The organism is Pseudorhizobium halotolerans, assembly GCF_902153235.2.
Classification (GTDB): Bacteria; Pseudomonadota; Alphaproteobacteria; order Rhizobiales; family Rhizobiaceae; genus Neorhizobium; species Neorhizobium flavum.
This window is the reverse complement of sequence record NZ_CABFWE030000005.1, coordinates 950,314-1,006,680: the sequence shown is the minus strand read 5'-3', so window position 1 is coordinate 1,006,680 and position 56,367 is coordinate 950,314. Positions and strand designations below refer to the sequence as shown.

Genomic DNA, 56,367 nt, shown 5'->3' with positions numbered 1-56,367 from the left:
TCCATGGCGCGGCGAGGGCTATGGTTCTCTCGATGGCGAGGAGGCGGCATTCACACTGGCAACGGGGGAGGGCGATGCGGCCAACCGGACCATGCCGCTGCGCCTTCGCATCCTTCCCGATGCGGTACCAGCAGCCATTGAGCTCGACGGCGATCTCGTTCTTGCCGAGGATCGCCCGGCCTATAACGGGCGCTTTGCGATTAACGCCCTGGAGGAGGAGGATGAGAGCGAGCCGGTGCAGGCGCCGCCGCCCGGCCCACGGCTGAAGGGTAGCTTCGAGCTCACAAACGAGCGCATCAGGATACCCGACTACCGACTTGAAGTGGGACCACTCAACGATCCCTACGTGGTGACCGGCGAGGCGACGCTCGACACGGGCGAGGCACCGGAATTCCTGCTGACGGCCGACGGCCAGCAGATCGACGTCAATCGGCTGGGTGAGGGCGAGCGTGCGAAGACGGGACGGGATGCGGCGGCTTCCGCGCAGCGGCGGATCCAAGCCGTGATCGATGTCGCCGCGCAGATCCCGATCCCGCAGGTGCCTGGGCGAGCAAGCTTCAGCCTGCCCGCCGTCGTTGCCAATGATACCACCGTACGCGACATCCGCATCGACGTGCGCCCCGCAGGGACGGGCTGGACGGTCGACAGTTTCGCCGCAACCTTCCCAGGTCGGACTCAGGTGGAGGCCAAGGGTGCGCTCAGGTTGGTGGACAGTGTTTCCTTCGTCGGAGACATGCTCGTCGCGTCCAACCAGCCGTCCGGCTTGGCGGCTTGGCTATCCGGCTCGGTGGATCCTGCGATCCGGCAACTGAAGACAGCCGGCTTTTCGGCGACAGTCAACCTGACACAGGAGTTGCAGCGGTTCACCGATCTGGAACTGGCCGTCGGGCCGGCAAGCCTTCGCGGAAGCATAGAGCGGCATGCGCCAGCGGATACGGTCCCCTCGCTGACCGTCGACCTCGCCGGCAACGAGATCGACCTCGATGCCATGCGCGCACTCGGCTCGCTGATCACCGGTAATGATGCCGGGGAGGATGTTCTGGATCACTCCATCGGAGCCAACCTGAAGGCCGAGCGGTTCACCGCCTTCGGCGTCGGCGCCCGGGATGTCGAGACGATCTTCACGCTCTCGGAAGGCGAACTGGCGCTGGAACGACTGACGGTGGGTGATCTGGCAGGTGCGTCGATGGAGGCGCAGGGGCAGCTTCAAGGCTCGTTGCTGGATTACAGCGGAAGCGGATCGATGACGATGCGGGTCGGTGAGGCTGCCGGGTTCATCGCGATGCTGCACAATCGCCTTCCAAGGCACCCGATGCTCGACCAGCTTGCGGAAAACAGCAGATGGTTCGACGACGCGGAGCTTGCTGCCGACATTCGCGTCGGCGGGGAAACGGCAGGGCTTTCCGCGAAGATCACTGGAACCAGCAATGGAAGCGCCGTGAACGCCGAACTGGCGCTGCCGACAGTGTTCAACCTGACCGGCAGCCGTGAGGGTTCGCTTTCCGTTCAGCTGGAGAACGACCAGACAGCGGTACTCCTCGGGCAACTGGGACTTGACCCTCTGCCGCTCGGCGACGACGGGCCGGCGCGAGTGTCGCTGGATCTTCGCCAGGAAGGCGACCAGCCCTCAGTGGCAAAGCTGTCCTTCTCGACGGACCGGACGCAGTTCGATGGGGAAGGCGAGGTGGAACTGAGTTCTTCGGCATTCGGCACAGGCCAAGGTCGCCTTACCCTGCGCTCGGAAGATGTGGAGCCGTATCTGCTGATGACCGGCATCGGGATTCCGCAGTTCGGCACGGGCTTACCTACCACGATGTCGACCGAGATCAGCATCTCTCCCGAGAGCATTCGTCTGGACAAGCTCGCCGGTGAGATCGGCGGAAACCGGGTAGCGAGCGACAATCTCACCCTTGATCGCTCCTCCGCCGTCACGACGCTGAGCGGGGACCTGACCGTCGACAGCCTCGACCTCGCCTGGCTCGCCGAGGCAGTCTATGGGCCGGTTCAGGAGCCTCAGACGGGGGAGCTTTCGGAAAAGCCTTTCTCCATGCCGATCTTCGGCATGAGCGAAGCCCACCTGAAGGTCCGCGCCGCGACGTTCCGTCCAGGGATGATGGGCGATATCCGCGACTTCTCGGCCACGATTGAACATCGCAATGGCGGGATCGCGATCGAGGATGCTGCGGGCAGGTGGCAGGGGGGAAAGATCGGCGGGCGTCTTGCGATCAACAATGGTGAAGGCACGGGGATCTTCCAGACAAGGTTCACGGTGGAGGATGCAGACCTTGCAGCACTCGTCTGGGACGGCCAGGACGGCCCGATTGCAACCGGCCGGTTCAGTGCGCTGGTGGCAGCCGAGTCCACCGGAAAAACGCCCGCTGACTTGTTGGATGCGCTCAACGGTTCCGGCGAGATCACCATCGCACCCCTCACCATCAACCGCCTTGATCCTGAAGCGCTGCCGCCACTCCTTGAAGAGGTCGACAAGCTGGAGGGAGAGGTGACGGAGGACAGGATACGTCCGCTGGCGGACCCGTTTGTTCGCCGAGGCCAAGCGACGTTCCGCGAAGTAGTGATCCCCTTCACCATCACGGATGGGGAGGCGAGGGCGCAGAACGTCACGGCCGACGCCGGCAACGGCAGGGTCAGCGGCGAGGTGCGGGTTGATCTCCTCGAGCAGGCCCTGCGTGGCGAGCTTGCGATCGCCTATGAGCCGGGCGACGAGGGATTGGCCGGAGGGGAGCCAATGGTCCGCTGGCTCTATTCGGGCGACCTTGAGGATCCGTCGGTCGAATTCGACGTGGCGCCGCTGACGAACTTCCTGTCGCTACGGGCATTCGAGCGCGAGCGTCGTCGCGTGGAGATGCTGCAGGCGAGCGTGCTTGAGAAACAGCGGCTCCGGCGCGAGGTGGCACTTTATCGCTTCCTGGAGGCGGAGCGCCAGGCAGCGCGGGAAAGGGCCGAGGCGGAAGAGCGGGCGCGACGCGAGGAAGAGGAACTGCAACGCGCGGAGGCGGCCGCAAGGGCGGAGCGGGAGCGAGCCGAAGCGGCGGCCAGGGAGGCGGAGGCGGCGGCGCGAAGGGCGGAGGAGGCGCCACCGGCTCTGACCGTACCTCCCGTCCAGGAACTGATCGCTCCCGGCGGCGCACCCCTAGAGCCGCCCGTGTTCCAGAGCCTGCCCGGCGTCGAGCAGTAGCCCTCAGCGAAGGTCGGACGCGTTTTTTTCCTGGTGCCATCGAAGGACATGCAGCCGCAGCGCAGACGAAAGATTGCTGTCCGGCGCTCTGGCATCGTCGATCGAGGCGATGAGGCCGGCGATGCTGAGACCACGTTCCGCGGCGATGCGTTTCAGCTCCTCCCAGAATTCGTCCTCGAGGGAGAAACTGGTACGGTGGCCATGCAGTGTTGCGGAATGTTTGCGGATCACCGGCGCCTCCTGTCGAAAGCAAAGGTCATACCCTGCTTGGCGTCTGTGCGACCTCGACTCTTCGGAGTGCGCCGTTCAGTCGCGATTGTCCTGCTTTTCCAGTCGTCCCTGGTCAAGGGAGCGCTCGGCCTTGCGGTTCAGCGCCTTCGTCAGTGTCTTTTCCGTCTTGCTGCGACCAAAGGTGAGGCGGTTCTGATCGGCCTGCCTCTCCTTCTCCAGGCGCTGCTTCGCCTTCCGGGCCTGGCGCAGATTGACAACGTCACCGCTCATGGCCCGGCAACCCTATTGCTTCTTTCGGAAGGAATCGAGCGACACGACTGATGCCGGCTTCTTTTCCTCCCCTTCCGCCTGTTCGACGGCGTCATGCCTTGCGGCACTCTCAACGGGAATGGCAGTGATCTCGGCCGAGGCGTTCTCGTCCTCTTCCGCCAGCGGAACCTCGAACTCGAGCTCGAAATTCACCGACGGATCATAGAATCCGCGAATCGCGTTGAACGGGACTACCAGCCGCTCCGGCGTGTCGGAGAAGGACAGGCCGATCTCGAACTGGGTGTCGGATACCTTCAGGTCCCAGAACTGGTGCTGGATGACGATGGTCATCTGCTCGGGATACTTCGTCTTGAGATGCTGAGAGATGCGAACGCCCGGCGCGCCAGTCAGGAAGGTGATGAAGAAGTGGTGGTCGCCTGGCAGCCGACCCGTGGCAGCGACTTCGCTCAACACCTTGCGGATAACACCGCGCAATGCGTCCTGCGCCAAGATATCGTAGCGGATATGATCCTGCCCCATGCGGTTCTGTCTCTCAGTTCTGAATGCTTTCTCGAAGCATCCTTATGCCATGCCAGCCATACGCGGAAAAGCGCCCGCTTGGTGGCCAGTGTATATAATTTCGCAAAAAAGGGAGAAGGTGAAGGCTTCTGTTGCCAGGTGCCTTCGGACCCCGCCTAAGAGTGCGACCCCTTAGGACTTGATTTGAAGTGTCACACCGCCATTAGGCAGCGAGACGAGCTTCCGCATAGTTGTCGTTTGCAACTACTATTGTGACCCGATAACGGCGGTATCATGCCGAGCAAAAGTTCGATCTTTACACCCTTGTCGATCCTATTTCGCCCCCATCAGAAGCCGGTCGTCTCGGTAGACCGGTTTTTGGTGGAGGCGCCGGGTACCGCCCCCGGGTCCAATAGGCTTATTTCATCGACCGTTTATCGCCATAGCCGGACCGAGGCCCGGCAAGGCAGATATAGGGATTTCCTTACGCCGTGAAAAGGGGTGCGACCTCGAATAGATCGCATCCTCGATCCATCCGGATGCCGGCACTAACTTCCGGGGATAGACGCCACGGATGTCCTGTCTGCGCTTGGTTCCGGATGCTGCGGCCTGTAGGATGCCGGCCGAACAGAGTGGCAATGAAATCATGCGGCAATATCTCGACCTTCTCCGACATGTGATGGACCACGGCACCGACCGTGGAGACCGAACCGGGACGGGCACTCGCTCCGTCTTCGGTTACCAGATGCGCTTCGACCTCGAGGACGGCTTTCCCGTCCTGACGACGAAGAAGCTGCACCTGCGGTCGATCATCCACGAATTGCTCTGGTTCCTGCGCGGCGATACCAACATCGCCTATCTGAGGGAAAACGGCGTTACCATCTGGGACGAATGGGCCGACGAGAATGGGGATCTCGGGCCGGTCTACGGGGCCCAGTGGCGGTCTTGGCCGGCGCCCGACGGTAGCCATATCGACCAGATCGCCAATGTGATCGAATCACTGAAGACCAACCCGAACTCCCGCCGCCACATCGTTTCGGCGTGGAACCCGGCGCTGGTTGACGAGATGGCGCTTCCGCCCTGCCACTGCCTGTTCCAGTTCTACGTGGCGGACGGCCGGCTCTCCTGCCAACTCTACCAGCGGTCCGCCGACATATTCCTCGGCGTTCCCTTCAATATCCCGTCCTATGCGCTCCTGACCATGATGATGGCGCAGGTGACAGGGCTCAAGCCCGGCGATTTTGTCCATACTCTCGGCGATGCGCATCTCTACAGGAACCATTTCGAGCAGGCAGAGCTGCAACTGATGCGAACTCCGAAGCCCTTGCCGACCATGCGCATCAATCCGGCAGTGAAGGATCTCTTTGCCTTCCGCTACGAGGATTTTACGCTGGAGAACTACGTGGCCGATCCCAGCATCAAGGCACCGATCGCGGTATGACTGTTCCCGTCTCCATCGTCGTCGCGGTCGCTCAGAATGGCGTCATCGGCCGCGATGGCGGCATGCCCTGGAATCTCTCGACAGACCTGAGGCGCTTCAAGGAGCTGACCATCGGCAAGCCCATCGTGCTCGGTCGAAAGACGCTGGAATCCTTCGGCGGCAAGCCGTTGCCTGGACGCCGCCATGTCATCATTACCCGGAGCCGCGATTTCAGCGTGCAGGGTGCTGTAACAGTTGACGGCGTGGAGAAAGCCTTGACCGAGGCCCAGGCAATTGCTGCCGAAACCGGTGCTGCAGAAGTCTGCGTGATCGGTGGGGGCGAGATCTACCGGCAGGTGATGGACCTCGTCGACATGCTCTATGTCACGCATGTCGAGATTGCCGTTCCGGACGGAGACACGTTCTTTCCGCCTATCGATCCCGCTGTATTCGAGAAGGTCGAGGAGACGCTCGTTCCAGCGGGTGAGCGGGACGACTATCCGACCCGTTTTGCGATCTATCGCCGTCGCCCCGCGACAAACTGAAACATTTCGTTATCAAACACCCCGAAGTTATTGACGCATCGTTGAAAGCACCGGCCGGCCTCCCTATAACGGGGGCAGGACGAGGGAGCTGCGCTTCCACGTATTTGGGAGTGGCAAACAAAGAGGTTTTGATGCCCTGGAGCAATCAGAATGGCGGCGGCGGCCCGTGGGGCGGCGGCGGCGGCAATAATCAGGGCCCATGGGGTGGCGGTGGTTCGAACCGTCCTCGGGGCGGTGGCGGAAGCGGAAGTGGTGGTCCTCCGGATCTGGAAGACCTGATCCGCCGCAGCCAGGACCGTCTTCGCGGGATCGTCCCTGGTGGCTTCAACGGCGGGGCTGCGGTCTTCGTCGTCCTCGCGATCGTTGCGTTCCTAGCGATCCAGTCCGTCTATACCGTTCAGCCGGATGAGCGCGGCGTGGAACTTCGCTTCGGCAAGCCGAAGGAAGAAATCTCCATGCCCGGCCTGCATTTCCATTTCTGGCCCTTCGAGACCGTCGAGATCGTCAAGGTCACCGAGCAGCAGCAGAATATCGGTGCTGCAGGCAGCGCCCAATCCTCCGCTGGCCTCATGCTGTCTGGGGACCAGAACATCGTCAACGTGCAGTTCTCGGTGCTCTATACCGTCAGCGACCCGAAGGCCTATCTCTTCAACCTGGAAAGCCCCTCAGCCACGTTGCAGCAGGTCGCCGAGAGCGCCATGCGCGAGGTGGTCGGTCGCCGCCCGGCGCAGGATATCTTCCGCGACAATCGTGAGGACATCTCGACCGAGGTCCGCGCGATCATTCAGGGGACGATGGACACCTACGGTTCCGGCATCTCCATCAATGCCGTACCGATCGAGGATGCGGCTCCGCCGCGCGAAGTCGCCGATGCCTTCGAAGAAGTGCAGCGCGCCGAGCAGGATGAGGACCGTTTCGTCGAAGAGGCCAACCAGTACGCCAACCAGCAACTGGGTCAGGCTCGCGGTCAAGCCGCGCAGATCCGCGAAGAGGCGGCAGCCTACAAGGATCGCGTCGTGAACGAGGCACAGGGTGAGGCGCAGCGCTTCATCTCCATCTATGACGAATATGCCACCGCCCCAGAGGTCACGCGCCAGCGTATCTTCCTCGAGACCATGGAGACGGTCCTGAAGAATTCCAACAAGATCATCATGGATGAGCGGCAGGGCGTCGTTCCGTACCTGCCCCTCAACGAACTGAACCGTGGCAGCAGCCAGCAGGGGGATAACCGATGAGTTCCAATCGCCTCCCAGCTATTTTGATCGGTCTCGCGATCCTGCTCTTCCTCATTTACTCGTCCGTCTTCGTGGTGAACGAGCGGGAGCAGGCTATCGTTGTCCGCTTCGGTGAGATTCAGGACGTAAAGGCGGAGCCTGGCCTGTACTTCAAACTGCCCTTCGCCTTCATGGACGCTGACCGGGTGCAGTATGTTGAGGACCGGGCGCTACGCTTCGATCTCGACGACATCCGCGTCCAGGTCCGCGGCGGTGCCTTCTACGAGGTCGACGCGTTCGTGGTCTACCAGATCAGCGATCCCCGGCGGTTCCGCGAAACGGTTTCCGGCGACCGGGAGGCTGCCGAGGCCCGTCTTCGCACCCGTCTCGACGCCGCTCTTCGCCGTGTCTATGGTCTGCGCAACTTCGATGCAGCCCTGTCGGACGAACGGTCGCAGATGATGCAGGAAGTCAATGCACAGCTGCGCGATGCGGCCGAGTCGCTGGGCCTTGCAGTCCGCGACGTCCGTATCCGTCGCACGGACCTTACCCAGGAAGTCTCGCAGCAGACCTTCGAGCGGATGAAGGCCGAGCGTCTCGCCGAAGCCGAACTGATCCGTGCCCGCGGTAACGAACTGGGCCAGACGCGGCGCGCGATCGCCGACCGTCAGGTGGTGGAGATCGTCTCCGCTGCCCAGCGAGACTCCGAAATCATCCGAGGCGAAGGCGATGCTGAACGCACGAAGATTTTCGGCGAGGCATTCGGTCGCGATCCTGGCTTTTTCGAATTCTACCGGTCGATGCGGGCCTATGTCGCCTCCATCGCCGATCAGGGCACGACCATGGTCCTGTCGCCGGATTCGGAGTTCTTCAAGTACCTGAACAATTCGCAAGGGGGCTCTGCTGGTGTCTCCAGCCAGACACCGACGGCTCCGCCCGCTGCGGCGGGGGCTTCGCCAGGTGTTCCTGCGGCACCTGCAAATGGCGGTTGATGCAAGAGGCGGCTCCGGCCGCCTCTTTTCATTCGAGCATCGTTCCTGCTGCCTGCATGTCTCACGAAAAAGGCAATTTCTTCGGTCTTCAATCCGCCCTATCTTGCGGGGAAAGTCAGCAGGATGTGCTGTGGCGGCATAGCCTCAGTCAGGATATTCATACAAGGGGGGCCCGATGGCTCAATCGGTTCTATCGTCGTTGAAGCGTTCCGTCGCAGCGGTCGCCATCGTTGCCATTGCCGCGGGGGCGCAGGCGCAGAAAAGTAGCCCGCCAGCCGATGCACCCCAGGCGCCACAGAATGGCACCCCGAAGCAGGAGGTCGCTCCCCCATCTGCACAGGAAACGCCTCAACGAGAAGCTCAGGATCTGGCACCGGACGCCATGCTGCCTGCGCCCCCGACTGCGGTGCCAACGGTCACGGCCGCGCCTACGACTGGGCCGGCTATAGGCACGGGTCCGGCCTCCGTCGCCGATCTCGCCGAGGGTCTCTTGGATGCCGTGGTGAACATATCGACCTCGCAGAGCGTCGGGGGCGCGGGAGCAGGACCCCAGGCACCGCAGACGCCGGATGGTTCGCCATTTGAAGAGTTCTTCGATGAGTTCTTTGACGGCGATGGGAGCCAGGGGGGAAATCAGAAGGTCAATTCGCTCGGTTCCGGTTTCGTCATCGACCCGTCCGGATTCGTCGTCACCAACAACCACGTTATCGAAGATGCAGACGACATCGAGGTCGTCTTCCCGGACGGCAGCAAGTTGAAGGCGACACTGGTCGGGACCGACCCCAAGACCGATCTCTCGGTCCTGAAGGTGGAGCCGCCGGCGCCGCTCAAGGCGGTCCGTTTCGGCGATTCGCGCCAGATGCGGATCGGCGACTGGGTGATGGCGATCGGCAACCCCTTCGGGCTTGGCGGATCGGTGACCGTGGGCATCATCTCGGCGCGAGGCCGTAACATCAACGCCGGGCCCTATGACAACTTTATCCAGACTGATGCCGCCATCAACAAGGGCAATTCCGGTGGCCCGCTCTTCAACATGAAGGGTGAGGTGATCGGTATCAACACCGCGATCATCTCGCCGTCGGGCGGGTCGATCGGCATCGGCTTCGCCGTGCCCACGGAGCTTGCGCAGAACATCGTCAACCAGTTGATCGAGTTTGGCGAAACGCGGCGTGGCTGGCTCGGCGTGCGGATTCAGCCGGTGACCGATGAGGTGGCGGAAAGCCTGGGGCTGGACAGCGTGCGCGGCGCGCTGGTCTCCGGCGTGGTCAAGGGCGGCCCGGTCGATGACGGCTCGATCAAGGCGGGCGACGTGATCCTGACCTTCGACGGCGTGCCGGTGCGGGAGATGCGCGACCTGCCGCGCGTGGTGGCTGAAAGCCCCGTCGGTAAGGCCGTCGACGTGACGGTTCTGCGTGACGGCAAGGAAGAGACGGTCAAGGTCACGCTTGGACGGCTGGAGGACAGTCCTTCGGACGAGGACGCCGAGGAAGGCGTCAATCCCGAGGGTGAGGAGCCGATGCCCGATGGTGGCGAGCAGGGTGAGGATCAGAATGGAGAGGCGGAGCAAGATCCTGCAGTCGCCCTCGGCATGACGATTGCGCCGCTCGACGACGAGAGGCGCGCCGAGTTTGGCATCGACGATAGCGTCGAGGGTGTCGTGATCACGGATGTCGAGGATGGATCGGCAGCGGCGGACAAGGGCCTGAAGCGGGGTGATGTGATCGTTGAGGTCGCACAGGACTTCGTCGACAGCCCGACGGCGGTGACGGATCGGATCGATGCCCTGAAGGCGGAAGGGCGTCGCAACGTCCACCTGATGATCGCCGATCCGACTGGCGCACTGCGCTTCGTGGCAGTGCCGCTCGAGTAGTCAACGTCCGAGAAAGTCTGCTGTGGCGGCATAGACGACATGCCGCTTGAGATGGGGATGCGTATCGGGCACGCGCGGATGGTCGAAATCCATCTGCGGCCACGGGCGCATGCCGATGCGCTTCATCACCGCCGTCGACCGATGGTTCGCTTCGACGGCGAAGGCAAGCAGGGCGGGGATAGCCTTCTCGTTGAACGCGAAGTCCAACAGTGCCCGGGCGGCTTCCGTCACATAGCCGTTGCCCCAAAAGCGCGTGGCCAGGCGCCAGCCGATCTCGACCGTCTCGGCCGGAAAGATTTCCGGCATATTGGGGTGGGAGAGGCCGCAGAAGCCGATCGGCTCATCGGAGTGCTTCAGTTCCAGGGCATAGAAGCCGAGGCCGGTATCCCGGATCGAGCCGTTGAGCTTGTCGAGGAGCGCATCCGATTCCTGATGGCTGCGGCGGAAGGGAAAGAATTCCATGACCTTGGGATCGGAGTTGATCTCCCGGAAAAGGTCACGGTCGCTCTCTACCCAGTTGCGAACGCGGAGGCGCGGTGTGTCGAGGATGATCAGCGGCGGCTCGTTCAGGGTCATGGGCTCGCAAAATCCGACTTGCGATAGCCCTGGATGTAGAGGAGCGCCGTCAGGTCGCCATGGTCAACCCGCATCCTCGCCTGGGCCGCGACGGTTGGCTTGGCGTGGAGCGCGACGCCCGAGCCGGCAAGGTTCAGCATGCCGAGGTCGTTGGCGCCGTCGCCCACGGCAATGACGTCATCGGTGGAAATGCCGAGCCGGGCGGAGATGTCGATCACGGCGTCGATCTTCGCCTGCTTGCCGAGGATGGGCTCGGCGACCTTGCCGGTCAGAATGCCATCTTCGGCGAGCAGAAGGTTAGCGCGGTTCTCGTGGAAGCCGAGGCGGGCGGCAATCGGATTGGTGAAGACGGTGAACCCGCCGGATACCAGCGCGGTATGGAAGCCGTTCTTCCTCATCGTCGCGATGAGTTCCGGTCCGCCGGATGTCAGCGTGATGCGCTTGGCGATGACCTCGTCGACAACCGAGATAGGCAGGCCCTTCAGGAGTGCGACCCGCTCGCGCAGGGCGGGCTCGAAGGCAATCTCGCCATTCATCGCGCGCGCCGTGATTTCCGCCACCCTGTCCTTGAGGCCAACGACATCGGCGAGTTCGTCGATGCACTCCTGGCCGATCATGGTGGAGTCCATGTCGGCAATCAGGAACTTCTTGCGGCGCGTCTCGGCCTCCTGGATCACGAGATCGACCGGCATTCCCGCCACGGCATCCCGAAGCTTCTGTTCTGCGGCCTCCACGTCGGTGCCGTCGCGCAGCGCAATATCGCAGGCAATCCCGTCCGCCAGCCAGTACAGTCCGGCAGCGTTCACCGCCTCGGCCGCTGTCTCGCCCACGATTGCGGACAGAACGGCATTTGACGGATGGGCGATGAGCGTGGCAACGGAAGCCATATGAAGGACCTTGCAAGAAATTACGACGCGATCCTGATAACGGGGCCGACCGCCAGCGGCAAGTCGGCGCTTGCGCTCCGGTGTGCGGCCGAAACCGGAGGCGTGGTCGTCAATGCCGACAGCATGCAAGTTTATGACACCTTGCGTGTCCTGACCGCGCGTCCATCCGAGGAGGAGATGGCCGGCATCCCGCATCATCTTTACGGTTATGTCAGGGCGACCGATGCCCATTCGACGGGCGAATGGCTGCGCAATGTGGCGGAGCTTCTGCCGCGGCTGCGCGACGAGGGGAGGATGCCGATCTTCGTGGGCGGCACCGGCCTCTACTTCAATGCCCTGACCGGCGGCCTGTCCGACATGCCCGAGATCGCACATGATGTTCGTTCGGGTTTGCGTCAGCGACTGAAGGAGGAAGGGGCGGACCGGCTTCATGCGGAGCTTACGGCGCTCGATCCCGCTGCTGCCGCAACACTCAGGCGGGCGGACGGGCAGCGGATCGTGCGGGCGCTCGAGGTTCTGCACGCGACCGGCCGTTCCATCCTCGACTATCAGGGAAAGCCTGGGCCCGTTGTCGTCAAGGGCGAGCGGGCATTGAAGGTGGTTGCGCTTCCCGACCGGGCGGTCCTGCACGAGCGGATCAACAGGCGCTTCGAGCAGATGTTCGATTGCGGTGCCGTGGAGGAGGTAGAGGCGCTCCTCGCACTTCATCCCGATCCCGATGTTCCCGCCATGAAGGCGATCGGAGTGGCCCAGATCACGGCCATGCTCAAGGGGCAGATGACGGCCGGGGAGGTCATCGAGCGCACATCGGCGCTCACGCGCCAGTACGCGAAACGGCAGATGACCTGGTTCCGCAACCAGATGGACGAGAGCTGGAGGAGGATCGATCCCTCCGAGCCTCAGTCCCTGTTGTCGTAGAGGCTGCTCAGCGGCTTCTTCAGCAAGGTGTCGCGAAGGGACCCCTCCCGACGAAGCGGCTGGGAGGAGCGCAAGCCGCCGTCGGCACGCAGGGAGCGATGGGCCGCTGGCGCGCCGTCATCGGTGACAGGTTGGCGATGGGCCGGTGACGGTTCATACGAGGTTGAAGGCGGCGCGGTGGGCGATCGTGTGGCGCCCGGCAGCATATCCGGACGGTAGCGCTCGGGTCTTGCTGTATCGCCCGGTCTGTATGGGGTCGGTGGAGGGGATGGTGTGACACTTCGAGCCCAGCGGTCCAGTTCCATTTCGCCCATGCCCGAATCCTGTTCCAGGTCGTCGGCATCGCTTCGCCGGAAGGCATTGTCGGCATGATCGGTTCCCTGGCGGCAGGGGCCCAGTTCGGGTGCGCTGACGGAGCGCATCCTTGCAACGACGCTACGAAGGTCAACTGTATCGGGCGTTTCCTCGCTACCCTTGTCGAGGACACCGTTCGCCTTCGGCAGATATCTCTTCTCCACACGGGCGAACTGCAGGCGCATCGGTACGGCTATCGCTTCGCCGAACGCAATCGCTTCGCCATTTCCGAGCGACGAAAGGAAGCTCAGCGTCGAGATGGAGGAGTTCGGGATTGCCGAGCGGATGATTTCCTGGTCGCGGTCGTTCGAAAGGCGCATTGCGAACAATGTCGAGCATTGGGACAGAATCGTCTGGTCCAGTTCCCCCGGTCGCTGGGTGATGACGCCGAGCGACACGCCGTACTTGCGGCCTTCCTTGGCAATGCGGGCAATCGCCTGGCGGGTCGGGAAGAAGCCTCGCTCGGGGTCCGCCGGGACATATCGGTGGGCCTCCTCGCACACGACCAGCATGTGGATGGCGCCGTTGCTCCAGAGGGCGAGCTCGAAAGCCATCCGACAGAGTATCGATGCGATCGAGTTGACCACTTCTGACGGAATGCCCGCCAGCTGAAACGTGCAGATCGGCTTGTCACCGCCCGGAATGCGGAAGATGTGGGCGATGGTCTCCATGATCGTGTCTTGGATCGTGTTGTTGGAGAACATGAAATGATAGCGGGGATCGTTGATCGCCGACATGACTCGCATCTTCAGGTGCCGCAGGACCGGTTTTTCGCCTCGGCCTTCCAGGCGACCGATGCGCTCGTCGATCAGCGCCAGCAGATCCGCCATTCTGTAGGGAACCGGGGTGTCCGCCGTAATGGAGCTTTTCTCGGTCGTGCGGCGCATCAAGCCGGTCTCGCCACCGCGGAACGCCCGCTTCGCTTCCGGGATGAGATCGCGCAGGATGTCGAGTTCCTCGGCGACAGGAGGACGCCCTCGGTAAAGCACTTCCGCAAACTCCTCGAGCTTCATCAGCCAGAAGGGCAGGTCGAGAGTCTCGGGATCGATCACCACCGCATGACCGGGGAAGGCGGCGGCGAACTCGTTGTGCGGATCAAGGATCAGCACCCTGAGCTTCGGGTCGGATTCGATGGCCTTGTGAAGCAGGAGTGATACTGCCGTCGATTTTCCGACCCCGGTGGAGCCGACGATGGCGAAATGCTTGGACAGCATTGACGGTATGTGAATGGCCGCATCGATGGTCTCGTCCTGAGTCAGCTTGCCGATGACGCAGCTGTCGTTCTTGCCCGCGTCGTAGATGCGCAGGAGGTCGGAGGCGCGGATGCGATGGGCAATGGCGCCAAGATAGGGATAGCGGGATATGCCGCCGGAAAATTCTTCTCGGCCATCCGGCCCGACCCGGACTTCGCCCAGCAATTCGGCTTCGATCTGGAAGCTATTGTCGTTCTGCTCGCCCCAGCTTTTTTCATCGGTACTCATCGAGTAGGCGAGGGCCACGACCCGGTTGCTGCCGACACCGATCGAGATCAGGCGTCCGACCGACCAGAGTTCGGTGAGCGCGGTCTCGCCGCTTTCCGCCACGGCCGCAATCGTTGCTTTCGAGCCATTGCAGGCGACCACGCGCCCAAGCATGCGATTGCCTGCGAGATGCGCGTCGCGGCGATCCTGTTCGCCAGCCGAGATGGAACGGTGCAAGTCGTTGTTTCGCAAAACGAAGCCCTGTCGTCGAGCGGGAGGCGGAACGGATGCTCCCAAAGCTGCAGACCAATGCCCAGTGTAGCCCAGCCGATTTAACAAGTGGTGTAAGGGCTTGTGCGGACAGATGGCTGCAGGAGCGGGTAATTTTTCGCCAGATCGCGTTGACGCAGGGCATTAATCTGTCTAACACTTCCGCGCATGACGATTTTGAACGCACTTATCGTGGTGGGAACGCGCATGGGCAGGATGGTGTAACCATCCGGCGTTAGCCACCCATGCGCGGAAAGACAGGCTCCTCAAGGGGCCTTTTTTTATGCCTCGATCACGGAACAGCAGACCAGCAGCGGATGGACCAGACAATGACGGATAGCAACAATCGGATGACGGGAGCGGAGATCGTTCTGAGGGCGCTGAAGGATAACGGGGTGGAGCACATCTTTGGCTATCCCGGTGGTGCGGTCTTGCCGATCTATGACGAGATCTTCCAGCAGGAGGAGATCCAGCACATCCTCGTTCGCCACGAGCAGGGCGCCGGCCACGCCGCGGAAGGCTATGCTCGTTCGACCGGCAAGGTCGGCGTCATGCTGGTCACGTCCGGCCCGGGTGCCACCAATGCCGTAACGCCGCTGCAGGATGCGCTGATGGATTCGGTGCCGCTGGTCTGCATCTCGGGACAAGTCCCGACGACCCTGATCGGCTCGGATGCCTTCCAGGAATGCGACACCGTCGGCATCACGCGGCCCTGCACGAAGCACAACTGGCTGGTCAAGGACGTCAACGAACTGGCGGGCATCATCCACGAGGCCTTCCGTATTGCGCAGACCGGTCGTCCCGGCCCGGTTGTCGTCGACGTTCCGAAGGATATACAATTCGCTACAGGCACCTACACGCCTCCCGGCGAAGCGCCGGTAAACAAGAGCTATACACCGAAGCTGCAGGGCGACCTGAAGGCAATCCAGGCGGCTGTCGAGCTCATGGCGACGGCTAAGCGGCCCGTTCTCTATACGGGCGGCGGAGTAGTCAATTCCGGCCCGGAAGCGTCGCGCCTGCTGCGCGAGCTCGTCGAATTGACGGACTTCCCGATCACCTCGACCCTGATGGGGCTCGGCACCTATCCGGCTTCGGGCAAGAACTGGCTCGGCATGCTCGGCATGCATGGCTCCTACGAAGCGAACATGGCGATGCATGACTGCGACGTCATGGTCTGCATCGGCGCTCGCTTCGATGATCGCATCACCGGTCGGATCAATGCCTTCTCGCCGAACTCGCGGAAGATCCACATCGACATCGACCCGTCGTCGATCAACAAGAATGTCCGCGTCGATATTCCGATCCTCGGCGACGTCGGAACGGTGCTGGAGGATATGGTCCGCCTGTGGCGTGCCCTGCCGACGAAGCCCGAGAAGAGCCAGACGCAGGAGTGGCGTGACAGCATCGACCGCTGGAGAGCGCGCAAGTCCTTCGCCTACAAGCCGTCCAACGACGTCATCATGCCGCAATATGCGATCGAACGGCTCTACGAACTGTCGAAGGGCAGGGAGACCTTCGTGACGACCGAGGTCGGCCAGCACCAGATGTGGGCAGCGCAGTTCTTCGGCTTCGAGGAGCCCAACCGGTGGATGACGTCCGGGGGTCTCGGAACGATGGGCTATGGCCTGCCGGCCGCCATCGGCGTCCAGGTGGCGCATCCGGATGCGCTGGTCATCGACATCGCCGGCGACGCGTCGATCCAGATGTGCATCCAGGAAATGTCCTGTGCCATCCAGTACAATCTGCCGATCAAGATCTTCATCCTCAACAACCAATACATGGGCATGGTGCGCCAGTGGCAGCAGCTTCTGCACGGCAACCGCCTGTCCAACTCCTACACGGAAGCTATGCCGGACTTCGTCAAGCTGGCGGAGGCTTATGGCGCCGTCGGCATGTATTGCGACGACCCAAAGGAGCTCGATGGCAAGATCGAGGAGATGATCGCGGTCAAGAAGCCGGTGATCTTTGACTGCCGCGTGGCCAACCTCGCCAACTGCTTCCCGATGATCCCGTCCGGCAAGGCGCATAACGAGATGCTGCTGCCCGACGAGGCGACCGACGAGGCCGTTGCGACGGCGATCGACGCCAAGGGCCGACAGCTCGTGTAAGCACCGCTTGTTAAAGTCATTCCTGAAGTAGTGGACGCAAACCAATGAATGCCCATCATCTACCCACCGGCTCGGCCTATTTCATCGCTCCCGAGACGGCAAAGGCTGAAAGCCACACGCTCTCGGTGCTCGTCAGCAACGAGCCGGGCGTGCTGGCCCGTGTCATCGGCCTGTTCTCCGGCCGCGGCTACAACATCGAGAGCCTCACCGTCTCGGAGACGGAGCACGAGGCGCATCTGTCGCGAATCACCATCGTGACGCGCGGCACCCCGAGCGTTCTTGAGCAGATCAAGGCGCAGCTCGAGCGCATCGTGCCGGTGCACCGCGTGGTCGACCTGACGGTCAGGGCCCAGAGCCTTGGTCAGGAGCGGCCAATCGAGCGCGAGGTAGCGCTGATCAAGGTCGTGGGCTCCGGCGAGCACCGCGCCGAGACACTGCGGCTTGCCGACGCCTTCCAGGCCAAGGTGGTGGACGCGACGGTCGAGCACTTCATCCTGGAGATTACCGGCAAGTCCTCAAAGATCGACCAGTTCGTAGCGATCCTGAAGCCGCTCGGTCTGATCGAGATCTGCCGCACCGGGATCGCGGCGATGAACCGCGGACCGCAAGGAATGTGATCAGATCATCTCCAGTCGTGTGGGCCGGCTCGGCGGCGGGAAGGCGGCATCCAGTGCGTCCAGATCCTCGTCGGTAAGGTCCAGCGCCGCTGCCTCCCGGTTTTCGGCGACGCGCGCCGCATGGGAGGATTTTGGGATGGCGATCACGCCGTCCCGTTCCAGCAGAAAGGCAAGCGCCACCTGCGCCGGGGTCGCCTGGTAGGCTTTGGCGATGTGGATGAGGGCCTCGTTGCGGGCGAGGCTTCCCTGTTCGATGGGCGAATAGGCCATGAGGGTGATCCCGCGCTCCTGGCACCAGGGCAGGAGATCGTATTCCACGCCCCGGCGCGATAGGTTGTAGAGTACCTGGTTGGCAACACAGTTACGTCCATCGGGGAGCGCAAGTAGTTCCTGCATGTCGCCGAGATCGAAGTTCGAGACACCCCATGCACCGATCTTGCCCTGGCGTCGAAGCGTCTCGAAGGCGTCGACGGTTTCCGCCAGCGGATGCTCTCCGCGCCAGTGGAGGAGATAGAGGTCGATGCGATCGCTCTTCATGCGCTTGAGGCTCCGCTCGCAGGCGGCGATCGTGCCCTCGCGGCTGGCGTTCCAGGGATAGACCTTGCTGACCAGGAAGACGTCGTCCCGCCTTCCGCTGATCGCCTCTCCGACGATCTCCTCGGCACCACCTTCGCCATACATTTCTGCTGTGTCGATCAGTGTCAGGCCGAGGTCGATCCCGTGTCGCAGGGCCTCGACCTCCCGCTGGGCTGCGCGCGCGTCCTCTCCCATCTGCCATGTCCCGAGACCGAGTGCCGGCACGGTGACGCCGTTCGAGAGAGTGACTGTGGGAAGGGTGTCGTCCATCATCGCTTGCTCCTGCACAATGGAGGCAAGATAAGGCGTAACGGTTGTCTGCCAAGCCCGCTTGAAGCTGTGGGGGATTGAGCATAAAGCTTTGACAGGCCGCCCGTCGAACGAGGCGACCATTTGGTCAAATCAACGCATTGGCGCCTGGAGAAGACATGCCGCTGGAGACGTTTCTGGCCTTGGTCCTGTTTGCCTTTACGACCTCGATCACGCCCGGCCCCAACAACATGATGCTGTTTGCTTCCGGCGTGAACTTCGGGTTCCGCCGCACGATCCCGCACATGCTGGGGATAGGCGCAGGCTTCCTGTCGCTGCTGATCGGGGTGGGGCTGGGGCTCGGTGCGCTGATGCAGAGCGTCCCGCTTGTCTACACGCTGCTGAAGTTCGCCGGTGGCGCCTACCTCGTTTGGATTGCGTGGAAGATCGGCACGTCACGCAGTCTTTCTGAGGGTGAGGCGGGGGCGCAGCCGATGAGCTTCCTCGGGGCCGCCGCGTTCCAGTGGGTCAACCCGAAAGCCTGGGTGATGGCGGTGACGGCCATGGCCACCTATACCGACCCGGCCGCCTACGTGCCGACGGTTTTGCTGGTCGGAGTAGCCTTTGCGCTGGTCAACTTGCCAAGCGTCTCGACCTGGGCCGGATTCGGCTCGGCGCTGCGTGACTGGCTGTCGGTGCCGGTGCGGCTCAAGTGGTTCAACATTACCATGGCTGTGCTGCTCGTCATCAGTCTCTGGCCGATGCTCAGGTAGAGGAGGGGACGATGGATCACCACGACCATCACCATCACGACGATGACGATCATCACCACCACGACAACCGCTATTCGGACATGCAGGCTCGTGTGAAGGCTCTCGAGACGGTGCTTACGGAAAAGGGTCTGATCGATCCCGCGGCCATCGATGCGATCGTCGAGACCTACGAGACGAAGGTGGGCCCGCGCAACGGCGCGCGCGTGGTTGCGAAGGCGTGGAGCGATCCGGACTTCGCCGACTGGCTCCGACGCGATGCCACGGCCGCGATCGCCAGTCTCGGATTTACCGGCCGCCAGGGGGAACACATGCGGGCGGTCTTCAACACGCCCGAGACTCACAACCTTGTCGTCTGCACGCTCTGCTCCTGCTACCCGTGGGCCGTGCTCGGCCTGCCCCCCGTCTGGTACAAGGCGCCAGCCTACCGCTCGCGGGCGGTGATCGATCCGCGCGGCGTGCTGGCCGAATTCGGCGTGACGCTGCCTGACGACACGAAGATCCGCGTCTGGGATTCGACGGCCGAGCTCCGCTATCTCGTGGTGCCGATGCGTCCGGATGGCACGCAGGATCTGGATGAGGAGGCGCTGGCGGATCTCGTGACGCGCAACGCAATGATCGGCACCGGCCTGGCGCTTGCGCCGGAGCAGCTGCGATGAACGGGCCTCACGACCTCGGCGGCCAGATGGGGTTTGGCCCGGTTGCTCCGGAGCAGAACGAGCCGGTCTTCCACGCGGAGTGGGAGAAGCTGGCGCTGGGAATCACGCTCTCCTGCGGCGCATTCGGCGCCTGGACGCTGGATGAGAGCCGACATGCCCGGGAAAACATTCCGCCGGCCCAGTACCTGGGCGCGAGCTACTATGAAATCTGGATTCGGGCGCTGGAGACACTGCTGGAGCGGCACGGGTTTGCCAGCGACGAGGAGATCAGCGCCGGGCACAAGCTGCAGGAGCCGGCAAAGCCGAAGCGGGTGCTGACGGCGGACATGGTGCCGGGCGTTCTCGCGCGGGGGGGTCCGTGTGATCGACCCGTGGACACCGAGCCACGATTTGCGGTTGGCGACCGGGTGCGCACGCGTAACTTCAATCCCGTGACGCACACGCGCTTGCCCCGCTATGCACGGGAGAAGACCGGCGTGGTGGAGGCGGTGCAGGGCTCCTTCGTCTTTGCCGACGACAATGCGCACGGGCACGGCGAAAACCCGCAATGGGTCTACACCGTCGTGTTCGATGGCGGCGAAATCTGGGGCGAGGGCGCCGATCCGACGCTGACGGTTTCGATCGACGCATGGGAGAGCTATCTTGAGCGCGTGTGAAGCAAGATCGCGACTTGCCCAGACGGAGGGCCTACCGCGGTCTGAAGAGGGCGATCCGGTGTTTCCGGAGCCTTGGGCAGCCGAGGCCTTCGCGATCACCGTGCACCTTCACGAGAGGGGGCTTTTCTCTTGGGGTGAATGGGCGGATTCGCTGTCGGCGGAGGTTCACAAGCCCGGACGAGCCGCAGACGGCAGCGATTATTTCGATTGCTGGGTGGAGGCGCTGACGGGCCTGCTGGTGGGCAAGGGCATCGCGGATGCCGAAGCTATACTCGGGCTTCAGAAAAGCTGGCAGCGCGCGGCGGAGGCGACACCTCACGGCGAACCGATCGCGCTCGCCAACGATCCGTTATCTAGTTAGTCTTGATCTGCTTTCGTTCTTTTCGGTTGCGGTAGCGTCCAGAATCCTGCCATGTCGCAGCCATGCAATTCGCCCCGCAACAGGACGAGGCCCTGAAGGCCGTTTCGCGCTGGCTCAAGGATGGCCGCCAGGAGGTTTTCCGGCTATTCGGCTATGCCGGTACCGGCAAGACAACGCTGGCCAAGCATTTCGCCGAGCATGTCGACGGCGAGGTCCTTTTCGCCGCCTTCACCGGCAAGGCAGCGCAGGTGCTGCGTTCACGCGGCGCCAAGAACGCCAAGACGATCCATTCGCTGATCTACCGGCCGCGCGGCGAGGAGGAGGTCTCCGACGAGGAGACCGGCAAGACCTCGATCTCGCCAATGTTTTCCATCAACCGCCAGAGTCCGGTCGCGAAGGCAGCGCTGATCGTCATCGATGAGTGCTCCATGGTGGACGAGCAGCTTGGCCGGGATCTCCTGAGCTTCGGGACACCGATCCTGGTCCTCGGCGACCCCGGACAACTGCCGCCCGTTTCCGGAGGCGGTTTCTTCACCGAGCAGGAACCGGATTACCTGCTGACCGAGATCCACCGCCAGGCCCGCGACAACCCGATCATCCAGCTCGCCATGAACGTGCGCGAGGGCAAGGAGATCATGTATGGCGACTACGGCACCGCCCAGGTGATTTCGCGAAACGAGGTGAACCAGGCTCTGGTGCTGGAGGCGGACCAGGTGCTGGTCGGCACGAACAAGACACGCAAGCGCTACAACCAGCGGCTCCGCGAGTTGAAGGGGTTCAGCACCGGCTACCCGCAGTCGGGCGACAAGCTCGTCTGCCTGCGCAACGACCAGGTGAAGGGGCTCTTGAACGGCTCGCTCTGGCAGGTAATGAGCTCATCCCGCGAGACCGTCAAGCCCGGCATCAACCTGATGATCCGCCCCGAAGACGACGACATGGATCGCGGTGCTGCGAAGATAAAGCTCCTGAAGGCTGCCTTCGAGAGCGAAGAGGAAATTCCCTGGTCGACGCGCAAGCGCTACGACGAGTTCGATTACGGCTATGCATTAACCGTCCACAAGGCGCAGGGCTCGCAGTGGAACAACGTCGTGTTGTTCGACGAGAGCTGGGCCTTTCGCGACACGCGCGAGCGCTGGCTCTACACTGCCATCACCCGCGCGGCGGAGACGATCACCATCGTCAAATGAGAGGCGAGCGCTCCGCTCTACCGATCACTTCCGCATCGAGGCAAGGAGTGCAACGACGTCGCGGTCCGTCTTGCCCGACTCGGCTGCGATCTCGCGCAGCGTCTTGCGCGCATCCGAAACGGGGAAACCTCCCTCACTCAGCAGTGCCAGGAATGCCTCTTCCGTCTGGTCGAACAGAGGTGCGACCTCGGCAGCAGGGCTTCCGGTGATGACGCCCGCCATGGCAACGGCAGGGTTGCCGGTGGAGGGGCCGGTCGAGGTCAATGCGGGCCAGGCGAAAGGGATGGATGCGGCGATGGACACGCCGATGGCGAGCGCCATTGGCAGGCGTTTGAAGTAGTTCTGGAACGGGCGCCAATTTTTCCAGATATGCAGGATGAAGGGGAGGATGAGCACCATGCTCAGCCACTCGTGCATCGAATGGAAGGCGCCGCTCTGGAAATGGAAGAAGAGGGCAATGCCCGAGACGAGCGAGACGACGAAGAGCCCGGTGACGAGGGGCGTAGCGTAGCGGGAGAGGAGCGAGTGCATGATGATACTCATTCATTGGTTGGAAGGACCAGTGTCTGGCTACTGCTGCGCCACCGACCTGTCAGGTTAAATCCCTGTTAGAATTGACGTTTGGTATTCAGCAAGGGTGTCATACCCAGCTTCGCGATGTTCTGTCGCAGCTGCTGCCGGGAAGAGGCAAGGCGGCATCATCAAAATCGAAGATGGGTGCATGCGCTAAACTCGTTGGCATTCGTGCCGCGGCTGGCATAAACCACGGGAACATCGTCCCAATCGGAAGCAGAGCCATGCCGACCACGCTCTCGGTCAACATCAATGCCATCGCCATGCTGCGCAACCGGCGCGACCTGCCATGGCCGAGCCTGGAGCATCTAGGACGCATTGCGCTGCAGGCCGGCGCAAGCGGGTTGACGGTGCATCCTCGGCCGGACCAGCGGCATATCCGCTTCTCCGACCTGCCGGTCATCCGGGCGCTGATCGACGACGAGTTCCCTGAGGCCGAGTTCAACATCGAGGGATATCCGAGCGAGGAATTCCTGACGCTCTGCGAGCGGACGGAACCGGAGCAGGTGACGCTGGTGCCGGACGATCCGAGCCAGGCGACGTCCGACCACGGCTTTGACTTCCGCCGCGACGGCGAGATGCTGAAGCCGATCGTGGCGCGGCTGAAGGCGAAGGGAATTCGCGTGTCGCTGTTTGCCGATGGCGACGGTGACGTGGAAGCGGTGCGGCTCGCGAAGGCGACGGGGGCGGATCGAATCGAGCTCTACACCGGGCCCTATGGTGGCTGCTACGACGCTCCGGAACGTGCAGCGGCGATCATCGAGAAGCTCGGGCAGACGGCCGATACCGCGAAGGCCGAAGGGCTCAGCGTCAATGCCGGCCACGACCTCACGGTCGCGAACCTGCCACCGCTGGTCCGGCGCATTCCCCATCTGGCAGAGGTTTCCATCGGCCATGGCCTGACGGCCGATGCACTGGAATTCGGGATGGCGGAAACGGTGCGCCGATTCCGCCGCGCCTGCGGCCAGACCGTCTGACCTATTCCGCCGCGTCGGCAGCCATCTCGGGGGAGAACGCGAAGTCCACGGCGGCGCGGGCATGAACGGTCGTCGAATCGATGCAGGGCAGAGGCAGGGTCTCCGGATCCAGCAGAAGGCAGATTTCCGTACAGCCGAGGATGACGCTGTCGGCACCGGCGGCCTTCGCTTTCCCGATCATGGCCAAGGCACGGTCGCGCGAGTCGTCCCTCACTGATCCGGCGCACAGTTCGCTGAAGATGATGTCGTGCATGGCAGTCCGGTCTTCGGAGTCCGGGACCATCACGTCGATGCCCAGCGTCTTCATCCGGTCGGTATAGAAACCGTGCTCCATCGTGTATCGGGTTGCGAGCAGGAGGGGGCGCCTCAGCCCCTGGGCGCGCAGCGCCGCCGCGGTCTCATCGATGATGTGGATGAGCGGGATGCGGACGGCACCCGCGACCTCATCCGCGATGAGGTGCATGGTGTTGGTGCAGATCAGCACGCAGGATGCACCCGCCGCCTCAAGCCGCCTGGCACTATCCGCCAGCACCTTGGTCGCAAGATTCCAGCGACCGGCCTTCTGCATCTCGACGATCTCCGCGAAGTTCACGGAGTGGAGCAGGATATCGGCGGACGCCAGCCCGCCACGGCGGGCGCGCACCGTCTCGTTGATCAGGCGATAATAGACTGCCGTGCTCTCGAAGCTCATACCGCCGATCAAACCGATGCTTTTCATTGCTGTTCCCCTTCTGGACGTTGTCGAGAAGTTAGAGCGCATCTGTGTCCCGAGGCGTGCAATCTTCAGCATGCTTATGTTTGCCAGCGCACGTTCGTTGCGCAAATGTCCGATACGATGCATGTTGGGTGCATATGAAGGAGAGTTACCGATGCTGGATCAGCGCGACCGGAAGATTCTGGATCTTCTGCAAGAGAATGCCGGGATGCCGGTGGCGGAGGTGGCGGAGCAGGTGGCGCTTTCGCCGTCGGCGTGTTCGCGGCGCATCCAAAAGCTCGAGGAGGCGGGATATATCCGAGGCAGGATTGCGGTGCTTGATCGGGAGCGCATCGGCGTGCCGACGACTGTCTTCGCACTGATCAAGACCGCGCACCATTCCGACGACTGGATCGAGACTTTCCGCAAGGCGATCAGCGACATCGGCGAGATTGTCGAGGCGCATCGGCTGACGGGCAGCTACGACTACATCCTCAAGGTCGTGTTGCCCCGGGTGGAGCATTACGACGTAGTCTACCGGCGGCTGGTCAAGCGGATCGAACTGTTCGACGTCTCCGCCTTCATCTCTATGGAGGTGCTGAAGAGCGGCGAGGCCTTACCCGTGGACTACGCCCGCTAGCCATAGAAGCTGATGGTTTGCCGCAACGGTTCGCGCTTGCCGTCAGTTTCTGGATGCGAGCGCCTTGTCGTTGTTGCACTGGGCAATTTGGAGTTGCCTGACAGACAGGATCTTCGTGATCCGTTCGTCGCCATCGGTCTCTACGGACATGCAGACGCAGGCATAGCCGTAGGACGGGCCATTGACCTCTACAAACTCTCCTTCTGTCAGGTCCGGAACCAGTTCCATCCCCTCCGGCCCATCCGGGCGGTCGGGGTCCTGCGTCATGAGGGTCCAGGTCTTCTCGCTATCTTCCAGCCACCAGTTGCGCGGCGTCGGGTTGTCGAGCCAGCCGCACCGCATCTCCGCGGCCAGCGCCAGGGACGGGAGGAGCAGGCAGGCAGCAACCGCGAGGAGGGCTGTTCTGTTGAATGTCGGCTTCATCGTTCCGGTCTCCGCCGCAGCTCATATGGTCAGCCATTGATGCAATGAATCCCCTTGACGAGCAATGCAGACTTCCGCATAAGGCTAACAAGAACCGTACCGTACGGTACCAGTTTGTTGGAGCAGATGTTGTGATCGCCGATGCCGGCCGGATGCCTGAATTTACACCCCGCCAGAACGAGGTTCTGGAACAGGCGTTGCGCCTGCTTGTGGAGGGTGGCGACAGGGCGTTGACGACGTCCGGTCTGGCAAGGGCCGCGAACTGCTCGAAGGAAAGCCTCTACAAGTGGTTTGGAGACCGCGACGGCCTGCTTGCTGCGATGATCGCTCACCAGGCGAGCAAGGTGCGGACCTTCGAGCGCGGCAAGGAGAAGCTGACGCCCGAGAATCTCCGGGAGCATCTGGAAACCTTCGCGCGCGACCTGCTGGAGGTTCTGTCGGGGGACATCTCGCTGGCGCTGAACCGCCTGGCAGTCGGCCAGTCGGGTCGGGACGGCTCGAAGCTCGGCAAGCTTCTTCTGGAGCACGGGCGTCGGCAGATCGACCGTCGCGCCATCGCCCTCATGGATGCGGGAAAGCGCGCCGGCCTTCTGCGCTTCGACGAGGCGGACGCCGCCTATCATACGCTTTACGGCCTCGTCGTCTCCGACCTGCATGTTCGCATGCTGCTCGGCGAGCCGGGGCTCAAGGACAATGCGCGCCAGGCGCGGAGGGCGGTGGATGCCTTCCTGACGCTTCACGGCGCGCGCCAGGAATCGGGGGAGGCGGTGCGCTTCTCCTCGGGACGATAAGCACCATCAACAACGAACACGCATAGGGAAGGACATATACGATGCGCGTCTATTACGATCGCGATGCCGATCTCAACCTCATCAAGTCGAAGAAGGTCGCCATTATCGGCTACGGTTCCCAGGGTCGCGCACATGCGCTGAACCTAAAGGACTCGGGTGCCCAGAACGTGGCGATTGCCCTGAAGGCAGGTTCCCCCACGGCCAAGAAGGCCGAGGCCGACGGCTTCAAGGTGATGACGGTTGCCGAAGCAGCTGGCTGGGCTGACCTGATGATGATGGCAACGCCGGACGAACTTCAGGCGGACATCTACAAGAACGACATCGCTGGCAATATTCGTGACGGCGCCGCGATCGCCTTCGCCCACGGGCTCAACGTCCATTTCGGCCTGATCGAGCCGAAGGCATCGGTCGACGTCGTGATGATTGCCCCGAAGGGCCCGGGCCACACCGTTCGCGGCGAATACCAGAAGGGCGGCGGCGTGCCGTGCCTCGTTGCTGTTCACCAGAACGCCTCCGGCAACGCACTTGAACTCGCGCTCTCCTACGCCTGCGGCGTCGGCGGCGGCCGCTCGGGCATCATCGAGACCAACTTCAAGGAAGAATGCGAAACCGATCTGTTCGGCGAGCAGGTCGTCCTTTGCGGCGGTCTGGTCGAGCTCATCCGCGCCGGCTTCGAAACGCTGGTGGAAGCTGGCTACGCTCCGGAGATGGCCTATTTCGAATGCCTCCACGAAGTGAAGCTCATCGTCGATCTGATCTACGAAGGCGGCATCGCCAACATGAACTACTCGATCTCCAACACGGCCGAGTGGGGCGAGTACGTCACCGGTCCGCGCATCATCACGGAAGAAACGAAGGCCGAGATGAAGCGCGTCCTGAAGGACATTCAGACGGGCAAGTTCACCTCCGAGTGGATGCAGGAGTACCGTTCTGGCATGGCACGCTTCAAGGGCATCCGCCGCATGAACGACGGCCACCAGATCGAAGAAGTCGGCGAAAAGCTGCGCGGCATGATGCCGTGGATCGGCAAGAACAAGCTGGTCGACAAGTCGGTCAACTAATAATCACCTCGATCAAGCTGACGCCGCGTTTTCATGCTGAAGACGCGGCGTACGCTTTTGCCTCGTCCGGGTTGCATGCGCGTTCCATGCCTTGCTCGATCGAGACAAAGTTACATAAGTTACGATAGGTCAGTATTGCTTACCTATCGTAACTTATGTAAAGCTGGCGCAAACAAAATTGAAACATGAGGAAACATCCGGTGCTTGATTGGGAACATATCTTCGCCACGCGTTCTTCCAGGATGCGCGCATCCGAAATCCGTGAGCTGCTGAAGCTCCTGGAGCAGCCGGACATCATTTCGTTCGCAGGTGGCATTCCGGACCCGGCGCTGTTCCCGGACGAAGCGTTCAAGCAGGCCTATGCCGACATCTTCTCCGGTCCTCAGGTAAACGCTGCGCTGCAGTACTCGGTCAGCGAAGGTTACAAGCCGCTGCGCGAATGGCTGGTCAAGGAGATGGCGAAGATCGGCATCCCGTGCAGCGTCGACAATGTCTTCATCACCTCCGGCTCGCAGCAGGCGCTGGACTACCTCGGCAAGCTCTTCCTGTCGCCGAAGGATACGGCGCTCGTCACCTGGCCGACCTATCTGGGCGCGCTGCAGGCCTTCAACGCCTATGAGCCGACCTACGACCAGCTGTCGCTGAACGGCAACCGCACGCCGGACGGCTATCGCGAGGCTGCTGCGAAGGCAGGCGGCGCGGTCAAGTTCGCATACCTCTCGTCCGACTTCTCCAATCCGACGGGGGAGACGGTGGATCGCGCAGGTCGCGAGAAGCTGCTGGAACTGGCGGACGAACTGGATGTCGCGATCATCGAGGATGCCGCCTACCAGAACCTGCGCTACGATGGCGAGCCCGTGCCGCCGATCATGGCGCTCGACATCGCCCGCAATGGCGGAATCGAGAACACGCGGACGATCTACAGCGGCAGCTTCTCCAAGACGCTCGCCCCGGGGCTTCGGGTGGGATTCGTCGTCGCTGCGATGCCGGTCATCCGCAAGCTGGTGCTGATGAAGCAGGCCGCCGACCTGCACTCCTCGACGATCAACCAGATCGCCATCGCCCATGTCGCGGAACGCATATTCCCGGAGCAGGTGGCCAAGATCAAGAAGGCCTACAGCGCCCGCCGTGACGTGATGCTTGCTGCGCTCGACAAGTACATGCCCGCCGGTGCCACCTGGACGAAACCCGAGGGCGGCATGTTCGTCTGGGTGCGACTTCCGGAAGGCATGGACGGCGCTGAGCTTCTGGCTCGGTCGATCCAGACGGAGAAGGTTGCTTTCGTTCCGGGCAAGGCTTTCTACGCGGATGGTTCGAACAACAATACCCTGCGGCTCTCCTTCTCCTGCGCAAGCGAAGCGATGATCGAGGAGGGCATCCAGCGCCTCGGTCGCCTGATCAGCATGGCAGTCGCCGAAGCGGCGTGATGTGTCCGACATTGGAAGGCGCCCGGGTTCGCGGGCGCCTTCCGCCGTCCACAGCAGGACGGCGCGCTGTCACATGACTGTTAGACGGCTGTGATCTAGCGGGGCATCCCACCAGGAAGGATACCCCATGAACAAGATCGTCTCAGCAATCTCCACTCTTGCAGTCACAGCCCTGCTTGCGGGCGCTGTCGAGGCCGCGGATCTCGTGATCTATACGAGCCAGCCGAACGAGGACGCGCAGGCCACTGTCGACGGTTTCAAGGCCGCCAATCCCGGTCTCGAGGTCGAATGGGTTCGCGACGGCACACCGAAGATCATGGCGAAGCTCATGGCCGAGATCGAGGCCGGAAATCCGATCGCCGACGTCCTGCTGATCGCCGATACCGTGACGCTCGAGCGGATGAAGCAGGCAGGGCAGTTGCTTGCCTACAAGTCGCCGGAGGCAAAGAACCTGGATGCGTCCCTCTACGACGCCGACGGTCACTACTACTCCACGAAGCTGATCACCACCGGCATCATGTACAATACCCAGGCGGGCATGCAGCCGGCAAGCTGGAAGGACCTTGCCAAGCCGGAAGCCAAGGGCCTCGTTGCCATGCCAAGCCCGCTGACGTCGGGTGCGGCCCTCATCCACGCCCAGACGCTGACGGGCGTCAACGGCCTGGGCTGGGACTACTACCGGCAGCTCAAGGACAATGGTGCCATCGCCGCCGGCGGCAACGGCGCCGTGCTGAAGTCGGTCGCCTCGGGCGAAAAGGCCTATGGCATGGTCGTCGACTACCTGCCGATCCGCGAGAAGGCGAAGGGTGCGCCGGTCGAATTCGTGTTCCCGGAAGAGGGCGTTTCGGCCGTGACCGAGCCGGTCGCAATCCTGTCCTCCACGATACATGAGGAAGCTGCCAGGAAGTTCATCGACTACATCCTCTCGGACGAGGGCCAGAAGGTGCAGCTTGACCTCGGCTATATCCCTGCCCACAGCGGTCTGGGCGTTCCGGCCGGCTTCCCGCCGCGCGAGGAGATCAAGGTTCTGCCGCTCAATGCCGCAGATGCCCTGAAGAACTCTGAACAGGATCTCAAGTCCTTCTCCGATATCTTCGACACCGCCGGCTGATTGCGTCACCTGCAATGCCATCCTCGGCTTATTCCAGAAACAGCCAGCCGCGCTGGCTGTTTCCTTTTGTCGCCATAGTCATCGTTGTCCTCAGCGTTCTGCCGCTTGCCCGGCTTGCCGTGACCGGCATCGCCTCCACACTGAAGGGCGATGCGGGGCGGTTGCTTGCCGACCCGGCGCTTTGGGATGCCACGCTCAACACGTTGACCACATCCTTCCTCGGGATGGTGGCGGCGGCCATCCTCGGCGGAAGCTTTGCCGTCCTGCTGACGCTGTTCGACGTCCGGGGCAGGAATGCCCTAGGCTTCCTGTTCATGCTGCCGATGATGATCCCGCCGCAGGTGACGGCGCTCTCCTGGATCGGGCTGACGGGGCCATCGAGCACGCTACTCAAGGCGGTCGGAATGGCGCCGCCGCTCGGCAGCCCGCAACCGCTCTATTCGATCGGCGGGATCGCGCTCCTGTACGGTGTCCAGCACGCGCCGCTCGTCTACCTGGCCATGCGGGCCGGCCTGCTCGCGTTGCCCAAGGAGGGCGTCGAGGCGGCACGGCTTTCGGGGGCCTCCTCCTGGCGCGTGCTGATCGACATCGTCCTGCCGCTCGCTACGCCCGGGCTCGTCGCCGGTGCGGCAATCGCATTCGTCTCCGGCATCGGCAATTTCGGAATCCCGGCAATCCTCGGCATTCCTGCCTCGATCTATACGCTGCCGACGCTGATCTATTCGAAGTTTGCGAGCTTCGGGCCGACGACCTTTTCCGATATCTCCATCATCTCCGCTCTGATCACGCTCCTTGCACTCGCTGGGCTGTCGGTGGAGGCCCGCGTCTTGCGGGGACGCGATTTTCGCACCATCGGGCACTCCGGGCAAGCTGCACTCTTCACTCTCGGCCGCCATCGCCTGGCGGTGGAAGTGCTTCTCTGGGCTCTGACCTATGTCATCCTCGTCCTGCCGTTCCTGGCACTCCTGGCAAGCTCGCTCGCGCCGGCCTACGGCGTGCCGCTGACGGTGGAAACGGCGACGCTGCACGCTTACGAGGAGGTGCTGCTGCGGCAGTCGGTGACGCAGGCTGCCTTTGCGAATTCCCTGACGCTGGCACTCGCGAGCGCACTTGGGCTGCTGCTGATCTCCGTACTGCTCGGCTACTATATCGTTCAGACAAGGAGCCGGCTGGCGGGCCTGGTTGGCGCGCTCGCCGAGATACCCTATGCCCTGCCGGGCATCGTGCTGGCGGTTGCCTTCATCCTGCTCTTCGCTGCTCCGTTGCCTGTTCTTGGCCTCTCAATCTACGGAACTGTCTGGATCATCCTCATCGCCTATCTTTCCAGCTTCCTCGCGGTCAGCCTCAAGCCGGTCGTCAGCGCCTACCTGCAGCTCGACCCGTCGCTGGAAGAGGCAGCTCGCCTTGCCGGCGCCGGCTTTTCCAGGCGAATGCGTGATGTGATAGTGCCTATGATCGCGCCGGCGGCAGGTTCATCGGTGATCCTGGTCTTCCTGATCGCCTGCAACGAACTGACCATATCGGCGCTGCTGTGGTCGGCGGGGACGCAAACCCTCGGCGTCGCTATCTACAATCTCGACGACAGCGGCAGCTTCAATCTTGCTGCAGCGCTCTCGGTGCTGGTCGTCCTTCTGGTGGTTGTCCTCATGCTCTTTCTTGAACTGATGGCGCGCCGTCTGCCCGTTGGAGCCCTGCCATGGCGCCGCTGATCCTCAACAGCCTCGAGAAGCGCTTCGCAAATGCTGCCCCGGCGGTGCGGGATCTTTCGCTGACCGTCCAGCAGGGCCGCTTCCTGGCATTGCTGGGTCCTTCCGGTTGCGGCAAGACGACGGTGCTGCGGATGATTGCCGGATTCGAGCAGCCGACCGATGGTTCCATCCTGCTTGGCGAGCGTCTGCTTGCCGACGCCGCAACCATGCTGCCGCCCGAGCGACGCAACATGGCCATGGTGTTCCAATCCTATGCTCTCTGGCCGCACATGACGGTGGCGGAGAATGTCGGCTATCCGCTGAAGGTGAGGCGCGTGGCGAAGGAAAGGGCGCGGCAGAAGGTGCGTGAGGCGCTGTCGGCAGTGCGGCTGGAGGCCTTTGCGGATCGGCGGCCGGCGGCCCTTTCAGGTGGGCAAAGGCAACGCGTGGCTCTGGCCCGCTGCCTCGTCACCGAACCGGATGTGGTTCTGCTCGACGAGCCGCTCGCCAATCTTGACCGGCACCTGCGACAGGAGATGGAGGAAACCTTCCGGGAGTTTCACGCGCGGTCCGGCGCGACGATGATCTACGTCACCCACGACCAGAGCGAGGCCATGGCACTGGCGACCGACGTCGCGGTCATGTCCGAGGGGCGGCTGTTGCAGGTCGCGCCGCCGGAGGAGATCTATGCACGTCCGGAAGGCCGTGTGGTTGGCGGACTGGTGGGGCAGGGGTCGATCCTGTCGGTCCGCTTCAATCCGGAGTCAAGCCGGAGACTGGAATGGCTGCATCTGCGGGAAGCGATCCTCGGCTGTGACGGGAACAATCCCCAGTTCGATGTTCTGGTGCGGCCGCAGGACGTGGTGCTTGATGCGGCGGGGATCGAAGCAGAGGTCACCTCTGCCTTCTTCGAGGGCGAGCGCTACGCGCTGCGGCTGAAGATCGCAGGCGGGCAGTCACTGCGCGCATTCTCGAGACACCCGTTGCGACAGGGGGAAACCGTCCGGGTGGTGCTTCAGTCCGGGTGGCGGTTGTAACTCCGGGTGCCGGCGGGCATAACAGCTTTCCATCCAGGAATTGGAAATGACCGTTCGCCTCGCCACCTTCAACATCGAGAACCTCATCACCCGCTTCGATTTCTCGGGATTCCGCAACCAGTTGCGGCGTGATCGCGTCATGCGCCTCTATGACGTCGGAAGCAAGGATGCCTATGAGCAGATGGAGCAGGCGCGGGTCGTGGCATCGACCGATGATACGCGACAGCTCTCGGCGCTTGCGATCGCCGATGCCGATGCCGACATCCTCTGCCTGCAGGAGGTGGACAACATGCCCGCCCTGCATGCCTTCGAATACGGCTACCTCTTTCGGATGGTCGGCCATGGTTACATGCAGAAGTACCTAGTCGAGGGCAATGATTCCCGTGGCATCGACGTGGCGGTGCTGATGCGCGAGAAGACGCGCCACGGGCAGCCGATCGAACTCGTGGACATCCGCAGCAATGCCATGCTGACCTATGCGGACCTCGATCTCTTCAACGAGGCGCTGGCGGAAACCGTCAAACCGCACGACAAGGTCTTCAAGCGCGATTGTCTGGAGCTCGACCTGAAGATCGGGGGGCGTCCGCTGACGCTCTATGTCGTGCATTTCAAGTCGATGGGCAATGCGCGGGAGCCCGGCGACGGGCGGATCAGCACCATGGCGGTGCGTTCGGCCGAGGCGGCCGCGGTGCGCAGGATCATCGAGGATCGTTTCGGCGCCACCCATGCGGCAAAGAAGAATTTCGCGATCTGCGGCGACATGAACGATTATCAGGAGAAGGTGATCGTCACCGGCAGCCGTCGCCTGGGCTACAGGTTCGACCATGTTCGCGAGGACATGAGCGCGCTGGACGTGTTTTCGGCAGATGGCTTTGCGGTCAACCCGGTTGAGCGGCGCGCCGAACTTGATCGCTGGACCCTCTATCATGCCCGCGGCCCCGAGGAGCAGCACCTCTGCCAACTCGACTACATCTGGTTGTCGCCAACACTCGCGGCACGCAACGCGACGGCGGTGCCTGAAATCGTTCGCGGCGGTCAGCCCTATCGGACGCCGTTTCCGCCGGGACAAGAGGTCGAGCGGTTTCCGAGGATCGGCTGGGACCGTCCCAAGGCGTCCGATCATTGCCCGGTGGTGATGGAACTGAGCCTTTAGGTTTCTCCACAACCTCAACCATGTCGTTCGTGGCGGGTTGCGTCCATGGGCCGGGTCGGGCAGGTTGCAATCCGGAGATTGCAGTGCAGGGAGTGACGATGGCGCGCCGCTACGGGATTTACGACGTGTTCACGGATCAGGTTCTTGCGGGTAACCCGTTGGCCATCATTTTCGACGGTGACGATCTCGACGACGAGACGATGCAGGCGGTGGCCCGCGAAATGAACCTGTCGGAGACTGTCTTCGTCCAGAGGGCGTCCAATGCCGCCCATGCTGCGAGCCTGAGGATCTTCACGCCGGCGCGAGAGCTTCCTTTCGCAGGCCACCCGACCGTCGGCACTGCCGTGGCGCTGGCGGAGTTGCAGCGAGGGCATGAAGGCGACATCGACATGGTCTGCGTGCTGGAGGAGAAGGTCGGGCCCGTGCGCTGCGCTGTGCGGCTTCGCGAGCACGCCGCGAGCTTCGCAGAATTCGACCTGCCGAGAACGCCCACCAAGGTCGATCTTCCGCTGGATATGCAGGGGCTCGCCGATGCGCTCAGCCTGCAGGTCGGTGCGATCGGTTTCGAAAACCACCGTGCCTCGATCTGGAGTGCGGGGGTGCCGTTCATCATGATACCGGTTCACGGCCGAACAGAGGTCGACAGCCTGGAATTCGATCCCGGTCTCTGGGAAAAGGTTGCCCCGTTCGCAGATGGCGGTCTCGCGGCTGCCTATGTGTACTGTCGGGGCGGGACGCATCACCAGGCGAAGTTCCACGCGCGCATGTTCTCTCCTGACATGGGAATTACGGAGGACCCGGCGACAGGCTCTGCTGTTGCCGCGCTTGCCGGTGCCGTCCATCATTTCGATGCGCTGCCCGACGGTCATCACCCGCTGCTGGTGGAGCAGGGCGTCCAGATGGGGCGTCCCTCCTACATTCACCTGCACATCGACGTGAAGGAAGGGCGCATCGCCCGCGCCCGCATCGGGGGTGAGGCCGTGCGGCTGGCCCGGGGGACACTGGAGCTCTGACCCATCCGTCGATGCACGCTCTTTCTGGCCGAATTTATTTTCGTTCGACGCTGGACAAGCAATTCGTTCCCCATTATACGCCCTCACACACCGGCGGCGCACGGCTTGCGGCGGACGGAATTCGGGTGATTAGCTCAGTTGGTAGAGCAGCTGACTCTTAATCAGCGGGTCGTAGGTTCGAGCCCTACATCACCCACCAAAACCAACTTTTAGCGGCATTTTTCCGAGTTTCTGTTTCCGGCCTGTTGGAGACCGGTTCCATTTGCGTTCCGTCTCCCCCTGTGCTTGAAGCCTCGCCGATACATGGAAACCGGCGACAGTACTTGGCGTTCAATCTGAAGCGCAGTCAGACGAAGAAGTAGATCTCCGCGAGCAGTGGTTTAATCAGCTGGTCAGGCGTGGCGTGCTGACGATCTTCTTGAACAGGGCAGTCATGGCCTGGCTGATGCCCTCTTCGGGGCTTACCTCGAAATAATAGCCCGGACTCGCGCATTCGTGCATCTTCGCTCCGATTGACGTGTCGAACGGCTTTACCCATTTGTTCCAGAAGTCATTCTTGGGGAGCGGGAGGTATGTAGTGTAGAGGACTGCAATTCGGATGTTGCGCTCCTTCAGCTTCGTGCAGTATTTCGTGTCGATGGGCTCAATGCAGCGGTTAGCATCGACTTTACCCTTTGGGCTGGTGCAACCGCTTGGCTTGCGGCTGTCGCCGACACCGTCAGCCACAAAGAATACTATCTTTTGCCGGTCTGCGGCGCTGCTTCCATTGCCAGGTACGCCTTTCACTTCTTTCTCGATTCTCGTGAGAGCATCGTCGAAGCTGGTCTGCTGATCGTTGTCGTAGTTCTGGTATGGGATGCTCATCAGCTTGATTTTGTCAGTTGCGCTGGCAACCGTAGACAAGCTTTCACTCAGTTCGGCTACCTTGTAGAGCGAAGCATCCTGCGCCGTCTTCCCGAAGGTATAAGCGGCCACGCGAAACTGCCCCTTCACCGTCTGGGTTTTCTCAGCGGTCGCCATGAGAGCCGCTGTCGCCTGCGCCACGACGTCGATGCGGATGGTGATGCCGTTGTTTTTCGCGACATTATAATAGCTGCTCTTGTCCTCGATCCCCGCTTCGCTGACGATGTGGCAGGCGAAGGCGCAGTTCTTGTCGCCTCCCGATGCGTTGCCATGACGTGTGACATATTCCATCTTTTTGACGTCACCCGGGGTCGCTGCAACGCCCATCGATGGCGTGTTGTCGAGCAGCATGTAAAAATCGATGAACGCAGGCATCTGATAGCGTGCGCTGACGGTGCCGCCTACCGTGACCGTGTTTCTGCCGAGCACCTTCATCAGGGTCGTCGGCACGGCTGCGTTGAAGGTAACGCGTGATTCTATGGTTCCATTTTCCTTTGTGACCGACACCTCTACCTCAAGCGGAAGATCCGCATCCTTCCCCGACATCTGCTGAAGGAACAATTTTCTGGCGTCTTCCGCGCCGATATCAATCGTGCCGTTGCCGGGCATCTGCATGGCCTTGGCGACCGCCATAGAGTTCGGCGTGATCGCGCCCACTGCTGCTGCGTCCGCAGCATTGTAGAGCTGGGTCCGCATGAAAAGCGCGTGCGATATATCGAGTGCCAGACCCGCTGCGCCGACGAGCGGCACCATAAGAAGTGCTGTGATGATCCCGAAATTGCCTGTGGTATCTGACAGCATCCGGCTCAGTTGGACGAGCATGCTTACTCTCTCTCGATGGACGAAAGCAGCATCATGCAGCAGAAAGGCCTTATCATTGGCCGATAGGACCTCATATCCACTAGATGTGTCGGTGGAATTAACGACCATTCCTAATGGTGTATTACCAAGCGATTGATCGAATACCTGCCGTCCATCCAACCACACTGAACGTCAGCCGAACCGGATGACCCAGTTCGTTGTTAGGCCGGTACGTGCACCAGGCGGTGCCACCTGCCTCAGCCTCGGACCGGCAGGCTTGCGGTGGGTGTGGCCAATGCCGTATCTGGGCGCATGAGAAACGAAAGCGATCCGATTGCCGACCTTGCGCGCGACCTGCGGCTGAATGCTGCGGCATTCATCGTCACGATCTATGGTGATGTGGTCGTGCCGCGCGGGGGCGTGCTCTGGACCGGCACCCTGATCGATCTCTGCGCCCGCGTCGGCATCAACGAGTCGCTGGTACGGACCGCCGTGTCGCGGCTGGTTGCCGCGCGACAGCTTCAGGGGGAGAGGATCGGCCGGCGCAGCTACTACCGGCTGGATGCCTCGGCGCGGGCGGCCTTCGATCAGGCGGCCGGCTTGCTCTATGGGCACGATGTTCCGGCCCGTGGGTGGCAGGTCATCCATGCTCCGGAGCTCTCTCCGGAGGAGGGGCGGCGGCAGCGACTGGGCCATATGGGCGGCTCCGTCTTCATCCGGCCGGATCGCGGGCAGGCCGCGCCTTCGGGCGCACTGACACTGCATGCCGTCGATCCCGACGACCCGGCGGGTCTTGCCCAATTCTGGGATCTCTCCGCCCTGCAGGCGGGTTATGAGGAGATCATCGAACGCTTCGCGCCGCTCGAGCGGTCGATATCCGCCCGCACCTTGTCGGACGCGGATGCTGTGATGGCGCGGCTGCTGCTCGTGCACGCCTATCGACATGTGCTTCTGCGCGACCCGCGCCTGCCGCAGGCGGCGCTGCCGCCCGGCTGGAGCGGTCATGATGCGCGGGACCTGTTCCGCCGGCTGTACCTGCGCCTCACACCTGCCGCGGAACGTCATATCGCCGCCCGGTGCGAAGGGGAGGAGGGAGCGCTGCCGGCACAGACTGTAGCCAGCAGGGATCGCCTCCTCGAACCAACTATCTGATCAAGTGACTCATTCTGGTTCCGTCACACCGCGCAGGGGGCTGCGTGACTCAACACATCACGCGAACATGAAAAAAACCACTTTGCATGTGATGTTTTAGAAGCTATAAGTTGACCGATCGGTCGGTGAATGGGGAGAGCCGCTCGCGACCGGAAGGCCGAATGGGAGGGATAATGCGCGACGCCTATATCTGTGATGCGGTCCGGACGCCGATCGGACGCTATGGCGGCGCTCTGGCGCAGGTTCGCGCCGACGATCTCGCCGCACTGCCCTTGAAGGCACTGATGACGCGCAATCCGGGCGTCGACTGGTCGGCTGTGGACGACCTCGTCTATGGCTGCGCCAACCAGGCAGGCGAAGACAATCGCAATGTCGGCCGCATGGCCGCTCTCCTTGCTGGGATGCCGGTCGTCGTTCCGGGCACCACCGTCAACCGGCTGTGTGGTTCGGGCATGGATGCAATCGGGATGGCAGCCCGTGCGATCAAGGCGGGCGATTGTGATTTCGTCATCGCCGGTGGTGTCGAGAGCATGAGCCGCGCACCCTTCGTCATGCCGAAGGCTGAAACTGCCTTTTCTCGGTCGAACGCCGTCTATGACACCACGATCGGCTGGCGCTTCGTCAATCCTAAGATGAAGGCGGAGTTCGGCATCGATTCCATGCCGCAGACCGCCGACAATGTGGCCGCCGATTTCGCGGTCAGCCGCGCAGACCAGGATGCTTTTGCTGCCCGCAGCCACGCGCGCTGGGCGGCTGCGCAGGCGGCCGGGCTATTCGCCGACGAGATCGTGCCCGTCACATTACCCCAGAAGAAGGGCGATCCGCTCGTCGTCGATACCGATGAGCATCCGCGTCCCGGTACGACCGTGGAGCAACTGTCGAGGCTCAAGGGCGTGAACGGGCCTGAGCTCAGCGTGACGGCCGGCAATGCGTCCGGGGTCAACGACGGTGCGGCAGCGCTTGCCGTCCTTTGCGAGCAGGCGGCGTCGGCACAGGGCCTGACGCCGAAGGCGCGGATCGTCGCTATGGCGGCCGCCGGCGTGGAGCCGCGGATCATGGGCATCGGCCCGGCGCCAGCAGCGAAGAAGGTTCTGGCGCGCGCCGGCCTCACCATCGAACAGATGGATGTGATGGAGTTGAACGAGGCTTTTGCCAGCCAGGCTCTGGCGACGCTGCGCGATCTCGGTCTGCCGGATGATGCGCCGCATGTGAACCCGAATGGAGGCGCCATTGCGCTTGGGCATCCCCTCGGGATGTCCGGCGCGCGCCTCGTGATGACCGCGATGTACCAGCTTCACCGCACCGGCGGACGCTATGCGCTCTGCACGATGTGCATCGGTGTGGGGCAGGGGATCGCCATGATAATCGAACGCGTCTGAACAGGGAGGAGCCCCCCATGTACGCACAGATGGTAAAGGCCGAAGGCGCCAAGGCGCGCGAGGAGATGACGCCGGAAGAACAGGCTTTCCAGGACCGCATTGACCGGGGTGAGAAGATCGAGCCCAAGGAGTGGATGCCGGAAGGCTATCGCAAGACGCTCATCCGCCAGATCGGCCAGCACGCCCACAGCGAGATCGTCGGCCAGCTGCCGGAGGGCAACTGGATCACCCGCGCTCCGACGCTGGAGCGCAAGCAGATCCTGCTTGCCAAGGTCCAGGACGAAGCAGGCCACGGCCTCTACCTCTATTCCGCAGCGGAGACGCTCGGTGTCAGCCGCGACGAGCTGATCGAACTCCTGCACAGCGGCAAGATGAAATACTCGTCGATCTTCAACTATCCGACCCTGAACTGGGCCGATATCGGCGCGGTCGGCTGGCTGGTCGATGGGGCTGCGATCATGAACCAGGTGCCGCTGCAGCGGACCAGCTACGGCCCCTACAGCCGCGCCATGATCCGCATCTGCAAGGAGGAATCCTTCCACCAGCGCCAGGGCTACGACATCCTGATGAAGATGTGCCTGCAGGGCACGCCGGAGCAGAAGGCGATGGCGCAGGATGCGTTGAACCGCTTCTGGTATCCGTCGCTGATGATGTTCGGCCCGTCGGACAAGGACTCGGTGCATTCGGCCCAGTCCATGCAGTGGAAGATCAAGATCAACACCAATGATGAACTGCGCCAGAAGTTCGTCGACCAGACCGTGCCGCAGGCCGAATACCTGGGCCTGACCATCCCTGATCCAAACCTGAAGTGGAACGAGGAGAAGGGCGGCTATGACTTCAGCGAGCCGGACTGGACCGAGTTCTTCGAGGTGATCGCCGGCAACGGTCCGTGCAACGCCGAGCGCATGGAAGCGCGCGTCACGGCCTGGGAAGACGGCGCCTGGTTCCGCGAGGGGCTGCTCGCCCACGCGCAGAAGGAAGAGGCGCTTCGCGCAAGCGCGAAGATCGCCGCAGAGTGAATTGCCGCGGGTCTTCAGCCCGCAGTCCAACATCCAATTTTCCGGGAGGAAACAGTAATGTCCAACGAATGGCCCCTTTGGGAAGTCTTCATCCGCGGCCAGCATGGCCTGAACCATCGCCATGTCGGCAGCCTCCACGCGCCCGACGCGGAAATGGCCATCCGCAACGCCCGCGACGTCTATACGCGCCGCAACGAAGGCGTCTCGATCTGGGTCGTGCGCTCGAACGACATCACCGCGTCGAGCCCGTCCGACAAGGGACCGCTGTTCGAGCCGTCGAACGCCAAGGTCTATCGTCACCCGACCTTCTTCGACATCCCGAGCGAAGTGGGGCACATGTGATGGCGACCGCCGTTGATCAGTTCGCATTCTCCGAGTGGCTGCAGCGCATCGGCGACAATGCACTGGTGCTGGGGCATCGCGTGTCCGAATGGTGCGGTCATTCTCCCGTCCTCGAAGAGGATATCGCGCTGGCCAACCAGGCCCTCGACCTGATCGGCCAGTGTCAGCTGTGGCTCGGCTTGGCCGGTGAAGTCGAAGGCAAGGGCCGCAGCGCCGACGATCTCGCCTATCTGCGCGATGCGGCGGATTTCCGCAACGTGCTGCTGGTCGAGCGCCCCAATGGCGATTTCGGCCAGACGCTGATGCGCCAGTTCCTGTTCGATGCCTTCCACATCAACCTCCTGCGCGCGCTGAAGACCTCCACCGACAAACGCGTTGCCGACATCGCGGCCAAGGCGGAGAAGGAAGTCGCCTACCACCTGGAACGGTCGGCCGACCTGATCATCCGGCTGGGCGACGGTACCGCGGAAAGCCACCGACGCATGGAGAAGGCCCTGAAGGCACTCTGGCCTTATACGGGCGAGATGTTCCATGATGATGCCGTCGACGCCGCCATGGCCGAGGTGGGGATAGCACCCTTGCCGTCATCGCTGCGGGCCGCGTGGGAAGGGACAGTCAAGGCCGTGCTATCCGAGGCCACTCTTTCCTACCCGGACACGGTCTGGCAGCACGGGATTACTGGTGCGGGTGGCGGCAAGAAGGGCGTTCACTCGGAACATCTGGGCTTCATCCTGGCGGAGATGCAGTTCCTGCAGCGCGCCTATCCCGGCGCTGTCTGGTAGCCGTCATGGAACAGGCGAGCAAGCCCGATACCGTGGAGGTTTGGCGCTGGCTGTCCGAAGTGCCCGACCCGGAAATTCCCGTGATCAGCGTTACGGATCTGGGGATCGTCCGGCAGGTGACGTGGGAGGATGACACCCTGGTCGTCACGGTCACGCCCACCTATTCGGGCTGTCCGGCGACGGGCCTCATCAACCTCGACATCGAGAACGCCCTGCGCAGCCACGGCATCGACAGGATCCGCATCGAGCGTCAGCTGTCGCCAGCCTGGACCTCCGACTGGATCAACGCCGATGCGCGCGAAAAGCTGCGCGCCTATGGCATCGCACCGCCCATCGACGGTACTGCCGCCGACGGGCGCCTGCTGGGACGGGTCGCGCGACTTTCGGGTCGTTCCAACATGACGGTTGCATGTCCGCGTTGCGGATCGACGAATACCGAGAAGATCAGCCAGTTCGGCTCGACGCCCTGCAAGGCGAGCTATCGCTGCAAAGACTGCCTGGAACCCTTTGACTACTTCAAGTGCATCTGACGATGCCCGCTCTTTAGGAACAACCCAATGGCACGCTTCCATCCGCTGAAAGTGACTGATGTCCGCCGCGAAACCCGCGACGCCGTGGTCGTAACGCTGGCGCCCCGGGATGAAGACCGGGCGCTCTTCGACTTTACCCAGGGCCAGTATCTCACCTTCCGCCGGGAATTCGACGGCGAGGAACTGCGCCGCTCCTACTCCATCTGCGCCGGCAAGGGGGAAGGGGTCCTGCGGGTCGGGATCAAGCGGGTCGACGGTGGAGCATTCTCGACCTGGGCAAATGAGAATCTCTTGCCCGACGACGTGATCGAGGCCATGCCTCCGATGGGCCGTTTCTTCACGGCCATCGAACCAGAAGCGGCCAAGCAATACCTCGGCTTTGCCGGCGGCTCCGGCATCACGCCGCTCCTCTCGATCATCAAGACGGTGCTCGCTAGCGAGCCGCAGTCGAAGTTCACGCTGGTCTACGCCAACCGGCAGATCAACTCGATCATGTTCCGCGAGGAACTGGAGGACCTGAAGAACCTCTATCTGGGACGGTTCTCGGTCATTCACGTCCTGGAGCAGGAAGGCCAGGAGATCGATCTCTTCACCGGTCGGGTTGACGCGGAGAAGATGAAGGGGCTGTTTACTCACTGGATCGATCCCAAGGCGGTCGATACGGCCTTCATCTGCGGACCCGAGCCGATGATGCTCGCAATTGCGGCGTCGCTTCGCGAACACGGGCTGACGGATGCCCAGATCAAGTTCGAGTTGTTCGCCAGCGGCCAGCCGGGCCGTGCAAAGCAGAAGGCGGTGTCGAAGGTTGCGGTCACACCCGGAACCGGGGTCGAGGCCACGGTCACCCTGGACGGTGCAACCCGCACCTTCATCATGCCGCGCCAGGGCCAGACCATCCTCGAGGCGGCCATCGAGGCGAACATGGACGCTCCGTATTCCTGCAAGGCCGGCGTCTGTTCCACCTGCCGCTGCAAGGTGCTGGAAGGCGAGGTGGAAATGGCGGTCAACCATGCGCTCGAAGATTACGAGGTGCGTGCAGGCTACGCCCTGTCCTGCCAGTCGACGCCGCTGTCCGACCGCGTGGTCGTGACCTATGACGAGTGAGGGTGCCGTGGCGGACATGATCCAGATCGAGGAATACCTGGCGCAGGGCGGGGTTCTGTCCGCTCCGGACAATGCCCCGGCCCGCTATCGCGGCGAGCTGATGCGGCTGATGTCGTCCTTTGTCGACAGCGAGCTGGCGGCCTCGGCCGGGTTCGCCAACGCGATCAACCATGCGCCGGGCATCAAGGAACGAATTGCTGCGAGCCGGATCACCCTGGAGAAGGCCGATCATGCCGAGCGGGTGTTGAAGGTGATGGAAACCTTCGGAACGGATATCCAGCGCTACCAGCGCCAGCATGACTGGGCCGCTCGCGTCGCACGCGACGCCGAGGTCGGCGCGGGGCGTCAGGCGGGCGACATGCGCCTGTCGGTCTTCCACTATCCGATCACGGGCTGGACCGATGCGGTCGTGATGAACGTCTTGCAGGGCCTGGCAACCGGCGTGCAGATGATGGAACTCACGGCGGTCTCTTACGGACCGCTCGCCGATGTGTTCCGCGAAATCGCGCCGCGCGAGGGTCATCATGCCGAACTCGGGTTTGAGGGGCTGGAGCGCATTGTCGTGACGCCGGAAGGAAAAGCCGAGGCGGAAGTCGCACTCTCCTACTGGCGTCCCCGCGTGGCCGCTGGCTTCGGCACCGCCAATTCCTCCCGGTTCGCGACCCTGAAGAAATTCGGGCTGCGCCACAGCCCCAATGAAGAACTGCTGGGCCGCTGGGAGGCTCAGCTTGCCGACCGATTGAACACGATCGGTCTCTGACACAATGACGCGGCCCAATTGCCCGCGCTCCATCCTGAACTAAAGGAAATGCAATGACTGCTGCCCCACGTCGTCTCGAGAGCTATGTCTGCGGAAGCTGGAACCCCGGCCGGAGCGAGGGGCAGCTTCTGTCCGACGCTGCGACCGGTGCGCCGGTGGCGCGCATCGATTCCTCCGGCATAGACTTCGCCGCCGTTCTCGACCACGGACGGCGGGTGGCTGGCCCAAAGCTGCGGGAAATGTCCTTCCATGACCGGGCGGCGATGTTGAAGGCACTCGGCCTGGCGCTCATGGAGCGGAAGGAGGAGTTCTACACGGAAAGCCTCCACACCGGGGCCACGCGCAGTGATGGCTGGATCGACATCGAGGGCGGCATCGGCACGATGCTGACCTTTGCCTCGAAGGCGCGCCGCGAGCTGCCCAATACCCGTGTCCTGACCGATGGCGAGGTGGAGCCGCTGTCGAAGGACAACAGCTTCGTTGCCCAGCACATCCTGACACCGATGCGCGGTGTCGCGATCCACATCAACGCCTTCAACTTCCCGATCTGGGGAATGCTGGAGAAGATCGCGCCGACACTGCTGGCCGGTGTCCCTTGCGTCGTCAAACCTGCGTCGCAGACGGCCTACCTCACCGAATTGTGCGTCCGCCGGATCATCGAGACCGGGATACTGCCTGAAGGCGCGTTGCAGCTGGTCTGCGGCTCCGTCGGCGATATGCTCGACCATGTGACGGGACAGGATGCTGTGACCTTCACCGGCTCCGCCTGGACCGGACGCAAGCTCAAGTCGTATGCCCCGGTGGTCGCCAACTCGGTCCGTTTCACCATGGAAGCCGACAGCCTGAATGCGTCCATCCTTGGGCCCGATGCCGGTCCCGGCACCCCCGAATTCGACCTCTTCGTCAAGGAAGTCGCCCGCGAGATGACCGCGAAGGCGGGACAGAAGTGCACGGCTATCCGCCGCGTCATTGCTCCGCGCGCTCATGTTCAGGCGCTCGTCGCTGCACTCGGCGATCGACTGGGCAAGACGACACTCGGTCTCCCGTACGAAGAGGCGACCCGCATGGGACCACTCGCCAGCCTCGATCAGCGGGAGGAGGTCCGGGCCCGCATCCGCGACCTGCAGGCCGATGCCGAGATCGTTGCCGGCAATCCGGACGAGGTGAAGACTGGTTCGGGAGATGCGACACAGGGCGCCTTCCTCAACCCGGTGCTGATGTATTGCGAGAAACCATTCGGTGCTAGCGCGGTGCATGAGGTGGAGGCGTTCGGACCGGTCTCGACGGTCATGCCTTACGACGACCTCGAAGAGGCCGTCGCGCTGTCGCACCTGGGCAAGGGGTCACTGGTCTCGTCGATCTTCACCGACGATCCGGCCGTTGCAGCCGACGTCGTGCTGGGCGCAGCACCTTTCCATGGGCGTATGCTGATCGGCAACCGCGCTTCCGCAAAGTCCTCGACTGGACACGGCTCGCCACTCGCGCCGCTCGTTCACGGTGGCCCCGGCCGCGCCGGTGGCGGCGAGGAGATGGGGGGCATGCGCGGCGTCAAGCACTACATGCAGCGCACCGCGGTGCAGGGCAGCCCGCGGCTCCTCTCGGCGGTGACAGGCCGCTGGGTGGATGGTGCGCCGGTGCAGCACGACGTCCATCCTTTCCGCAAGTCGCTCGCAGAGCTGAGGATTGGCGACCAGCTAATCACGGCGGCCCGTCAGGTCACTCAGGAGGACGTGGAACACTTCGCGCACTTCACCGGCGATACCTTCTACGCTCACATGGACACGGAGGCCGCGCGGGCCAATCCCTTCTTCGATGACCGCGTGGCGCATGGCTACCTGATTGCGAGCTTTGCTGCAGGGCTGTTTGTCGAGCCCAATCCTGGTCCGGTCCTCGCGAATTATGGCGTCGACAACCTGCGCTTCCTGACCCCGGTCTACTTCGGCGACACGCTTCAGGTGCGCCTGACCTGCAAGGAGATCAATCCGCGCGCCAGTGCGGAGCATGGGGAAGTGCGCTGGGACTGCCAAGTGACCAACCAGAACGGCGCAGTGGTGGCGCAGTACGACGTGCTGACGATGGTGGCCAAGACCTGGCCAGCCGTTGCCGCCCAGGCCGCGGAGTAACCGTTCCGTCTGTAGCTACGGCGGGCCATTGATGCAATCATCGACCCCGCCGGATTCCCCTATGGGGAGGCGGTGCCCATCGACGGGTATCCCGTGGCCGTGGTGTGTGATGCGCTGCTCGCGATAGCAGCAGGGTTCAGCGGACGGCCTTGATCCCCTCGAGGATCAGCGTTGTCGCGACATCCGCATAGTCTTCGCGGCTGATGCGACCGCCATCCCGGAACCACATGTACATCCAGTTCATCATGCCGAACAGAGACATGGTGACGGGTGTGAGCAGGGGACGCTCGCGATTGTTCAGCGCCGGGTTGAGGAGGTCGATGACAACCGAGAAGCGGCGGACGATATGACGTTCGAGGCCAAGGATCTCGGCCTTCTGCTCATCGCTCAGCGTGTTGGTTGCGTTCAACTGCACCTTGTGCTGGTTGTCTGCTCCGCGATAGTTCTCCAGCACCGCGCCGACGAGCTTGCGAAGCCGCTCGCCTGGTGGGAGAGAAGGATCGTCGGCATCAGCGACGGCGGCGTCCAGCGTTTCAAGATGCGTGATGATGATTGCGAAGATCAGCGCGTCCTTGCTGGGATAATAGTGGTAGAGCAGGGCCTTGGACACCTGAGCATGACTTGCGACCTGGGACATGGAAGCTTTCTCCATGCCTTGCGTCGCGAAGACTTCCGCGGCCTTGTCCAGAATACTGCGCTGCTTCTCTTCAAAATCCTGAGCTCGTGTCCGAGCCATGGCAATTCTTTCCAAAATATCTCGGGCCTCGCGGTCGTTGCTCGAACGAGGCGCCGCGAGACTTGTTTCGTCTAATGACTCCGGCTGTGAATGTCACCCCGCGCGGATCACTCCTTCGGCCGGTTGTCGACGACCCGCTTCGCCTTCCCTTCCGACCGGGGAACGCCGTTCGGATCACAGACGAGAACACGCGTGGTGACGCCCACCACCGACTTGATGTGATGTGCAAGTTCCTTGGCCGAGAAGGCGCGTGCGTCCTCGGCGGACCGGTCGGCCGTGCATTCGACATGGACGGTCATGTTGTCCATCCGGCCGCTGCGTGTCAGTTCGATCTGGAAATGCGGCGCCAGTCCCTTGCACTTCAGAATCTGCTCCTCGATCTGGGTCGGGAAGACATTGACGCCGCGAAGGATGATCATGTCGTCGCTGCGACCGGTGATCTTCTCCATCCGCCGCATCGAGCGAGCGGTACCGGGCAGGAGGCGGGTAAGGTCGCGGGTGCGATAGCGCACCATCGGCAGACCTTCCTTGGTCAGCGTCGTGAACACCAGTTCGCCGAGCTCGCCATCCGGCAGCACTTCACCCGTCACCGGATCGATGATCTCGGGATAGAAGTGATCCTCCCAGATATGCAGGCCGTCCTTCGTCTCCACGCATTCCTGGGCAACGCCCGGGCCCATCACTTCGGAAAGCCCGTAGATGTCGACGGCATGCATGTCGAAGGCTTCCTCGATCTCCTGTCGCATCGCATTCGTCCAAGGCTCGGCACCGAAGATGCCGACCTTCAGGGAGGACGCCCGCGGGTCCAGTCCCTGGCGCCTGAATTCGTCGAGGATCGACAGCATGTAGCTCGGCGTCACCATGATGATCTGCGGCTTGAAGTCGTGCATCAGGGTGACCTGCCGCTCGGTCATTCCACCGGAGATCGGAATGACGGTGCAGCCCAGCCGCTCGGCGCCGTAATGTGCGCCAAGGCCGCCGGTGAAGAGGCCATAGCCATAGGCGTTGTGGAGCATGTCACCGGGACGGCCGCCTGCCGCACGAATCGAGCGGGCGATGAGGTTAGCCCAATGATCGATGTCGGCTGCCGTGTAGCCGACCACGGTGGGCTTGCCGGTGGTGCCGGAGGAGCCGTGGATGCGGACCAGCTTGGACTGCGGCACGGCGAACATGCCAAAGGGGTAGGTGTCGCGCAGATCCTGCTTGGTGGTGAAGGGGAACCTGGCGATGTCCTTCAGCGACTTCAGTTCCTCGGGATGTACATCCTGTTCGATGAAGCGCTTCCGATAGAAGGGCGAATTCTCGTAGGCATGCTTCAGCGACCGTTTCATCCGATGGAACTGCAGGGCTTCGATCTCATCGCGCGATGCTGTCTCGATCGGGTCCAGGTCTTTCGGGTTCGGGGTCAGGTCTTCCATGGTTTCCTCCCTTGGAATGGTGGCGCGGTCAGGCGTCGACCGGAACGTGGGTGCCCTTGACGGTGCGCGAGTGGCCGCGGAACTCGGCAACGTGGACGCCGTCCTGATTGGTGATGCGGATGTCGTAGATGCCGGAGCGGCCGCGGCGCGAGACCTCGGCGGCCGTGGCAGTCAACCGGTCGCCGATACGCACCGGATTGATGTAGGTGATCGAGCAGTGCTGCGCGACGACCATCTCGTTATAGCTGTTGCAGGCGAAGGCGAAGGCGCTGTCAGCGAGGGTGAAGATGTAACCTCCATGGCAGTTGCCATGGCCGTTCGACATCGCCTCCGTGACAGTGACGGAGAGAGTCGCCTGGCCGGGCGCAATATGGTCGAGGCTCATGCCAAGCCGCTGGCTGGCCGCATCATCGTTCCACATCGCCCGTGCGGAGGCTTCGGCGATCTCCTGAGGGTTCATGTCTGCGACAGCTTTCATCGGCCCTTGAACTCCGGCTTGCGTTTTTCGAGGAAGGCGGTGACACCTTCGGCATAGTCTGCAGTGCGACCGGCGGTTCGCTGGCAGTCACGCTCCATGTCAAGGTGCATATCGAGGCTGTTGGTCGCTGCCGCCTGGATCAGCCGTTTCGTGAGGCCAAGGCCGACGGTCGGACCGCCGGCAAGGCTCCCCGCGAGCGCCGTGGCTTCGTTCATCAGCTGGTCGTCATCCACGGCCTTCCAGATCATGCCCCATTCGGCGGCCTTCTCCCCCGAAAGCGGTTCGGCAGTGAGGGCCAGTGCCTTGGCACGCGGTTCGCCCAATATGCGGGCAAGGCTCCAACTGCCGCCGGCGTCGGGGATCAGTCCAATCTTGGAGAATGCCTGGATGAACTTGGCCGAACGGGCCGCCAGTACAATGTCGCAGGCGAGAGCGATGTTGGCTCCAGCGCCTGCAGCCACGCCGTTCACCCCACAGATGACCGGCTTTTCCAGCGCGCGGATGAGCCTCAGGTTCGGATTGTAAAAGGTCTCGAGCGTATGGCCGAGATCGGGGGCAGGACCACCCTTGCGCGGATCCCGGTCTCCGAGATCCTGTCCGGCACAGAAGCCGCGTCCCGACCCGGTGATCAGAACGGCACGCACCTCCGAGTCGTCGCGGGCCTGCTCGAGCCCGGCGCGGAAGGCGAGGTGCATTTCCTCATTGAAGGAATTCAGCTTGTCTGGTCGGTTGAGGGTGAGCTTCAATACGCCATCGACAAGAGTCGACAGAACCGTTTCCGAACCGGTCATCTCTATCTCCCTGCCGCATCTCCCGGCGGCTCCTGAAGATTCTTGTTGCATAGTCCGACCGGTCGGTCAATTATAAAGGCGACCGGGGAGGAGCCCGGGTTGGGAGAGTGCCATGACCGATCTGTTCAGCCGCCATCGCGCGCTTCTGGAGCGTGCCGTCACGGCACTGCACGAGCGCAGCTACTGGACACCATATCCGGAAGTCCCCAGCAGCAAGAACTATGGCGAGACTGCCAAGGCAGACGGCGAGGCCGCGTTTGCAGCCCTGAAAGGTCAGCTCTTCCAACTCACCGGCCATCCCGAAACGTCTCGGCGAGGCGCGGAAGTGTCCCCCTTCGGCCCCGAGCTCGGCATTACTTATCCCGCCAGTGAGCCGGCCGCCTTGATTGCCGCGGCGAAGAATGCAGCACCGGCACTGGCTGCGGCCGGGGTCGAGGAGCGCGTCGGCGTATGCCTGGAAATCCTCCACCGCCTGAACCGGATGAGCTTCCTGATTGGTCATGCAACCCAGCATACGACTGGACAAGCCTTTGCGATGGCGTTCCAGGCCGGAGGTCCCCATGCCCAGGATCGAGGTCTCGAAGCGGTGGCAGTTGCCTGGGAGGAGATGACCCGTTTCCCGACAGAGGCCCGGTGGGAAAAGCCGCAAGGCAAAGCCGCGCCGATCCTTCTCGAAAAGCACTGGACGCTCGTTCCCGCCGGTGTCGCGCTGACCATAGGCTGCAACACCTTTCCGACCTGGAACAGTTATCCCGGCCTGTTTGCGAGCCTCGCCACAGGTAATCCCGTCATCGTCAAGCCGCATCCGGCCGCCATCCTGCCGATGGCGCTGACGGTGCGCGTTGCCCGCGAGGTGTTGGCCGAAGAAGGCCTGCCCATGGACGCTGTGCTGCTGGCCGTGGACGCGCCGGGCGCGGAGATCACCACGGAACTGGCCACCGATCCGGCCGTCAAGCTGATCGACTATACGGGCTCCAACCAGTTCGGCGGCTGGCTGCGGGAGAATGCGCGACAGGCGCAGCTCTTCACCGAAGAGGCGGGCGTCAACAGCGTCGTCATCGCCGCGACGGACGACTTCGACAGCATGTGTGCGAACCTCGCCTTCTCCCTGTCGCTCTATTCCGGGCAGATGTGTACGGCGCCGCAGAACATCTACATTTCTGTCGACGGGATCGACACCGACAAGGGGCATCTGAGCTTCGACAGCGTGGCAGATGGCATCGGCAAGGCAATCGACGCGCTACTGGACGATCCGGCGCGGGCGGCGGGCGTCTGCGGCGCTGTTGCCAATCCGGCAACGCTTGCCCGGCGCGACAGTGTCCGTGCCAGAGGCAGGGTGATCCGGGAGTCCGGCGCCTTGGGCGAGGGACGCACCGCCACACCGCTGCTGATGGCGGTCGATGCCGGTGACGCCGTCGCGGAGTCCGAGTGCTTCGGTCCGGTAGCCTTCCTCGTCGCCACGAAGGATGCCGATGACGGCATCGCGCGGGCGGCTGACCTTGCCGCGCGCAAGGGGGCTATCACGGCTGCACTCTACGATACCGACGAGGACCGTATCGGGCGCGCCATCGCAGCCTTCACGGCAGCGGGCGTCAACCTGTCAATCAACCTGACCGGCAACATCTTCGTCAACCAGTCCGCTGCCTTCAGCGACTTCCACGTCACGGGCGCCAATCCGGCAGGCAATGCCAGCCTGACGGACACCGCTTTTGTCGCAACCCGGTTCCGCCGCGTCATGTGGCGGCGGACCGTCACTTCCTGATATCATCATCGCATCATTCTCGAGGAGGAGAGTAGAATGAAAAAGGCTCTGACCACTACCGCACTCGTACTTCTGGCCGGCCTCGGCCTGTCACCGGCCGCTCAGGCCGAGGTTCGCATCGGTGCCAGCGTTTCGGCGACGGGACCTGCCGCCTTCCTGGGCGACCCGGAGGCGAAGACGCTTGAAATGCTCGTCGAGGAACTGAATGCCGCCGGCGGCATCAATGGCGAGGAAATCAAGCTGGTGCTCTACGACGACGGCGGAGATCCGAACAAGGCACGTACCTTTGCCACACGTCTCGTCGAGGATGACGAGGTCGTCGCGATCATCGGCGGCACCACGACCGGCACGTCCATGTCGATCCTTTCGGTGACCGAGGATGCCGAGATCCCGTTCATCTCGCTGGCCGGCGCGATCGACATCATCGACCCGGTGAAGCCGTTTACCTTCAAGACCCCCCATACCGACCGCATGGCCTGCCAGAAGATCTTCGAGGACATGAAGAAGCAGGGCTACACCAAGGTCGGCATGATTTCCGGCACCGACGGCTTCGGCGCCTCGATGCAGGCGCAGTGCAAGTCGGTTGTCGGAGACTACGGCATCGAGATCGTCGCCGACGAGACCTATGATCCCAAGGATGCCGACATGACGGCACAGCTCACCAAGATTAAGGGTGCCGAAGGCGTGCAGGCGGTTCTCAACCCCGGTTTTGGCCAGGGCCCGTCCATCGTGACCCGCAACTACAAGCAGCTCGCAATCGACCTGCCGCTCTACCAGTCACATGGCGTAGCATCCGACGGCTTCATCGAGCTCGCCGGTGCGGACGCGGCAGAAGGCGTGCGTCTTCCCGGCACGGCGCTTCTGGTTGCCGGGCTGCTCGCGGATGATGATGCCCAGAAGCCGGTCGTCACGACCTACAAGACCGCCTACGAGGACAAGTTCAAGGCGCCGGTCAGCACGTTCGGCGGCTATGCCCACGATGCCTTCCTCATTCTCACGGATGCCTTGAAGCGTGCAGGTTCGGCCGAGCCGGCCGCAATCCGCGACGCGATCGAGTCCACCTCCGGCCTCGCCGGCACGACCGGTACCTACACCTTCTCTCCCGAGGATCACCTGGGCCTCGACCTGTCGGCGTTCCGCATGCTGGAGATCAAGGACGGTAAGTGGGCCCTGGTGGAATGATTGCCTGACCGGAGCCGGGTCCGCCGCGACCCGGCTCTCATGCCATTGTGACGGCCGCGCCCGGCTCTGCCGGACCGGCCAAGTGCAACCCTGCGACACCTATCCGAGCCGGAGAGCCTCATGTCGGAGCTTCTGCAATTCCTTTTCTCCGGCGTGACGGTCGGCGCGGTCTACGCGCTCGTCGCGCTCGGCTTCACGCTCATCTACAACGCTTCCGATGTGGTGAACTTCGCGCAGGGCGAGTTCGTCATGCTGGGCGGCATGATCACATGGTTCGCCTATGCCGCGGGCCTGCCCCTGCCGCTTGCTGCGCTGATCGCCATAGTGGCGACGGCGGCGCTTGGCGTTGCGATCAACAAGCTGGCGATCGAGCCGGCGCGCGGCGCGCCTGTCGTCTCGCTGATCATCATCACCATCGGCGCCTCCATCTTCATTCAGGGCGGCGCGCAGCTGATCTTCGACAAGCAGATTCACACGTTCCCGGCCTTCTCCGGCGACGAACCGCTCCGGATCGGCGGCGCGACGATCCTACCCCAGAGCCTCTGGGTGATTGGCGGCGCACTCGTGATCTTCGCAGGCTTGTGGGTCTTCTTTACCCGCACGCTCCTCGGTCGCGCGGTGCTAGCTACATCCAACAACAGGCTGGCCGCCCAACTGGTGGGGATCAACACGAATTTCATTATGACCCTTTCCTTCGCGCTGTCTGCCGCGATCGGTGCCCTGGCCGGTGTGCTTGCGACCCCGATTACGCTGACTGCCTACAGTGTAGGGATCGGCTTTGCCCTGAAAGGCTTCGCCGGCGCAATGCTGGGCGGCATGGGCAACCCGAAGGGCGCGCTGGTCGGCGGTTTCCTCATCGGGCTGATCGAGGCGCTGACGGCCGGATACCTGTCATCGCAATACAAGGACGCGGCTGCGTTCATCGTGATCCTGCTGGTGCTGTTCTTTCTGCCGCATGGTCTGTTTGGACGCCAGGCGACGCAACGGGTGTAACCATGAAGCTGACACCCAAACAGGCGACCCTCCTCACGCTTGCCGTGCTGATCGCGCTGACGCCATTCTTCTTTCCCTCCGGCTATTACTACCGTGTCGGGGCACTGATCTTCGTGAACGGGCTTGCGGTCACGGGTATCGTGATCCTGACCGGATATGCGGGCCAGATCAGCCTCGGTCACGCCGGATTTGCGGGTATCGGCGCCTATGCCTGTGCGCTCGCGCCGGTTCATCTTGGGATCCACCCGGCCTTGGCGGTCGTGCTGGGCGCGCTCATCTCGGCTGTTCTCGCGTGGTTGGTCGGCCGGCCGATCCTCCGACTGAAGGGCTATTATCTGGCCGTCGCCTCGCTCGGCTTCGGCATTCTCGTGTCGATGGTGCTCAACAACGAGCGGGAACTGACCGGCGGGCCTGACGGGATCGACGTGGCCGATCTAGGTCTGCGCGGACTGCTGAAGGATTTAGGACTGGACCTCACGAACGGCGAGTTCTGGTATTTCTTCTCCGGTCTCTGCCTGCTCCTCGGCGCCTGGCTCGCGCTCAACCTCTACAACAGCCCGACAGGGCGCGCGCTGAGGGCGCTGCACGGGTCCGAGATCGCGGCGCGAACGGTTGGTGTCGACGTCGCCCGGATGAAGCTCAACGCCTTCGTTGTCTCCGCCGTCTATGCCTCGGTTTCCGGCTCGCTCCTGGCGCTGCAGAACAAGTTCATCACTCCCGACGTGGCCGGCTTTATGCATTCGATCGAGATGGTCACGATGGCAGTTCTGGGTGGTGTCGGCTCGGTCCTTGGCGCCATTTTCGGCGCCGGCATACTGACGTTGCTTCCGCAGGTCCTGACAGTCTTTGCCGAATACGAGCAACTGGTCCTGGGTCTGGTGATGATGCTGGTAATGATCTTCCTGCGCGAGGGGCTTCTGCCCTCGATTCTGCGCAAGCTGAGGGGGACGGGTGAATGAGCGACCGCGATAGCCAGACGACGCTTCTGTCCGTCGAGGGTCTCGGGATCACCTTCGGTGGCTTGAAGGCCGTCAACGACGTCAGCTTCCAGGTGAAGCCTGGAGAGATCGTTTCGGTGATCGGGCCGAACGGTGCCGGCAAGACGACGCTCTTCAACATGATCTCGGGCATCTATCAGGCCGGCAGTGGTCGCGTGGTGCTCAACGGCGAGGATGTCACGGGAATGGAGCCGCATCTGCTTGCCCGCCGCGGCATGAGCCGCACCTTCCAGAACCTGCAAATCTTCCAGTCGATGTCCGTGCTGGACAATGCCGTGACCGGCTACCACCTGCAGGAGCAGGGATCGATCCTGGCGGACATGCTGAGCCTGCCTGCCTCCCGCCGCAGGGCGGAAGCCGCCCGGGAGGGTGCGATGGCGCTGCTTGGTCGCGTCGGGCTGGAGCGGGCAGCGGAACGCGAGGCGGGAAACCTCTCCTATGGCTCCCTGAAGCGACTGGAGATTGCCCGCGCTCTGGCGTTAAACCCGAAGATACTCCTCCTGGACGAGCCTGCGGCTGGCTGCAACGCCGTGGAAACGGCGGAAATAGACCATCTGATCGCCGAGGTGGCGGCCTCGGGCGTCGCCATCCTGCTGGTCGAACACGACATGAAGATGGTCATGCGGATTTCCAATCACATCGTTGTTCTGGACCATGGCGAGAAGATTGCCGAGGGTGACCCGGCCACGGTCAGCAAGGATCCGGCTGTGATCGCCGCTTATCTGGGAGCTGAACATGCTGACCGTTGAGGGCTTGCGTTCGCGTTATGGGCGCATCGAGGTGCTGCATGGGATCGACCTCAGCGTCGACAGCGGCGAGATCGTTACGGTCGTAGGAGCCAACGGGGCGGGGAAGACCACGCTCCTGCGCTGCCTTTCGGGCGTCCAGCCGGTGACGGCGGGGCAGATCACGTTCCGCGGCGAGGCGTTGACGCCGGTGCCGGCCTACAAACGGCTGCGCCGTGGTCTCGCGCAGTCGCCCGAGGGGAGGCAGATCTTCACCAATCTCACCGTCGATGAGAACCTGAGGCTCGGAGCCTTCCTGTTCAACGACGACCGGGTAGAGAAGGACATGGAGGACGCCTTCCAGATGTTCCCGATCCTGCGGGAGAAGCGCAATCTGGCGGCAGGCGGCCTTTCGGGCGGGCAGCAGCAGATGCTCGCCATGGCGCGGGCATTGATGGGTCGGCCCTCATGCCTTCTGCTCGACGAACCGTCGATGGGGCTGGCGCCGATCATCGTCAGCCAGATCTTCGATGTGGTCAAGGGATTGAAGGCTCTCGACGTCACGGTGCTCCTGGTCGAGCAGAACGCCTTCGGCGCGCTCAAGATCGCCGATCGCGGCTATGTCATGGAAACGGGCCGCATCACCATGTCAGGCGCGGCGGAAGAGCTGATTGCCGACCCGCGTATTCGCGAAGCCTATCTGGGAATCTGAAATGTCTGTCGTCACCATCACCCGCGAAGGCGAGATCGCTGTCGTTGCCGTCAACAATCCGCCCGTCAATGCACTGGGTCAGATGCTCCGACAGGGGCTTTGGGATGCGGTCGGTGCGCTGGATGCCGATCCGTCCGTCCGGGCCGTGGTGCTGATCTGCGAAGGACGGACCTTCATCGCCGGTGCTGACGTGACCGAGTTCGGCAAGCCGCCGGTGCCGCCACACCTTCCTGATCTGGTCGACTGTATCGAAGGTGCCGCAAAGCCGTGGGTCGCAGCAATCCATGGATCGGCCCTTGGCGGCGGGTTCGAGATCGCCATGGGGTGCCGGTTCCGTATCGCACTGGACGGCGCCTCGGTCGGGCTTCCCGAGGTTGGCCTTGGCATTGTTCCCGGTGCATCCGGAACGGCCCGAACACCGCGTCTTGCCGGCGTCGAGGCTGCGGTTGAGCTGGTCACCAGCGGCAAGCCGGTGAAGGCGGCGAAGGCTGCCGCCCTTGGGCTCGTGGATGCCGTCGTCACGGGTGATCTGCGCAGTGAAGCCATCTCCTTTGCCCGTGCGGCGCTCGAACGTCCGCTGCCACCGCCTGTCTCGCAGCGGCCTGTCGAGGCGCCCGAACCAGAGTTCTGGGAGAGGCAGGAGAAGGCAATCTCGAAGCGAGCGCGCGGCGAGGCTGCGCCGCTCCGAGCGCTCGCATGTCTCCGGACGGCCGTAGAGGCTGACTTTTCCGATGCCATGGCATTTGAGCGGGCGACATTTCTGGAACTTCGGAGTTCGGAGCAGGCGGCGGCCTTGCGTCATGTATTCTTCGCAGAGCGCGCGGCCGGGCGCCCCCCTCATCTGGCTGCAGCAGAGCCTTTGCCGATCCGGCTGGCCGGCGTCGTGGGGGGAGGCACCATGGGTGCAGGCATTGCCGTCGCCCTGCGCGATGCCGGGCTTCCGGTCGTGTTGGTCGAGCGGGATGGCGAAGCGGTGGATAGAGGCCTTGCCAACATTCGCAACGTCTATGACGGTGCAGTCAAGCGGGGCCGCATGACGGCGGAAGCCGCCGCCGAGAAATCGTCCGGGGTTACCGGCACAACGGATTATGCGGCTCTGGCTGATGCCGATCTCGTCATCGAGGCGGTGTTCGAGGAAATCGGGGTGAAGCGAGCGGTCTTCGACAAGCTGGGGCAGACCTGCCGTGCCAATGCGGTGCTTGCAA

The 56,367-nt window shown here is 62.9% G+C and carries 55 protein-coding genes, 1 tRNA gene and 1 other RNA gene (2 of these 57 cut by a window edge); 41 read left to right on the top strand and 16 right to left on the bottom strand.

What is annotated here, in order from left to right; all coding sequences use genetic code 11:
• Positions 1-3,196 carry the 3' portion of an AsmA family protein gene (locus FN060_RS09940; RefSeq protein WP_142587895.1) on the top strand. Its footprint begins 527 nt before the window's first position, so 3,196 of the gene's 3,723 nt are visible here — the last part of the coding sequence; its start codon lies beyond the left edge, outside the window; it ends in the stop codon at positions 3,194-3,196.
• A 3-nt stretch (positions 3,197-3,199) separates the two neighbouring features.
• Here the strand turns inward: FN060_RS09940 and FN060_RS09935 are convergent, their stop codons facing one another.
• The 4 genes from FN060_RS09935 to ssrA form a co-directional block, all read right to left on the bottom strand.
• Positions 3,200-3,427 carry a ribbon-helix-helix domain-containing protein gene (locus tag FN060_RS09935; RefSeq protein WP_052638678.1) on the bottom strand — a complete coding sequence of 76 codons (228 nt, stop codon included), beginning with the start codon at positions 3,425-3,427 and terminating at the stop codon, positions 3,200-3,202.
• A 75-nt stretch (positions 3,428-3,502) separates the two neighbouring features.
• Positions 3,503-3,697, bottom strand: coding sequence for a DUF4169 family protein (locus tag FN060_RS09930; RefSeq protein ID WP_142587894.1), 195 nt, complete (start codon positions 3,695-3,697; stop codon positions 3,503-3,505).
• A 12-nt stretch (positions 3,698-3,709) separates the two neighbouring features.
• Positions 3,710-4,216: an SspB family protein gene (locus FN060_RS09925; RefSeq protein ID WP_142587893.1), complete on the bottom strand. Its 507-nt coding sequence runs from the start codon at positions 4,214-4,216 to the stop codon at positions 3,710-3,712.
• Between the two features lie 117 nt (positions 4,217-4,333).
• Positions 4,334-4,697: a transfer-messenger RNA gene (gene ssrA / locus FN060_RS09920) on the bottom strand.
• A gap of 144 nt (positions 4,698-4,841) precedes the next feature.
• Here ssrA and FN060_RS09915 point away from each other — a divergent pair.
• From FN060_RS09915 to FN060_RS09895, 5 genes are all read left to right on the top strand, one after another.
• Positions 4,842-5,636, top strand: a complete 795-nt coding sequence (locus tag FN060_RS09915; RefSeq protein WP_142587892.1) for a thymidylate synthase — start codon at positions 4,842-4,844, stop codon at positions 5,634-5,636.
• Positions 5,633-6,160 (top strand): dihydrofolate reductase, encoded by a 528-nt coding sequence (locus tag FN060_RS09910; protein ID WP_142587891.1) that lies wholly within the window; start codon positions 5,633-5,635, stop codon positions 6,158-6,160. The genes FN060_RS09915 and FN060_RS09910 overlap by 4 nt, the downstream gene beginning before the upstream one ends.
• A 131-nt stretch (positions 6,161-6,291) precedes the next feature.
• Positions 6,292-7,395 (top strand): FtsH protease activity modulator HflK, encoded by a 1,104-nt coding sequence (gene hflK / locus FN060_RS09905; RefSeq protein WP_142587890.1) that lies wholly within the window; start codon positions 6,292-6,294, stop codon positions 7,393-7,395.
• A complete protein-coding gene (hflC, locus tag FN060_RS09900) occupies positions 7,392-8,366 on the top strand; it encodes a protease modulator HflC (protein ID WP_142587889.1) in 975 nt (324 codons plus the stop codon). The genes hflK and hflC overlap by 4 nt, the downstream gene beginning before the upstream one ends.
• A 175-nt stretch (positions 8,367-8,541) precedes the next feature.
• Positions 8,542-10,236, top strand: coding sequence for a DegQ family serine endoprotease (locus FN060_RS09895; RefSeq protein ID WP_142587888.1), 1,695 nt, complete (start codon positions 8,542-8,544; stop codon positions 10,234-10,236).
• On the opposite strand, the gene FN060_RS09890 is transcribed toward FN060_RS09895, so the two are convergent.
• Together FN060_RS09890 and serB are read right to left on the bottom strand one after the other, a co-directional pair.
• Entirely contained in the window at positions 10,237-10,791 is a 555-nt protein-coding gene (locus tag FN060_RS09890; protein WP_142588461.1) for a GNAT family N-acetyltransferase, read from the bottom strand. It abuts the gene before it with no gap.
• A gap of 17 nt (positions 10,792-10,808) precedes the next feature.
• A complete protein-coding gene (serB, locus tag FN060_RS09885) occupies positions 10,809-11,699 on the bottom strand; it encodes a phosphoserine phosphatase SerB (RefSeq protein WP_142587887.1) in 891 nt (296 codons plus the stop codon).
• Between serB and miaA the strand changes: the two genes are divergently transcribed.
• Complete coding sequence (gene miaA / locus FN060_RS09880) at positions 11,700-12,617, top strand: tRNA (adenosine(37)-N6)-dimethylallyltransferase MiaA (RefSeq protein ID WP_142587886.1); 918 nt, start codon at positions 11,700-11,702, stop codon at positions 12,615-12,617.
• On the opposite strand, the gene FN060_RS09875 is transcribed toward miaA, so the two are convergent.
• The gene (locus tag FN060_RS09875) at positions 12,599-14,683 is read right to left on the bottom strand and encodes an ATP-binding protein (protein WP_142587885.1); all 2,085 of its coding nucleotides are present in this window, start codon (positions 14,681-14,683) and stop codon (positions 12,599-12,601) included. The two genes, miaA and FN060_RS09875, sit on opposite strands and share 19 nt — an antisense overlap.
• A 347-nt stretch (positions 14,684-15,030) precedes the next feature.
• On the opposite strand from FN060_RS09875, the gene FN060_RS09870 reads away from it, so the two are divergent.
• A complete protein-coding gene (locus FN060_RS09870; RefSeq protein WP_183949655.1) occupies positions 15,031-16,809 on the top strand; it encodes an acetolactate synthase 3 large subunit in 1,779 nt (592 codons plus the stop codon).
• Between the two features lie 44 nt (positions 16,810-16,853).
• Entirely contained in the window at positions 16,854-17,426 is a 573-nt protein-coding gene (ilvN, locus tag FN060_RS09865) for an acetolactate synthase small subunit (protein WP_142587883.1), read from the top strand.
• On the opposite strand, the gene FN060_RS09860 is transcribed toward ilvN, so the two are convergent.
• On the bottom strand, positions 17,427-18,275 hold the full coding sequence (locus FN060_RS09860) for an aldo/keto reductase (RefSeq protein WP_142587882.1): 849 nt from the start codon (positions 18,273-18,275) through the stop codon (positions 17,427-17,429).
• 155 nt (positions 18,276-18,430) lie between these two features.
• Here FN060_RS09860 and FN060_RS09855 point away from each other — a divergent pair, with 155 nt between their 5' ends.
• From FN060_RS09855 to FN060_RS09835, 5 genes are all read left to right on the top strand, one after another.
• Positions 18,431-19,024 carry a LysE family translocator gene (locus FN060_RS09855; protein WP_142587881.1) on the top strand — a complete coding sequence of 198 codons (594 nt, stop codon included), beginning with the start codon at positions 18,431-18,433 and terminating at the stop codon, positions 19,022-19,024.
• Between the two features lie 11 nt (positions 19,025-19,035).
• A complete protein-coding gene (nthA, locus tag FN060_RS09850) occupies positions 19,036-19,680 on the top strand; it encodes a nitrile hydratase subunit alpha (RefSeq protein ID WP_142587880.1) in 645 nt (214 codons plus the stop codon).
• The gene (nthB, locus tag FN060_RS09845; RefSeq protein ID WP_142587879.1) at positions 19,677-20,336 is read left to right on the top strand and encodes a nitrile hydratase subunit beta; all 660 of its coding nucleotides are present in this window, start codon (positions 19,677-19,679) and stop codon (positions 20,334-20,336) included. Before nthA ends, nthB begins: the two co-directional genes overlap by 4 nt.
• Positions 20,323-20,697 (top strand): nitrile hydratase accessory protein, encoded by a 375-nt coding sequence (locus FN060_RS09840; protein WP_142587878.1) that lies wholly within the window; start codon positions 20,323-20,325, stop codon positions 20,695-20,697. Before nthB ends, FN060_RS09840 begins: the two co-directional genes overlap by 14 nt.
• Before the next feature lie 62 nt (positions 20,698-20,759).
• A complete protein-coding gene (locus tag FN060_RS09835; RefSeq protein ID WP_077546568.1) occupies positions 20,760-21,884 on the top strand; it encodes an ATP-dependent DNA helicase in 1,125 nt (374 codons plus the stop codon).
• A 24-nt stretch (positions 21,885-21,908) separates the two neighbouring features.
• Here FN060_RS09835 and FN060_RS09830 read toward each other — a convergent pair whose 3' ends face one another.
• Entirely contained in the window at positions 21,909-22,415 is a 507-nt protein-coding gene (locus FN060_RS09830) for a DUF4405 domain-containing protein (protein ID WP_077546567.1), read from the bottom strand.
• A gap of 266 nt (positions 22,416-22,681) precedes the next feature.
• Between FN060_RS09830 and FN060_RS09825 the strand changes: the two genes are divergently transcribed.
• Complete coding sequence (locus tag FN060_RS09825) at positions 22,682-23,434, top strand: pyridoxine 5'-phosphate synthase (RefSeq protein ID WP_077546566.1); 753 nt, start codon at positions 22,682-22,684, stop codon at positions 23,432-23,434.
• Between the two features lies 1 nt (position 23,435).
• Here the strand turns inward: FN060_RS09825 and FN060_RS09820 are convergent, their stop codons facing one another.
• Positions 23,436-24,152, bottom strand: coding sequence for an aspartate/glutamate racemase family protein (locus FN060_RS09820; protein ID WP_077546565.1), 717 nt, complete (start codon positions 24,150-24,152; stop codon positions 23,436-23,438).
• A gap of 151 nt (positions 24,153-24,303) precedes the next feature.
• Between FN060_RS09820 and FN060_RS09815 the strand changes: the two genes are divergently transcribed.
• On the top strand, positions 24,304-24,768 hold the full coding sequence (locus FN060_RS09815) for an Lrp/AsnC family transcriptional regulator (protein WP_142587877.1): 465 nt from the start codon (positions 24,304-24,306) through the stop codon (positions 24,766-24,768).
• Positions 24,769-24,810: 42 nt separating this feature from the next.
• Here the strand turns inward: FN060_RS09815 and FN060_RS09810 are convergent, their stop codons facing one another.
• Positions 24,811-25,191 (bottom strand): DUF4087 domain-containing protein, encoded by a 381-nt coding sequence (locus tag FN060_RS09810; RefSeq protein ID WP_142587876.1) that lies wholly within the window; start codon positions 25,189-25,191, stop codon positions 24,811-24,813.
• A gap of 152 nt (positions 25,192-25,343) precedes the next feature.
• Here FN060_RS09810 and FN060_RS09805 point away from each other — a divergent pair, with 152 nt between their 5' ends.
• The 9 genes from FN060_RS09805 (at position 25,344) to FN060_RS09765 (ending at position 34,671) form a co-directional block, all read left to right on the top strand.
• Positions 25,344-25,982: a TetR/AcrR family transcriptional regulator gene (locus tag FN060_RS09805; protein ID WP_142587875.1), complete on the top strand. Its 639-nt coding sequence runs from the start codon at positions 25,344-25,346 to the stop codon at positions 25,980-25,982.
• 41 nt (positions 25,983-26,023) lie between these two features.
• The gene (gene ilvC, locus FN060_RS09800; RefSeq protein WP_142587874.1) at positions 26,024-27,043 is read left to right on the top strand and encodes a ketol-acid reductoisomerase; all 1,020 of its coding nucleotides are present in this window, start codon (positions 26,024-26,026) and stop codon (positions 27,041-27,043) included.
• A gap of 200 nt (positions 27,044-27,243) precedes the next feature.
• Complete coding sequence (locus FN060_RS09795; RefSeq protein WP_142587873.1) at positions 27,244-28,470, top strand: aminotransferase-like domain-containing protein; 1,227 nt, start codon at positions 27,244-27,246, stop codon at positions 28,468-28,470.
• A 127-nt stretch (positions 28,471-28,597) separates the two neighbouring features.
• A complete protein-coding gene (locus tag FN060_RS09790; protein WP_142587872.1) occupies positions 28,598-29,581 on the top strand; it encodes an ABC transporter substrate-binding protein in 984 nt (327 codons plus the stop codon).
• 14 nt (positions 29,582-29,595) lie between these two features.
• Positions 29,596-31,290, top strand: a complete 1,695-nt coding sequence (locus tag FN060_RS09785) for an ABC transporter permease (protein WP_142587871.1) — start codon at positions 29,596-29,598, stop codon at positions 31,288-31,290.
• The gene (locus FN060_RS09780) at positions 31,278-32,306 is read left to right on the top strand and encodes an ABC transporter ATP-binding protein (protein WP_142587870.1); all 1,029 of its coding nucleotides are present in this window, start codon (positions 31,278-31,280) and stop codon (positions 32,304-32,306) included. The genes FN060_RS09785 and FN060_RS09780 overlap by 13 nt, the downstream gene beginning before the upstream one ends.
• A 46-nt stretch (positions 32,307-32,352) precedes the next feature.
• Positions 32,353-33,459, top strand: a complete 1,107-nt coding sequence (locus FN060_RS09775) for an endonuclease/exonuclease/phosphatase family protein (protein ID WP_142587869.1) — start codon at positions 32,353-32,355, stop codon at positions 33,457-33,459.
• A 98-nt stretch (positions 33,460-33,557) separates the two neighbouring features.
• Complete coding sequence (locus FN060_RS09770; protein ID WP_142587868.1) at positions 33,558-34,472, top strand: PhzF family phenazine biosynthesis protein; 915 nt, start codon at positions 33,558-33,560, stop codon at positions 34,470-34,472.
• Positions 34,473-34,595: 123 nt separating this feature from the next.
• Positions 34,596-34,671 (top strand) — tRNA-Lys (locus tag FN060_RS09765).
• Between the two features lie 185 nt (positions 34,672-34,856).
• On the opposite strand, the gene FN060_RS09760 is transcribed toward FN060_RS09765, so the two are convergent.
• Positions 34,857-36,197 (bottom strand): TadE/TadG family type IV pilus assembly protein, encoded by a 1,341-nt coding sequence (locus tag FN060_RS09760; RefSeq protein WP_142587867.1) that lies wholly within the window; start codon positions 36,195-36,197, stop codon positions 34,857-34,859.
• 291 nt (positions 36,198-36,488) lie between these two features.
• Here FN060_RS09760 and FN060_RS09755 point away from each other — a divergent pair, with 291 nt between their 5' ends.
• The 9 genes from FN060_RS09755 (at position 36,489) to paaZ (ending at position 45,367) form a co-directional block, all read left to right on the top strand.
• Positions 36,489-37,328 (top strand): PaaX family transcriptional regulator C-terminal domain-containing protein, encoded by an 840-nt coding sequence (locus FN060_RS09755; RefSeq protein ID WP_142587866.1) that lies wholly within the window; start codon positions 36,489-36,491, stop codon positions 37,326-37,328.
• Between the two features lie 173 nt (positions 37,329-37,501).
• On the top strand, positions 37,502-38,707 hold the full coding sequence (pcaF, locus tag FN060_RS09750; protein WP_142587865.1) for a 3-oxoadipyl-CoA thiolase: 1,206 nt from the start codon (positions 37,502-37,504) through the stop codon (positions 38,705-38,707).
• A gap of 17 nt (positions 38,708-38,724) precedes the next feature.
• Positions 38,725-39,726: a 1,2-phenylacetyl-CoA epoxidase subunit PaaA gene (gene paaA / locus FN060_RS09745; protein WP_142587864.1), complete on the top strand. Its 1,002-nt coding sequence runs from the start codon at positions 38,725-38,727 to the stop codon at positions 39,724-39,726.
• 57 nt (positions 39,727-39,783) lie between these two features.
• Positions 39,784-40,068, top strand: a complete 285-nt coding sequence (paaB, locus tag FN060_RS09740) for a 1,2-phenylacetyl-CoA epoxidase subunit PaaB (RefSeq protein WP_077546889.1) — start codon at positions 39,784-39,786, stop codon at positions 40,066-40,068.
• Positions 40,068-40,850: a 1,2-phenylacetyl-CoA epoxidase subunit PaaC gene (gene paaC / locus FN060_RS09735; protein ID WP_142587863.1), complete on the top strand. Its 783-nt coding sequence runs from the start codon at positions 40,068-40,070 to the stop codon at positions 40,848-40,850. The genes paaB and paaC overlap by 1 nt, the downstream gene beginning before the upstream one ends.
• 5 nt (positions 40,851-40,855) lie before the next feature.
• Positions 40,856-41,380, top strand: coding sequence for a 1,2-phenylacetyl-CoA epoxidase subunit PaaD (paaD, locus tag FN060_RS09730; protein WP_142587862.1), 525 nt, complete (start codon positions 40,856-40,858; stop codon positions 41,378-41,380).
• Between the two features lie 27 nt (positions 41,381-41,407).
• On the top strand, positions 41,408-42,484 hold the full coding sequence (paaE, locus tag FN060_RS09725) for a 1,2-phenylacetyl-CoA epoxidase subunit PaaE (protein ID WP_077546550.1): 1,077 nt from the start codon (positions 41,408-41,410) through the stop codon (positions 42,482-42,484).
• Between the two features lie 7 nt (positions 42,485-42,491).
• The gene (locus tag FN060_RS09720; RefSeq protein ID WP_210187308.1) at positions 42,492-43,244 is read left to right on the top strand and encodes a Phenylacetic acid catabolic protein; all 753 of its coding nucleotides are present in this window, start codon (positions 42,492-42,494) and stop codon (positions 43,242-43,244) included.
• A 53-nt stretch (positions 43,245-43,297) separates the two neighbouring features.
• Positions 43,298-45,367, top strand: coding sequence for a phenylacetic acid degradation bifunctional protein PaaZ (paaZ, locus tag FN060_RS09715; protein ID WP_142587861.1), 2,070 nt, complete (start codon positions 43,298-43,300; stop codon positions 45,365-45,367).
• 136 nt (positions 45,368-45,503) lie between these two features.
• On the opposite strand, the gene FN060_RS09710 is transcribed toward paaZ, so the two are convergent.
• The 4 genes from FN060_RS09710 to paaG form a co-directional block, all read right to left on the bottom strand.
• Positions 45,504-46,103 (bottom strand): TetR/AcrR family transcriptional regulator, encoded by a 600-nt coding sequence (locus tag FN060_RS09710; RefSeq protein ID WP_077546547.1) that lies wholly within the window; start codon positions 46,101-46,103, stop codon positions 45,504-45,506.
• 107 nt (positions 46,104-46,210) lie between these two features.
• On the bottom strand, positions 46,211-47,521 hold the full coding sequence (gene paaK, locus FN060_RS09705) for a phenylacetate--CoA ligase PaaK (protein WP_077546546.1): 1,311 nt from the start codon (positions 47,519-47,521) through the stop codon (positions 46,211-46,213).
• A 28-nt stretch (positions 47,522-47,549) separates the two neighbouring features.
• On the bottom strand, positions 47,550-47,999 hold the full coding sequence (paaI, locus tag FN060_RS09700; RefSeq protein ID WP_142587860.1) for a hydroxyphenylacetyl-CoA thioesterase PaaI: 450 nt from the start codon (positions 47,997-47,999) through the stop codon (positions 47,550-47,552).
• Positions 47,996-48,790 carry a 2-(1,2-epoxy-1,2-dihydrophenyl)acetyl-CoA isomerase PaaG gene (paaG, locus tag FN060_RS09695; protein WP_142587859.1) on the bottom strand — a complete coding sequence of 265 codons (795 nt, stop codon included), beginning with the start codon at positions 48,788-48,790 and terminating at the stop codon, positions 47,996-47,998. Before paaG ends, paaI begins: the two co-directional genes overlap by 4 nt.
• A 112-nt stretch (positions 48,791-48,902) precedes the next feature.
• Here paaG and paaN point away from each other — a divergent pair, with 112 nt between their 5' ends.
• The 7 genes from paaN to FN060_RS09660 form a co-directional block, all read left to right on the top strand.
• Entirely contained in the window at positions 48,903-50,552 is a 1,650-nt protein-coding gene (paaN, locus tag FN060_RS09690) for a phenylacetic acid degradation protein PaaN (RefSeq protein ID WP_142587858.1), read from the top strand.
• 36 nt (positions 50,553-50,588) lie between these two features.
• Positions 50,589-51,734 carry an ABC transporter substrate-binding protein gene (locus FN060_RS09685; RefSeq protein ID WP_142587857.1) on the top strand — a complete coding sequence of 382 codons (1,146 nt, stop codon included), beginning with the start codon at positions 50,589-50,591 and terminating at the stop codon, positions 51,732-51,734.
• A gap of 120 nt (positions 51,735-51,854) precedes the next feature.
• The gene (locus tag FN060_RS09680; RefSeq protein ID WP_142587856.1) at positions 51,855-52,727 is read left to right on the top strand and encodes a branched-chain amino acid ABC transporter permease; all 873 of its coding nucleotides are present in this window, start codon (positions 51,855-51,857) and stop codon (positions 52,725-52,727) included.
• A 2-nt stretch (positions 52,728-52,729) separates the two neighbouring features.
• Positions 52,730-53,686, top strand: coding sequence for a branched-chain amino acid ABC transporter permease (locus FN060_RS09675; protein WP_142587855.1), 957 nt, complete (start codon positions 52,730-52,732; stop codon positions 53,684-53,686).
• Complete coding sequence (locus FN060_RS09670; RefSeq protein ID WP_142587854.1) at positions 53,683-54,474, top strand: ABC transporter ATP-binding protein; 792 nt, start codon at positions 53,683-53,685, stop codon at positions 54,472-54,474. Before FN060_RS09675 ends, FN060_RS09670 begins: the two co-directional genes overlap by 4 nt.
• Complete coding sequence (locus FN060_RS09665; RefSeq protein ID WP_142587853.1) at positions 54,461-55,162, top strand: ABC transporter ATP-binding protein; 702 nt, start codon at positions 54,461-54,463, stop codon at positions 55,160-55,162. Before FN060_RS09670 ends, FN060_RS09665 begins: the two co-directional genes overlap by 14 nt.
• Before the next feature lies 1 nt (position 55,163).
• On the top strand, positions 55,164-56,367 hold the 5' portion of the coding sequence (locus FN060_RS09660; RefSeq protein WP_142587852.1) for a 3-hydroxyacyl-CoA dehydrogenase NAD-binding domain-containing protein. The gene runs 737 nt beyond the window's last position; the window shows 1,204 of its 1,941 coding nt (coding positions 1-1,204); it begins with the start codon at positions 55,164-55,166; its stop codon lies off the right edge, out of view.

Excerpts from the sequence above, each read along its gene's own strand:
- FN060_RS09930 (WP_142587894.1), bottom strand. The coding sequence starts at position 3,697 with ATGAGCGGTGACGTTGTCAATCTGCGCCAGGCCCGGAAGGCGAAGCAG.
- FN060_RS09925 (WP_142587893.1), bottom strand. The coding sequence starts at position 4,216 with ATGGGGCAGGATCATATCCGCTACGATATCTTGGCGCAGGACGCATTG.
- FN060_RS09915 (WP_142587892.1), top strand. The coding sequence starts at position 4,842 with ATGCGGCAATATCTCGACCTTCTCCGACATGTGATGGACCACGGCACC.
- FN060_RS09910 (WP_142587891.1), top strand. The coding sequence starts at position 5,633 with ATGACTGTTCCCGTCTCCATCGTCGTCGCGGTCGCTCAGAATGGCGTC.
- hflK (WP_142587890.1), top strand. The coding sequence starts at position 6,292 with ATGCCCTGGAGCAATCAGAATGGCGGCGGCGGCCCGTGGGGCGGCGGC.
- hflC (WP_142587889.1), top strand. The coding sequence starts at position 7,392 with ATGAGTTCCAATCGCCTCCCAGCTATTTTGATCGGTCTCGCGATCCTG.
- FN060_RS09895 (WP_142587888.1), top strand. The coding sequence starts at position 8,542 with ATGGCTCAATCGGTTCTATCGTCGTTGAAGCGTTCCGTCGCAGCGGTC.
- serB (WP_142587887.1), bottom strand. The coding sequence starts at position 11,699 with ATGGCTTCCGTTGCCACGCTCATCGCCCATCCGTCAAATGCCGTTCTG.
- miaA (WP_142587886.1), top strand. The coding sequence starts at position 11,700 with ATGAAGGACCTTGCAAGAAATTACGACGCGATCCTGATAACGGGGCCG.
- FN060_RS09870 (WP_183949655.1), top strand. The coding sequence starts at position 15,031 with ATGACGGATAGCAACAATCGGATGACGGGAGCGGAGATCGTTCTGAGG.
- ilvN (WP_142587883.1), top strand. The coding sequence starts at position 16,854 with ATGAATGCCCATCATCTACCCACCGGCTCGGCCTATTTCATCGCTCCC.
- FN060_RS09860 (WP_142587882.1), bottom strand. The coding sequence starts at position 18,275 with ATGATGGACGACACCCTTCCCACAGTCACTCTCTCGAACGGCGTCACC.
- FN060_RS09855 (WP_142587881.1), top strand. The coding sequence starts at position 18,431 with ATGCCGCTGGAGACGTTTCTGGCCTTGGTCCTGTTTGCCTTTACGACC.
- nthA (WP_142587880.1), top strand. The coding sequence starts at position 19,036 with ATGGATCACCACGACCATCACCATCACGACGATGACGATCATCACCAC.
- nthB (WP_142587879.1), top strand. The coding sequence starts at position 19,677 with ATGAACGGGCCTCACGACCTCGGCGGCCAGATGGGGTTTGGCCCGGTT.
- FN060_RS09835 (WP_077546568.1), top strand. The coding sequence starts at position 20,760 with ATGCAATTCGCCCCGCAACAGGACGAGGCCCTGAAGGCCGTTTCGCGC.
- FN060_RS09830 (WP_077546567.1), bottom strand. The coding sequence starts at position 22,415 with ATGCACTCGCTCCTCTCCCGCTACGCTACGCCCCTCGTCACCGGGCTC.
- FN060_RS09825 (WP_077546566.1), top strand. The coding sequence starts at position 22,682 with ATGCCGACCACGCTCTCGGTCAACATCAATGCCATCGCCATGCTGCGC.
- FN060_RS09820 (WP_077546565.1), bottom strand. The coding sequence starts at position 24,152 with ATGAAAAGCATCGGTTTGATCGGCGGTATGAGCTTCGAGAGCACGGCA.
- FN060_RS09815 (WP_142587877.1), top strand. The coding sequence starts at position 24,304 with ATGCTGGATCAGCGCGACCGGAAGATTCTGGATCTTCTGCAAGAGAAT.
- FN060_RS09810 (WP_142587876.1), bottom strand. The coding sequence starts at position 25,191 with ATGAAGCCGACATTCAACAGAACAGCCCTCCTCGCGGTTGCTGCCTGC.
- FN060_RS09805 (WP_142587875.1), top strand. The coding sequence starts at position 25,344 with ATGCCTGAATTTACACCCCGCCAGAACGAGGTTCTGGAACAGGCGTTG.
- ilvC (WP_142587874.1), top strand. The coding sequence starts at position 26,024 with ATGCGCGTCTATTACGATCGCGATGCCGATCTCAACCTCATCAAGTCG.
- FN060_RS09790 (WP_142587872.1), top strand. The coding sequence starts at position 28,598 with ATGAACAAGATCGTCTCAGCAATCTCCACTCTTGCAGTCACAGCCCTG.
- FN060_RS09785 (WP_142587871.1), top strand. The coding sequence starts at position 29,596 with ATGCCATCCTCGGCTTATTCCAGAAACAGCCAGCCGCGCTGGCTGTTT.
- FN060_RS09780 (WP_142587870.1), top strand. The coding sequence starts at position 31,278 with ATGGCGCCGCTGATCCTCAACAGCCTCGAGAAGCGCTTCGCAAATGCT.
- FN060_RS09775 (WP_142587869.1), top strand. The coding sequence starts at position 32,353 with ATGACCGTTCGCCTCGCCACCTTCAACATCGAGAACCTCATCACCCGC.
- FN060_RS09770 (WP_142587868.1), top strand. The coding sequence starts at position 33,558 with ATGGCGCGCCGCTACGGGATTTACGACGTGTTCACGGATCAGGTTCTT.
- FN060_RS09760 (WP_142587867.1), bottom strand. The coding sequence starts at position 36,197 with ATGCTCGTCCAACTGAGCCGGATGCTGTCAGATACCACAGGCAATTTC.
- FN060_RS09755 (WP_142587866.1), top strand. The coding sequence starts at position 36,489 with ATGAGAAACGAAAGCGATCCGATTGCCGACCTTGCGCGCGACCTGCGG.
- pcaF (WP_142587865.1), top strand. The coding sequence starts at position 37,502 with ATGCGCGACGCCTATATCTGTGATGCGGTCCGGACGCCGATCGGACGC.
- paaA (WP_142587864.1), top strand. The coding sequence starts at position 38,725 with ATGTACGCACAGATGGTAAAGGCCGAAGGCGCCAAGGCGCGCGAGGAG.
- paaB (WP_077546889.1), top strand. The coding sequence starts at position 39,784 with ATGTCCAACGAATGGCCCCTTTGGGAAGTCTTCATCCGCGGCCAGCAT.
- paaC (WP_142587863.1), top strand. The coding sequence starts at position 40,068 with ATGGCGACCGCCGTTGATCAGTTCGCATTCTCCGAGTGGCTGCAGCGC.
- paaD (WP_142587862.1), top strand. The coding sequence starts at position 40,856 with ATGGAACAGGCGAGCAAGCCCGATACCGTGGAGGTTTGGCGCTGGCTG.
- paaE (WP_077546550.1), top strand. The coding sequence starts at position 41,408 with ATGGCACGCTTCCATCCGCTGAAAGTGACTGATGTCCGCCGCGAAACC.
- paaZ (WP_142587861.1), top strand. The coding sequence starts at position 43,298 with ATGACTGCTGCCCCACGTCGTCTCGAGAGCTATGTCTGCGGAAGCTGG.
- FN060_RS09710 (WP_077546547.1), bottom strand. The coding sequence starts at position 46,103 with ATGGCTCGGACACGAGCTCAGGATTTTGAAGAGAAGCAGCGCAGTATT.
- paaK (WP_077546546.1), bottom strand. The coding sequence starts at position 47,521 with ATGGAAGACCTGACCCCGAACCCGAAAGACCTGGACCCGATCGAGACA.
- paaI (WP_142587860.1), bottom strand. The coding sequence starts at position 47,999 with ATGAAAGCTGTCGCAGACATGAACCCTCAGGAGATCGCCGAAGCCTCC.
- paaG (WP_142587859.1), bottom strand. The coding sequence starts at position 48,790 with ATGACCGGTTCGGAAACGGTTCTGTCGACTCTTGTCGATGGCGTATTG.
- paaN (WP_142587858.1), top strand. The coding sequence starts at position 48,903 with ATGACCGATCTGTTCAGCCGCCATCGCGCGCTTCTGGAGCGTGCCGTC.
- FN060_RS09685 (WP_142587857.1), top strand. The coding sequence starts at position 50,589 with ATGAAAAAGGCTCTGACCACTACCGCACTCGTACTTCTGGCCGGCCTC.
- FN060_RS09680 (WP_142587856.1), top strand. The coding sequence starts at position 51,855 with ATGTCGGAGCTTCTGCAATTCCTTTTCTCCGGCGTGACGGTCGGCGCG.
- FN060_RS09675 (WP_142587855.1), top strand. The coding sequence starts at position 52,730 with ATGAAGCTGACACCCAAACAGGCGACCCTCCTCACGCTTGCCGTGCTG.
- FN060_RS09670 (WP_142587854.1), top strand. The coding sequence starts at position 53,683 with ATGAGCGACCGCGATAGCCAGACGACGCTTCTGTCCGTCGAGGGTCTC.
- FN060_RS09665 (WP_142587853.1), top strand. The coding sequence starts at position 54,461 with ATGCTGACCGTTGAGGGCTTGCGTTCGCGTTATGGGCGCATCGAGGTG.